The sequence below is a fragment of the Curtobacterium sp. BRD11 genome (assembly GCF_031844345.1).
Lineage (GTDB): Bacteria > Actinomycetota > Actinomycetes > Actinomycetales > Microbacteriaceae > Curtobacterium.
The window spans coordinates 574946-632616 of record NZ_JAUZUZ010000001.1 but is presented as its reverse complement, the minus strand read 5'-3'; the positions used below and the strand labels follow the sequence as shown (position 1 = coordinate 632616).

General features: G+C 72.0%; 52 protein-coding genes and 1 tRNA gene (1 of these 53 cut by a window edge). 34 read left to right on the top strand and 19 right to left on the bottom strand.

The window, feature by feature from the left end:
* A protein-coding gene (gene glgC, locus Q9R28_RS02885) for a glucose-1-phosphate adenylyltransferase (RefSeq protein WP_066654395.1) crosses the window boundary here: on the bottom strand, positions 1 to 1169 show its 5' portion. It extends 73 nt beyond the left edge of the window; only the first 1169 of its 1242 coding nucleotides appear in the window; the start codon lies at positions 1167 to 1169; its stop codon lies beyond the left edge, outside the window.
* Positions 1170 to 1216: 47 nt separating this feature from the next.
* Here glgC and glgA point away from each other — a divergent pair, with 47 nt between their 5' ends.
* The 3 genes from glgA (at position 1217) to Q9R28_RS02870 (ending at position 3593) form a co-directional block, all read left to right on the top strand.
* Positions 1217 to 2416 (top strand): glycogen synthase, encoded by a 1200-nt coding sequence (gene glgA, locus Q9R28_RS02880; protein ID WP_066654393.1) that lies wholly within the window; start codon positions 1217 to 1219, stop codon positions 2414 to 2416.
* Positions 2417 to 2425: 9 nt separating this feature from the next.
* Positions 2426 to 3208, top strand: coding sequence for an ABC transporter ATP-binding protein (locus Q9R28_RS02875; RefSeq protein WP_066654391.1), 783 nt, complete (start codon positions 2426 to 2428; stop codon positions 3206 to 3208).
* 136 nt (positions 3209 to 3344) lie between these two features.
* Complete coding sequence (locus tag Q9R28_RS02870) at positions 3345 to 3593, top strand: type B 50S ribosomal protein L31 (RefSeq protein ID WP_022905175.1); 249 nt, start codon at positions 3345 to 3347, stop codon at positions 3591 to 3593.
* 980 nt (positions 3594 to 4573) lie between these two features.
* Here Q9R28_RS02870 and Q9R28_RS02865 read toward each other — a convergent pair.
* Both Q9R28_RS02865 and treS read right to left on the bottom strand, forming a co-directional pair.
* Positions 4574 to 5272 (bottom strand): 3'-5' exonuclease, encoded by a 699-nt coding sequence (locus tag Q9R28_RS02865; RefSeq protein WP_066658248.1) that lies wholly within the window; start codon positions 5270 to 5272, stop codon positions 4574 to 4576.
* A gap of 249 nt (positions 5273 to 5521) precedes the next feature.
* Positions 5522 to 7234 (bottom strand): maltose alpha-D-glucosyltransferase, encoded by a 1713-nt coding sequence (gene treS / locus Q9R28_RS02860; RefSeq protein ID WP_311205432.1) that lies wholly within the window; start codon positions 7232 to 7234, stop codon positions 5522 to 5524.
* Between the two features lie 215 nt (positions 7235 to 7449).
* On the opposite strand from treS, the gene Q9R28_RS02855 reads away from it, so the two are divergent.
* Positions 7450 to 8463 carry an alpha/beta hydrolase gene (locus Q9R28_RS02855; protein ID WP_311205431.1) on the top strand — a complete coding sequence of 338 codons (1014 nt, stop codon included), beginning with the start codon at positions 7450 to 7452 and terminating at the stop codon, positions 8461 to 8463.
* 5 nt (positions 8464 to 8468) lie between these two features.
* A complete protein-coding gene (locus Q9R28_RS02850; RefSeq protein ID WP_311205551.1) occupies positions 8469 to 9542 on the top strand; it encodes a glycosyltransferase family 1 protein in 1074 nt (357 codons plus the stop codon).
* A 46-nt stretch (positions 9543 to 9588) separates the two neighbouring features.
* Here the strand turns inward: Q9R28_RS02850 and Q9R28_RS02845 are convergent, their stop codons facing one another.
* The 3 genes from Q9R28_RS02845 to Q9R28_RS02835 all read right to left on the bottom strand — a co-directional run bounded on the left by Q9R28_RS02845 (position 9589) and on the right by Q9R28_RS02835 (position 12053).
* Positions 9589 to 10314 carry a hypothetical protein gene (locus Q9R28_RS02845; RefSeq protein ID WP_066654388.1) on the bottom strand — a complete coding sequence of 242 codons (726 nt, stop codon included), beginning with the start codon at positions 10312 to 10314 and terminating at the stop codon, positions 9589 to 9591.
* Positions 10315 to 10482: 168 nt separating this feature from the next.
* Positions 10483 to 11118, bottom strand: coding sequence for a histidine phosphatase family protein (locus Q9R28_RS02840; RefSeq protein WP_311205430.1), 636 nt, complete (start codon positions 11116 to 11118; stop codon positions 10483 to 10485).
* Positions 11115 to 12053, bottom strand: coding sequence for a Sir2 family NAD-dependent protein deacetylase (locus tag Q9R28_RS02835; protein WP_311205550.1), 939 nt, complete (start codon positions 12051 to 12053; stop codon positions 11115 to 11117). The genes Q9R28_RS02840 and Q9R28_RS02835 overlap by 4 nt, the downstream gene beginning before the upstream one ends.
* Positions 12054 to 12127: 74 nt before the next feature.
* On the opposite strand from Q9R28_RS02835, the gene Q9R28_RS02830 reads away from it, so the two are divergent.
* The gene (locus Q9R28_RS02830) at positions 12128 to 12955 is read left to right on the top strand and encodes an RNA methyltransferase (protein WP_311205429.1); all 828 of its coding nucleotides are present in this window, start codon (positions 12128 to 12130) and stop codon (positions 12953 to 12955) included.
* 36 nt (positions 12956 to 12991) lie between these two features.
* On the opposite strand, the gene Q9R28_RS02825 is transcribed toward Q9R28_RS02830, so the two are convergent.
* Positions 12992 to 14566, bottom strand: coding sequence for an AtzH-like domain-containing protein (locus tag Q9R28_RS02825; protein WP_311205428.1), 1575 nt, complete (start codon positions 14564 to 14566; stop codon positions 12992 to 12994).
* Entirely contained in the window at positions 14563 to 15801 is a 1239-nt protein-coding gene (locus Q9R28_RS02820) for an acetamidase/formamidase family protein (protein WP_311205427.1), read from the bottom strand. The genes Q9R28_RS02825 and Q9R28_RS02820 overlap by 4 nt, the downstream gene beginning before the upstream one ends.
* 184 nt (positions 15802 to 15985) lie before the next feature.
* On the opposite strand from Q9R28_RS02820, the gene Q9R28_RS02815 reads away from it, so the two are divergent.
* Together Q9R28_RS02815 and Q9R28_RS02810 are read left to right on the top strand one after the other, a co-directional pair.
* Positions 15986 to 17272 (top strand): D-alanyl-D-alanine carboxypeptidase, encoded by a 1287-nt coding sequence (locus Q9R28_RS02815; protein ID WP_311205426.1) that lies wholly within the window; start codon positions 15986 to 15988, stop codon positions 17270 to 17272.
* Between the two features lie 10 nt (positions 17273 to 17282).
* Complete coding sequence (locus tag Q9R28_RS02810) at positions 17283 to 18680, top strand: serine hydrolase (RefSeq protein WP_209682527.1); 1398 nt, start codon at positions 17283 to 17285, stop codon at positions 18678 to 18680.
* A gap of 73 nt (positions 18681 to 18753) precedes the next feature.
* Here the strand turns inward: Q9R28_RS02810 and Q9R28_RS02805 are convergent, their stop codons facing one another.
* Positions 18754 to 19545 (bottom strand): SGNH/GDSL hydrolase family protein, encoded by a 792-nt coding sequence (locus Q9R28_RS02805; protein WP_209682530.1) that lies wholly within the window; start codon positions 19543 to 19545, stop codon positions 18754 to 18756.
* A 23-nt stretch (positions 19546 to 19568) separates the two neighbouring features.
* Between Q9R28_RS02805 and Q9R28_RS02800 the strand changes: the two genes are divergently transcribed.
* From Q9R28_RS02800 to Q9R28_RS02770, 7 genes are all read left to right on the top strand, one after another.
* The gene (locus tag Q9R28_RS02800) at positions 19569 to 20726 is read left to right on the top strand and encodes an acyl-CoA dehydrogenase family protein (RefSeq protein ID WP_311205425.1); all 1158 of its coding nucleotides are present in this window, start codon (positions 19569 to 19571) and stop codon (positions 20724 to 20726) included.
* A 46-nt stretch (positions 20727 to 20772) separates the two neighbouring features.
* Positions 20773 to 22023 (top strand): DNA polymerase IV, encoded by a 1251-nt coding sequence (dinB, locus tag Q9R28_RS02795; RefSeq protein WP_066654375.1) that lies wholly within the window; start codon positions 20773 to 20775, stop codon positions 22021 to 22023.
* A 164-nt stretch (positions 22024 to 22187) separates the two neighbouring features.
* Complete coding sequence (locus Q9R28_RS02790) at positions 22188 to 23987, top strand: DEAD/DEAH box helicase (RefSeq protein ID WP_209683346.1); 1800 nt, start codon at positions 22188 to 22190, stop codon at positions 23985 to 23987.
* Positions 23984 to 24193 (top strand): hypothetical protein, encoded by a 210-nt coding sequence (locus Q9R28_RS02785; protein WP_066654373.1) that lies wholly within the window; start codon positions 23984 to 23986, stop codon positions 24191 to 24193. Before Q9R28_RS02790 ends, Q9R28_RS02785 begins: the two co-directional genes overlap by 4 nt.
* A gap of 87 nt (positions 24194 to 24280) precedes the next feature.
* On the top strand, positions 24281 to 25609 hold the full coding sequence (locus Q9R28_RS02780; protein WP_066654372.1) for an NAD(P)/FAD-dependent oxidoreductase: 1329 nt from the start codon (positions 24281 to 24283) through the stop codon (positions 25607 to 25609).
* Between the two features lie 190 nt (positions 25610 to 25799).
* The gene (locus Q9R28_RS02775; RefSeq protein WP_066654371.1) at positions 25800 to 26939 is read left to right on the top strand and encodes a zinc-dependent alcohol dehydrogenase; all 1140 of its coding nucleotides are present in this window, start codon (positions 25800 to 25802) and stop codon (positions 26937 to 26939) included.
* Between the two features lie 11 nt (positions 26940 to 26950).
* The gene (locus Q9R28_RS02770; protein WP_311205424.1) at positions 26951 to 27532 is read left to right on the top strand and encodes a hypothetical protein; all 582 of its coding nucleotides are present in this window, start codon (positions 26951 to 26953) and stop codon (positions 27530 to 27532) included.
* Between the two features lie 175 nt (positions 27533 to 27707).
* On the opposite strand, the gene Q9R28_RS02765 is transcribed toward Q9R28_RS02770, so the two are convergent.
* Positions 27708 to 27793, bottom strand: a tRNA-Leu gene (locus Q9R28_RS02765).
* A gap of 187 nt (positions 27794 to 27980) precedes the next feature.
* Here Q9R28_RS02765 and Q9R28_RS02760 point away from each other — a divergent pair.
* The 3 genes from Q9R28_RS02760 to mshC all read left to right on the top strand — a co-directional run bounded on the left by Q9R28_RS02760 (position 27981) and on the right by mshC (position 31430).
* Positions 27981 to 29297 (top strand): M20/M25/M40 family metallo-hydrolase, encoded by a 1317-nt coding sequence (locus Q9R28_RS02760; protein WP_066654369.1) that lies wholly within the window; start codon positions 27981 to 27983, stop codon positions 29295 to 29297.
* A gap of 61 nt (positions 29298 to 29358) precedes the next feature.
* The gene (locus tag Q9R28_RS02755; protein ID WP_311205423.1) at positions 29359 to 30189 is read left to right on the top strand and encodes an undecaprenyl-diphosphate phosphatase; all 831 of its coding nucleotides are present in this window, start codon (positions 29359 to 29361) and stop codon (positions 30187 to 30189) included.
* The gene (mshC, locus tag Q9R28_RS02750; RefSeq protein WP_311205422.1) at positions 30186 to 31430 is read left to right on the top strand and encodes a cysteine--1-D-myo-inosityl 2-amino-2-deoxy-alpha-D-glucopyranoside ligase; all 1245 of its coding nucleotides are present in this window, start codon (positions 30186 to 30188) and stop codon (positions 31428 to 31430) included. The genes Q9R28_RS02755 and mshC overlap by 4 nt, the downstream gene beginning before the upstream one ends.
* A gap of 190 nt (positions 31431 to 31620) precedes the next feature.
* Here mshC and Q9R28_RS02745 read toward each other — a convergent pair whose 3' ends face one another.
* Positions 31621 to 32556 carry a proteasome assembly chaperone family protein gene (locus Q9R28_RS02745; protein WP_066654364.1) on the bottom strand — a complete coding sequence of 312 codons (936 nt, stop codon included), beginning with the start codon at positions 32554 to 32556 and terminating at the stop codon, positions 31621 to 31623.
* 159 nt (positions 32557 to 32715) lie between these two features.
* On the opposite strand from Q9R28_RS02745, the gene Q9R28_RS02740 reads away from it, so the two are divergent.
* The 9 genes from Q9R28_RS02740 to Q9R28_RS02700 all read left to right on the top strand — a co-directional run bounded on the left by Q9R28_RS02740 (position 32716) and on the right by Q9R28_RS02700 (position 43220).
* The gene (locus tag Q9R28_RS02740) at positions 32716 to 33426 is read left to right on the top strand and encodes an HAD family phosphatase (protein ID WP_251155500.1); all 711 of its coding nucleotides are present in this window, start codon (positions 32716 to 32718) and stop codon (positions 33424 to 33426) included.
* Complete coding sequence (locus tag Q9R28_RS02735; protein WP_311205421.1) at positions 33423 to 34553, top strand: tRNA (adenine-N1)-methyltransferase; 1131 nt, start codon at positions 33423 to 33425, stop codon at positions 34551 to 34553. Before Q9R28_RS02740 ends, Q9R28_RS02735 begins: the two co-directional genes overlap by 4 nt.
* Positions 34554 to 34593: 40 nt before the next feature.
* Positions 34594 to 35520 carry a hypothetical protein gene (locus Q9R28_RS02730; protein WP_311205420.1) on the top strand — a complete coding sequence of 309 codons (927 nt, stop codon included), beginning with the start codon at positions 34594 to 34596 and terminating at the stop codon, positions 35518 to 35520.
* A 72-nt stretch (positions 35521 to 35592) separates the two neighbouring features.
* Positions 35593 to 36711: a WYL domain-containing protein gene (locus tag Q9R28_RS02725; protein WP_311205419.1), complete on the top strand. Its 1119-nt coding sequence runs from the start codon at positions 35593 to 35595 to the stop codon at positions 36709 to 36711.
* Complete coding sequence (locus tag Q9R28_RS02720; RefSeq protein ID WP_066654356.1) at positions 36704 to 37675, top strand: YafY family protein; 972 nt, start codon at positions 36704 to 36706, stop codon at positions 37673 to 37675. The genes Q9R28_RS02725 and Q9R28_RS02720 overlap by 8 nt, the downstream gene beginning before the upstream one ends.
* A 208-nt stretch (positions 37676 to 37883) precedes the next feature.
* Positions 37884 to 38636, top strand: a complete 753-nt coding sequence (gene tatC, locus Q9R28_RS02715) for a twin-arginine translocase subunit TatC (protein WP_066654351.1) — start codon at positions 37884 to 37886, stop codon at positions 38634 to 38636.
* Positions 38636 to 41077 (top strand): RNA helicase, encoded by a 2442-nt coding sequence (locus Q9R28_RS02710; protein WP_066654346.1) that lies wholly within the window; start codon positions 38636 to 38638, stop codon positions 41075 to 41077. Before tatC ends, Q9R28_RS02710 begins: the two co-directional genes overlap by 1 nt.
* A gap of 11 nt (positions 41078 to 41088) precedes the next feature.
* Complete coding sequence (gene lnt / locus Q9R28_RS02705) at positions 41089 to 42765, top strand: apolipoprotein N-acyltransferase (protein WP_311205418.1); 1677 nt, start codon at positions 41089 to 41091, stop codon at positions 42763 to 42765.
* 104 nt (positions 42766 to 42869) lie between these two features.
* Positions 42870 to 43220 (top strand): RNA polymerase-binding protein RbpA, encoded by a 351-nt coding sequence (locus tag Q9R28_RS02700; protein ID WP_058727838.1) that lies wholly within the window; start codon positions 42870 to 42872, stop codon positions 43218 to 43220.
* A gap of 69 nt (positions 43221 to 43289) precedes the next feature.
* On the opposite strand, the gene Q9R28_RS02695 is transcribed toward Q9R28_RS02700, so the two are convergent.
* Positions 43290 to 44444 carry an SPFH domain-containing protein gene (locus Q9R28_RS02695; RefSeq protein ID WP_066654344.1) on the bottom strand — a complete coding sequence of 385 codons (1155 nt, stop codon included), beginning with the start codon at positions 44442 to 44444 and terminating at the stop codon, positions 43290 to 43292.
* Positions 44441 to 44911, bottom strand: coding sequence for an NfeD family protein (locus tag Q9R28_RS02690; RefSeq protein WP_066654342.1), 471 nt, complete (start codon positions 44909 to 44911; stop codon positions 44441 to 44443). Before Q9R28_RS02690 ends, Q9R28_RS02695 begins: the two co-directional genes overlap by 4 nt.
* A 188-nt stretch (positions 44912 to 45099) precedes the next feature.
* On the opposite strand from Q9R28_RS02690, the gene Q9R28_RS02685 reads away from it, so the two are divergent.
* The 4 genes from Q9R28_RS02685 (at position 45100) to Q9R28_RS02670 (ending at position 47067) form a co-directional block, all read left to right on the top strand.
* A complete protein-coding gene (locus Q9R28_RS02685; protein ID WP_251155494.1) occupies positions 45100 to 45861 on the top strand; it encodes an SDR family oxidoreductase in 762 nt (253 codons plus the stop codon).
* A 39-nt stretch (positions 45862 to 45900) separates the two neighbouring features.
* The gene (locus tag Q9R28_RS02680; RefSeq protein ID WP_311205417.1) at positions 45901 to 46356 is read left to right on the top strand and encodes an NUDIX domain-containing protein; all 456 of its coding nucleotides are present in this window, start codon (positions 45901 to 45903) and stop codon (positions 46354 to 46356) included.
* 115 nt (positions 46357 to 46471) lie between these two features.
* The gene (locus tag Q9R28_RS02675; RefSeq protein ID WP_066654336.1) at positions 46472 to 46783 is read left to right on the top strand and encodes a DUF4190 domain-containing protein; all 312 of its coding nucleotides are present in this window, start codon (positions 46472 to 46474) and stop codon (positions 46781 to 46783) included.
* A gap of 119 nt (positions 46784 to 46902) precedes the next feature.
* A complete protein-coding gene (locus Q9R28_RS02670; protein WP_158407754.1) occupies positions 46903 to 47067 on the top strand; it encodes a hypothetical protein in 165 nt (54 codons plus the stop codon).
* A 314-nt stretch (positions 47068 to 47381) separates the two neighbouring features.
* Here the strand turns inward: Q9R28_RS02670 and Q9R28_RS02665 are convergent, their stop codons facing one another.
* Complete coding sequence (locus Q9R28_RS02665; protein ID WP_209682561.1) at positions 47382 to 47750, bottom strand: cupin domain-containing protein; 369 nt, start codon at positions 47748 to 47750, stop codon at positions 47382 to 47384.
* A gap of 65 nt (positions 47751 to 47815) precedes the next feature.
* Positions 47816 to 48847, bottom strand: coding sequence for an alcohol dehydrogenase catalytic domain-containing protein (locus Q9R28_RS02660; RefSeq protein ID WP_311205416.1), 1032 nt, complete (start codon positions 48845 to 48847; stop codon positions 47816 to 47818).
* A 463-nt stretch (positions 48848 to 49310) separates the two neighbouring features.
* On the opposite strand from Q9R28_RS02660, the gene Q9R28_RS02655 reads away from it, so the two are divergent.
* Positions 49311 to 50597, top strand: coding sequence for a hypothetical protein (locus Q9R28_RS02655; RefSeq protein WP_311205415.1), 1287 nt, complete (start codon positions 49311 to 49313; stop codon positions 50595 to 50597).
* 316 nt (positions 50598 to 50913) lie between these two features.
* On the opposite strand, the gene Q9R28_RS02650 is transcribed toward Q9R28_RS02655, so the two are convergent.
* From Q9R28_RS02650 to Q9R28_RS02640, 3 genes are all read right to left on the bottom strand, one after another.
* On the bottom strand, positions 50914 to 51882 hold the full coding sequence (locus Q9R28_RS02650) for a beta-1,6-N-acetylglucosaminyltransferase (protein WP_311205414.1): 969 nt from the start codon (positions 51880 to 51882) through the stop codon (positions 50914 to 50916).
* 19 nt (positions 51883 to 51901) lie between these two features.
* A complete protein-coding gene (locus Q9R28_RS02645) occupies positions 51902 to 53173 on the bottom strand; it encodes a hypothetical protein (protein WP_311205413.1) in 1272 nt (423 codons plus the stop codon).
* An 80-nt stretch (positions 53174 to 53253) separates the two neighbouring features.
* On the bottom strand, positions 53254 to 53895 hold the full coding sequence (locus Q9R28_RS02640; protein WP_311205412.1) for a sugar transferase: 642 nt from the start codon (positions 53893 to 53895) through the stop codon (positions 53254 to 53256).
* Between the two features lie 101 nt (positions 53896 to 53996).
* Between Q9R28_RS02640 and galE the strand changes: the two genes are divergently transcribed.
* Positions 53997 to 54980, top strand: a complete 984-nt coding sequence (gene galE / locus Q9R28_RS02635) for a UDP-glucose 4-epimerase GalE (RefSeq protein WP_311205411.1) — start codon at positions 53997 to 53999, stop codon at positions 54978 to 54980.
* A gap of 273 nt (positions 54981 to 55253) precedes the next feature.
* Here the strand turns inward: galE and Q9R28_RS02630 are convergent, their stop codons facing one another.
* Positions 55254 to 57299, bottom strand: coding sequence for a glycosyltransferase (locus tag Q9R28_RS02630; protein ID WP_311205410.1), 2046 nt, complete (start codon positions 57297 to 57299; stop codon positions 55254 to 55256).
* Positions 57300 to 57399: 100 nt separating this feature from the next.
* On the opposite strand from Q9R28_RS02630, the gene Q9R28_RS02625 reads away from it, so the two are divergent.
* On the top strand, positions 57400 to 57627 hold the full coding sequence (locus Q9R28_RS02625; RefSeq protein WP_311205409.1) for a hypothetical protein: 228 nt from the start codon (positions 57400 to 57402) through the stop codon (positions 57625 to 57627).
* Positions 57628 to 57671 lie beyond the last annotated feature (44 nt).

Below are 57671 nucleotides of genomic sequence, written 5' to 3'. Positions count from 1 at the left end.
TCGGTCTCGCGGTCGACGCCGACCTGCGCACCGGGCGCGATGACCACGTCCTTGTCGAGGATCGCGCGGTTCACGACCGAACCGGCGCCGATGGACGCCCGTTCGAACACGATGGAGTCGAGGACCTTCGCGCCCGAGTCGATCCCGCACCACGGACCGATGACGCTGCGCTCCACCTGGGCGCCGGAGAGCAGGCACCCGAGCGCCACGATCGAGTCGACCGTCGAGCCGGTGTTGCCGTTCGCGTCGCGGACGAACTTCGCCGGCGGCAGGTTCGTCTGCTGGTTGAAGATCGGCCAGTCCTGGTTGTACAGGTTGAAGACCGGGACCGGCGCGATGAGGTCCATGTGGGCGTCGAAGAACGAGTCGATCGTCCCCACGTCGCGCCAGTAGTACCGGTCGCGGTCGTTCGAGCCGGGCACGTCGTTGCGCTGCAGGTCGTAGACGCCGGCGTCGCCGCGGGCCACGAAGTCGGGGACGATGTCGCCGCCCATGTCGTGCTTGCTCGACTCGATCTGGCCGTCGCGGAGCACCGCGTCGACGAGGGCGTCGGCGTTGAACACGTAGTTGCCCATCGACGCGAGGATCTCGTCGGGCGAGTCGGCCAGGCCGACGGCGTCCTTCGGCTTCTCGAGGAACGCGTCGATCTTGGTCGGGTCGTCCTGGTCCACCTGGATGACGCCGAACTGGTCCGCGAGGCCGATCGGCTGCCGGATCGCCGCGACCGTGGCACTGCGGCCGGAGGCGATGTGCGCCTCGATCATCTGGTGGAAGTCCATCCGGTAGACGTGGTCCGCACCGACCACGACCACGATGTCCGGGCGCTCGTCGCGGAGCAGGTTGAGGGACTGCAGGATCGCGTCCGCCGAGCCGGCGAACCACCGCTTGCCGAGTCGCTGCTGCGCCGGCACCGACGCGACGTAGGACCCGAGGAGCCCCTCCATGCGCCAGGTCTCGGCCACGTGACGGTCGAGGCTGTGCGACTTGTACTGGGTCAGGACGACGATCTTCTGCAACCCGGAGTTCACGAGGTTGGAGAGCGCGAAGTCGATGAGACGGAAGTTGCCGCCGAACGGGACGGCGGGCTTCGCGCGATCGGCCGTGAGCGGCATGAGCCGCTTGCCCTCGCCGCCGGCGAGGACGATGCCGAATACCTTCTTTGGTGCCATGTGGTTCACAGTAGGCGTCCGGACGGCGAACCCGTTACGTTGAGTGCGTGCGAGTCGATCTACTGACCAGGGAGTATCCGCCGGAGGTCTACGGCGGAGCGGGTGTCCACGTGGCCGAGCTCACGGCTGCGCTGCGGTCGGGGACGGACACGGACGTCCGGGTGCGCGCCTTCGGGGCGTTCCGCGACGAGGAGGGCGTGTGGGCGTACCGCACGCCCGAGGGCCTCGAGGACGCGAACGGCGCGCTCCAGGCGCTCGGTACCGACGTCCGCATCGCCGCCGACGTCGCGGGCGCCGACCTGGTGCACTCCCACACCTGGTACGCCAACGCCGCGGGGCGCATCGCGCAGCTCACCCACGGCATCCCGCACGTGGTCACGGCCCACAGCCTCGAGCCGCTGCGCCCGTGGAAGGCCGAGCAGCTCGGGGGCGGCTACCGCCTGTCGAGCTGGATGGAACGTGAGGCGTTCGAGCAGGCCGACGGCGTGATCGCGGTCTCGAAGGCCATGCGGGCGGACATCCTGCGCTCCTACCCGTCCATCGACCCGGCGAAGGTCCACGTCGTCTACAACGGCATCGACATCGACGAGTGGAAGCCGACCGTCGACGAGGACGCCGTGCGCGCGCTCGGCATCGACCCGTCGCGCCGCTCGGTCGTGTTCGTCGGCCGGATCACCCGGCAGAAGGGCCTGCCGTACCTGCTCCGCGCGGTGGCGTCGCTGCCGTCGGACGTGCAGATCGTGCTGTGCGCGGGCGCTCCGGACACGCCGGAGATCATGGCCGAGGTGACCGGACTCGTCGAGTCCCTGCGCGCGGAGCGCGACGGTGTGGTCTGGATCGACCGGATGCTCTCCCACCAGGAGGTCGTGAACGTCCTGTCGTCGGGGACCGTGTTCGTCTGCCCGTCGATCTACGAGCCGCTCGGCATCGTCAACCTCGAGGCCATGGCCTGTGGCATCCCCGTGGTCGGCACGCGCACGGGCGGCATCCCCGAGGTCGTCGCCGACGGGCTGACCGGGCGCATCGTCCCGATCGACCAGGCGCAGGACGGCACCGGCACGCCGAACGACCCGGACCGCTTCGTGGCTGACCTCGCCCGGACGCTGGACGAGGTCCTGGCCGACGAGGGGCTCGCCAAGCTCATGGGACGCGCAGGACGCCTCCGCGTCGAGAGCGAGTTCACGTGGGACGCGATCGCGCACCGCACGCGGCAGGTCTACGACGAGGTGCTCGCCCGGAAGCCGTAGGCTGGAGCCATGCCCTCGGTCGTGCGCTTGTCAGACGTCTCCGTGGTCCGCAACGGGGCCACCATCCTCGACGGGATCTCGTGGGAGGTGCAGGACGACGAACGCTGGGTGGTGCTCGGTGCCAACGGCGCCGGCAAGACCACGCTGCTGCAGGTGGCCGGTGCCCAGACGTTCCCGACGTCGGGCAGTGTCGAGGTGCTCGGCACCGAGCTCGGCGGCGCGGACCTGTTCGAGCTGCGTCCGCGCATCGGCTTCGCGTCGACCGCCCTCGCCCGCCGGATCCCGGTGACCGAGAAGGTCGTCGACGTCGTGCTCACCGCCGCGTACTCGGTCACCGGTCGCTGGAACGAGGAGTACGAGGAGCTCGACGTCCGCCGCGCCCAGCGGGTGCTCGACGAGTGGGGCCTCGGTGACTTCACCGACCGCACGTTCGGTGAGCTGAGCGACGGCGAGCAGAAGCGCGTGCAGATCGCGCGCGCCGTGATGACCGATCCCGAGGTGCTGTTCCTCGACGAGCCGGCTGCGTCGCTCGACCTCGGTGCGCGCGAGAGCCTGGTGCGCACGCTCGGCGGCTACGCGCAGAGCAGCGACTCGCCGGCGATCGTCATCGTCACCCACCACGTGGAGGAGATCCCCGAGGGCTTCACGCACGCCCTCGTGCTCGCCGACGGTGGGATCCAGGCCGCCGGCCCCATCGACGAGGTCCTGACGGCTCCCACGCTGTCCCAGGCCTTCGGCGTGGAGCTGACCGTGTCGAAGGACGCCGGTCGGTACACGGCGCGCGCGGCCTGACGCTCCCGATCCTGCCCGTCGTCTGGTAACGTGGACGGCTGGCGCACGCCGCAGACTTCCCGCGCGGGGGTCCCGATCGAGTCCGCTCGAACCGGCCGTCCGCGTACCTCCCACCATCTCCAACCGAGGAATCTCCATGAAGACCGACACCCACCCCGAGTACAACGCCATCGTCTTCCGCGACCTGGCCTCCGGTGAGACGTTCCTGACGCGTTCGACCGCGACCAGCGACAAGACCATCGAGCTCGACGGTGCGACCTACCCGGTCATCGACGTCGAGATCTCGTCGGCGTCGCACCCGTTCTACACGGGCAAGCAGCGCATCCTCGACTCGGCCGGTCGCGTCGAGAAGTTCAACCAGCGCTTCAAGGGCTTCAGCAAGTAAGTCTGCGTTCGCGCTCGGACGGGCGGCCCTCCTTCGGGAGGGCCGCCCGTTCTGCGTTGCCCGGACGGTGCTGCCGGGGGTGGGGCGCCGGGTCCGGGTACGGCGCGCTGTGATCGGTGAGAACGCGAGACGCGCCCTGCTGCGGATGCTGTGCCCCGGCACACCGGGGCGCAGCATCCGGGACGGGGCACGACAGTGCACGGGCGGCGCGGGCGCGGCGCGGGCGCGGGCGGCGCGGGCGCGGGCGCGGCGTCCAGCATGCGCGCACGGCGTCGTCGTGCTGTCGCGCCGTGGCGCGTGGTGCTCGCGCGCAACGTGGAGCACGTCGCGCCAGGCGTTCACGTGGTTCGAGGTGCGTTCGACTGTGCACGTACTGCGGGCGCGAGCCGCGGTCACGGCAAGGAGGCTCGGTGTGGGACCGCCGGGAACGCTCGCCGGTCGAGGTGGCAGCGTCGCGCCGCCCGACGGCCCGGCAGCGCACCGTGCGGCGCAGCCTCGGTGCGCGGTCCGCGGTGCACGGGCCGTGGTGCGCGGGGTACCGGCCGTGGTGCGTGATGCGCGGGCCGTGGTGCGCGGTGCGCGGGCCGTGGTGCGCGGGCTGTGAGGTGCGCAGGCCGTGGTGCACGGGCTGCGAGGTGCGCAGACCGTGGTGCGCAGGCCGCGGTGCGCGGGCCGTGGTGCGCGATGCTCGCGTACCACGGAGAGCACGTCGCACCACGTGATCCCACGGCGCGACGTGCTCCCGGTTCTGCGGGACCGCAGCGGGTGCCGGACGCCGGCGCCCGGCGCTGGCCGGGAGCTCCGATGCGCGGCACCGCTCGCAGGGCGGCCCAGCTGCGGCGCGTGGCGACAGCGGCTCAGCGCCGGCGCGGCAACACCGGCTCAGCGCCGGCGCGGCAACACCGGCTCAGCGGCCCAGTGGCGGCGCGGCGACAGCGGCTCAGTGGCGGCGCGCAGACGGCGCCGCGGTGACCGCGGCGCTACGAGCCGTTGCGGTGCGGCCAGCGACCGTCGGCGGTGAACGAGGGGTCGCGCTTCTTCCGCATGTAGTCCTGGAACGAGGTGGCCTGCTCGGCACACCAGCCGACCTGCTTGCGGTGCAGCTCCTCGGCGGAGACACCGAGCTCCTCCGGGTACTTCGCCGCGATGGCCTGCGCGACACGCCCGGCAGCGATCGCGTCCGCGGCGGCGTCGTGGGCGTCGGACAACGTCACACCGTAGAGCTCGGACGCTGCCTCGAGCGTGCGCTTGCCCTTGCGGTAGGTGTCGAGCGCCTTGTCCATGACGAGCGGGTCGACGACGTTGCCGATGACGGGGGAGGCGATGCCGTGCCGTCGGGCCTCGCGGTCGAGCACCGTCAGGTCGTACGGAGCGTTGTAGATCACGAGCGGGATGCCGCGGGCGAACACGGCCTCGACCGCTGCCACGATCTCGGCGACGACCTCGCCGGCCGGGCGCCCCTCGGCCTGGGCGCGCTCGGTCGTGTAGCCGTGCACGGCGGCAGCGCCCTCGGGGATCGCGATCCCGGGATCGGCGATCCAGGCACCCTCCGCGATGGAGCGTCCGGTCATGTCGATCAGGCCGACGTGCGCCGTGACGATGCGGGCGGTCTCGACGTCGACGCCGGTGGTCTCGAGGTCGAACACGCCGAGCGCGTGCCACCAGGGACGACCGCTCAGGTCCTGCACGGCCGGGGCGGCGGGTGCGGGCGTGTCGAGCGCTGCTGGGGAGTACGTCACGGCACGAGGCTAACGGGACGGTCCGACACGCTCCACGCGACCCGCCTGCCGGGGCGCCACGACACGCTCCAGGCGACCCGCCTGGCGGAGCGCGACGACACGCGACGGCGACGCGACGAGCGCGGGGTGAGCCGCGCCTCCAGGCCGACAGCGACCACCCGGCGGACGGAGGCCGCCGGCCGACGCTCGCTACACGCCGACCGGCGCGCCCACGTGCAGCCAGTAGAACGACTGCGTCCCCATGGTGAGGGTGACGTTGCCGTCCTCGTCGAACGCGGGGAACGACCCGCCGCCGAACAGGTCGTACAGCGGCCGTCCGGCGAACTCCGGCGCCGAGATCGTCACCGACGTCGGGTTGGTGGCGAAGGAGAACACGCAGAGGACGTCCTCGGCGGACGGGCCGAACTGCTGCCCGGACCCCTCCCACGACCGGACGAACGCGAGCACCGAGTCGTTGGTGGTGTCCTGCACGTGCAGCGAGCCCAGGCCGAAGACCGGGTGCGCCTTGCGGACGTGGATGACGTTGCGGACCCAGTGCAGCAGGGAGCGGGACTGGGCGAGCTGCGCCTCGACGTTGACCTGCGTGTAGTTGTAGACGAGCGACTGCACGACCGGCAGGTACAGCTTGCCCGGGTCGGCGGTCGAGAAGCCCGCGTTGCGGTCCGGGGTCCACTGCATCGGCGTGCGCGAGGAGTCGCGGTCCGGCAGCCAGATGTTGTCGCCCATGCCGATCTCGTCCCCGTAGTACAGGAACGGCGACCCGGGCAGCGAGAACAGCAGGGCGTGGATGAGCTCGAGCTCGGCCCGTGAGTTGTCGAGCAGGGGAGCGAGACGACGACGGATGCCGATGTTCGAGCGCATGCGCGGGTCGTAGCCGTACCAGCCGTACATCGCCTGGCGGTACTCCTCGCTGACCATCTCGAGCGTGAGCTCGTCGTGGTTGCGGAGGAACACTCCCCACGCGGCCTTCTCGGGGACGTCGAGCGTCTCGGACAGGATCGCCTTGAGCTCGGCGGCGTGCTGCGCGCGGAGCGAGTAGAAGATGCGCGGCATCACCGGGAAGTCGAACGCCATGTGGCACTCCGGCTCCTCGTCGGTGCCGAAGAACGCGGCGGTCTCACGCGGCCACTGGTTCGCCTCGGCGAGCAGGACACGCCCGGGGTACTCGTCGTCGACCATGGCCCGGAGCTTCTTGATGAACTCGTGGGTCTCCGGCTCGCCCTCGCCGTTGCCCTCCTCGGACTCGAAGAGGTAGGGGATGGCGTCGAGCCGCAGCCCGTCCACACCGAGGTCGAGCCAGTGCCGCACGACGTCGTAGACGGCCTCGACCACGGCCGGGTTCTCGAAGTTGAGGTCGGGCTGGTGCGAGAAGAACCGGTGGAAGAAGAACTGCCGGCGGACCGGGTCGAAGGTCCAGTTCGACTCCTCGGTGTCCACGAAGATGATGCGGATGTTCTCGTAGTGCTCGTCGGTGTCACGCCACACGTAGAAGTCGCCGTAGGGGCCGTCCGGGTCCTCGCGGGACTGCTGGAACCACTCGTGCTGGTCGGAGGTGTGGTTGATCACCATGTCGATGACGATGCGCATGTTCCGCTCGTGCGACTTCGTGACGAGCTCGCGGAAGTCGTCGAGCGTGCCGAACTCGGGCAGGATCGCCCGGTAGTCGGAGATGTCGTACCCGCCGTCGCGCATCGGCGACTGGAAGAACGGCGGCAGCCAGATGGCGTCGACGCCGAGCCACTGCAGGTAGTCGAGCTTGCCGATGACGCCCTGGATGTCCCCGATGCCGTCGCCGTTCGAGTCGACGAACGAGCGGATCATGCACTCGTAGAAGACCGAGCGCTTGTACCACTGCGGGTCCAGGGTCAGGCCGGGCAGCTGGATCGGGGCCGTGAAGGTCAAGCGTGCTCCTCGTCGTCGGCGGGCCGGCGGCGTGGCCCGACCACGGCCACAGTAGGCGCGTGCTCCTGCTGCTGTCCGCGGGTCGCCGTGACGACCGCGTCACGTGGCCGGACGGGAGGCGCGACACCCCTCCACAGCGTCCCTCCCGTCCGTCGTCCTCCACAGCGGGGCGCGGGACGCACCCCGCCTGGTCGCCGCTTCGTAGACTGGCCGCGATGCAACCACCCGTGATCTCCCCGTACCAGTCGCTCGTCGCCGCGACGCCGGTCGTGCACCGGGCCGTGACCCTCGACGGCCGCACCACGCACTACTGGGAGTACGGGCCGGCCGACGCCACCGAGACGGTCCTCGCCGTGCACGGGTTCCGCGGCGACCACCACGGACTCGAGACGATCGCCGCCCACCTCCGGGGCGTCCGCGTGGTCGTCCCCGACCTGCCCGGCTTCGGGATCTCCGACCCGCTGCCGGTCTCCGACGTCGACGCCTACGTCGGGTGGCTCACCGGGTTCCACCACGCGCTCGGCCTGGGTCCCGAGACCGTGGTGCTCGGACACTCCTTCGGGTCGATCGTCACGGCGGCCACCGTCGCGGCCGGCCTCGACACCCGGCTGCTCGTGCTGGTGAACCCGATCGCGGCACCCGCGCTGCAGGGGCCCCGGGCCGTCGGCACCGGCATCGCGATCGGCTACTACCGGGCCGGCGCGGTGCTCCCCAGGCCGCTCGGACTCGGGCTGCTCCGGAACCGCGCGATCGTGCGGGCGATGAGCCTCGCCATGCTGAAGTCACGCGACCGCGACCTGCGGCGATGGGTGCACGACCAGCACGACCGGTACTTCTCGGCGTTCGCGGACCGCACGAGCGTGCTCGAGGCGTTCCGCACCTCGGTCACGCACGACGTGTCCGAGTACGCCGACCGCATCGACGTCCCCGTGCTGCTGGTCGCCGCGGAGCACGACGACATCACGGCGCTGCCCGAGCAGCGTGCACTCGCTTCCCGACTCCGCGACGCCGAGCTCGTCGTGGTGCCCGACGTGGGACACCTCGTGCACTACGAGACGCCCGGAGCCGCCGCCGACGCGGTGCTCCGTCGCATGGCCGAGCCGACGGCCCGCCGTCGTGCCGGACGTGGGAACCCGCGCAGGACGAGGTCCACCGCACCGCAGCAGGCTCCCGACGCGACGGCGGCGTCACCGTCGGCCGACGGCACGCCGGGGGAGTCCGCCTCGTGAGGCGCCTGCGGATCGGGATCGACTGCCGGTACGTCCGGATCGGTCGGCACGACGGCATCAGCCGCTTCACCGCCGGCGTCGTCGCGCACCTGCCCGACCGGCACGACCACGTCCTGCTCGTGCACGACGAACGGCAGCTCGCGTCGCTGCCCGACGGCATCCCGTGGGAACGCATCCCGGCCCCGACGGACGCGGGGGAGCCGCTCGTGGCCCGGACGGTGAACCGGCTCGGTCTCGACGCGGTCTTCTCACCGATGCAGACCATGGGGTCCCGCGGCCGCCGCTACGCCCTCGTGCTCACGCTGCACGACCTCATCTACTACCGGAACCGCACGCCTCCGCGGGAGTTCTCGTGGCCGATCCGGCTCGGTTGGCGGCTCTTCCACCTGAGCTGGGCGCCGCAACGCCTGCTGCTGAACGGCGCGGACGGCGTCGTGACGGTGTCCGAGACCACCGCGGGGCTCATCGAGCGACACCGTCTGACGAAGCGCCCCGTCACGGTGGCGTACAACGCGGCCGACCCGGCCGTGCCCCGCGAGCCCGACGGGAGCCGTGCGCGGACGCTCGTCTACATGGGGTCGTTCATGCCGTACAAGAACGTCGAGACGCTCGCGGCCGCACTGCCCCTGCTCGGAGCCGACTGGACGCTGCACTGCATGTCGCGGGTGTCCGACGCGGACCGACGACGGCTCGAGGCCCTGGCGCCGACCGGGGCGATCGTCTTCCACGACGGTGCCTCCGACGACGAGTACCTGGCGACCCTGCGCGGGGCGACGGCGCTGGCGACGGCCTCGTTCGACGAGGGCTTCGGCATCCCCCTCGTCGAGGCGATGGGTGTGGGGACCCCGGTGGTCGTCAGCGACGTCCCGATCTTCCGCGAGATCGGCGGGGACGCCGCCGAGTACTTCGACCCGTCGTCGCCGTCCGCGGTGGCAGCGGCGGTGCGGCGACTCGAGGACCGCTGGGACGAGGCATCGCGGGCCTCGCTCGAGCGGGCGGCCCGGTTCCGGTGGCAGGACTCGGCGGAACAGGTGACCTGGGCCGTCGAGCGCGCGGTGCAGGACCGAGAGCAGCGCTGACCGGGACCGGCGCACGAGTGGTGGGGCGCCGACAGCAGCGGTGTCGTCAGGACGGCTGACGCGAGGTCACCTCGGCGCCGGGGAAGACCCCGTGCGTCTCACGTTGTGCGACGTCCATGATCGCGGCGAGGGCCACACCGGTGCCGACCGTGGCGAGCTCGACGCGCTGCGCGTCCGGCTCGTCCGACGGTGCCCCCGGACCCCAGTCGCTGCGCACCGCGACGACCCCGCCGATCGCCGCGACCGAGCGAGCGACCTCGAGCCGCTGTCGCGTGACCTCGGCGTCCGTCGTGACCCCGACCACCAGGGTGTCGAAGCGGGCCTCCGCCGACACGACGACTCCGCTGCCGTCCGCGTCGGCCGCCGCGGCGCTCAGGGCGCGGACGAGGTCGACCTGCTGACCGGGCGACAGGTCCGGTGACGCCTCGACGACGGCGGACACCCGGTAGGCCGCGAGGGAGTCGCGCGTGGTCTCCTCGTCACGGACGGCGAGCACGCCCGGTACGTCGGCCGCCGCGGTCCGGAACCGGTCGAGCGCTGCCTGGGGTCGCGGGAACACCCCGCCGACCCCGGTCTGGATGCTGCCGACGATCGTCGACAGGACGACGGCGATGACGACGCCGACCGCGACGAAGGACAGCGTGATGACGGTGCCGCGTCGGAGTCGTTGGCCGGTGGACGGCCGGGTGACGGAGGCCGTGTCCGGGCCGAACGCCCGGTCGAGGTCGTCGGACGAGTCGACTCGGTCGTCCACCGGTCCCTGGTTCGTCACGGCCCCTCCTCGCGCACGGGTGCGAGCACCACCGGACGGTGGTCGGGCCGCCCGTGGACCGGAGCCTAGTCCGAGCGGGCCCCCGCGCTCGCGGAGCCGCAGGTAACCGTCCGGTACCGGTCCACCGTCCGGTACCGGTCCACCGTGCGCGACGGGCCGCCGCCCGCGCTACCGGCGCTCGAGCGGGTTCTGCTCGGCGAAGGACTCATCGTCCGTCTGCTCCGAGACCTCGTCGAGCGGGTCGTCGAAGCGGACGAGCTCGGCACGGAACCGCTCGGGGTCCCAGCGGAAGGAGTGCACGGACCCGTTGCGGATCGGCGTCGTGTACCGGTCCGCCGTGCCGGGAGCCGCGGCGTTGACGACGGCCCGGATGACGGCACCGTGCGTGGCGACCACGACCGACCCCGCGTCGAAGCGGACGGCGATCTCGGCCAGCGTCTCGGTCGCCCGTGCGAGCAGCGCGGAGCGGGACTCCCGTCCGGGGACGTCGTCGTGCGGGTAGCGCTGGGCGACCTCGGTGTCGGTGAGCCCCTCGGCCTCGCCGTACGAGCGCTCCGCGAGACCCGGGTGGGTGGCTGGCTCCGGCAGCCCGAGGTGGCGGGCGATGATCGCGCCGGTCTCGAACGCGCGTGACAGCGGTGACGCGACGACCGCGTCGAACCGTCGGCGACCGAGGAGCAGCGCGGTGGCCGCGGCCTGGGAACGCCCGGTGGCGTTGAGGGGGATGTCGGTCGATCCCTGGATGCGCCGCTGCGCGTTCCAGTCGGTCTCGCCGTGCCGGACCAGGGTGAGGAGCGTCGTCACCCGTCGATCCTGCCAGAGCGCTCCGGAGCAGCCGACACCGGAGCGGACGACTCCGGAGCAGCCATCACCGGAGCGGACGACTCCGCAGCGGGCGGCTCCGGTGCAGCCGACGCCGCGCCGGACGGGACGAGCCGCGCAGCCAGGGCCTCGAGTGTCTCGGTCGTGCCGGCGTCGAGCTTCGCCACCGCGCGTCGGTCGCTGCGGGTGGCTCCCCGGTTCACGATGACGACCGGGAGCTTCCGCCGGGTGGCGTGGTCGACCAGTCGGACGCCGGAGTTCACGGTGAGCGACGAGCCCACGACGAGCAGCGCGTCGGCGTCCGCGACGATCGAGACGGCCTCGCGGAACTTCTCGGCGGGCACGAACTCGCCGAAGAACACGACGTCCGGCTTGAGCACCCCGCCGCACACCGAGCAGTCGGGCACCCGGAAGCGCTCCACGTCGGTGATCTCGACGTCGCCGTCCGGCTGCAGCTGCACCGTGCCCGGCTCGTCGATCCAGGGGTTCTCGCGGTCGAGCACACTGGCGAGGTCGGCGCGCGAGAACACCTGCCCGCACGTCAGGCAGACCGCGCGGTCCATCGAGCCGTGGATCTCCACGACCCGCCGGGACCCGGCGCGGAGGTGCAGGCCGTCGACGTTCTGCGTGACGACCCCGGTGACGATGCCGGCGTCCTCGAGGGCGGCGAGCGCGCGGTGACCGGTGTTCGGCCGGGCGGCGGCGAAGGTGCGCCACCCCAGGTGCGAACCGGCCCAGTAGCGCTGGCGCTTCGCCGGGTCGGAGCGGAACTCCTGGAAGGTCATCGGCTTCCGCACCACCCGGCCCGCGCCGCGGTAGTCGGGGATGCCGGAGTCGGTGCTCAGCCCGGCGCCGGAGAGCACGGCGACGCGCTTGCCGGTCAGCAGCTCCACGACGCGGTCGAGCTCGTCCGTCATCGGGTCGGTCAGCACGTCGTCCACGGTACCCTCAACAGCCGAACGCCCAGCCGCCTTCCCACGAAACGAGCCCCGTGCACCCCGTCCGCATCGACTCCCTCGACGACCCCCGACTCGACGACTTCGCCCGCCTCACCGACGTGGCGCTGCGGCGGGTCACGGAGCCCGAGGGCGGGCTGTACATCGCCGAGTCGAACACGGTCATCGAGCGCGCGGTCCGCGCAGGGCACGTCCCGCGGAGCGTCATCGTGCAGGAGAAGTGGCTCGACAGCGTGCTGCCCCTGGTGGCGGACCACGACGGCCCGGTCTTCGTCGGACCGGATGCGCTGCTCGAGGACCTCACCGGCTTCCGGATGCACCGGGGTGCCCTCGCCGCGATGCACCGACCGGAGCTGCCGTCGGTGGCCGACGTGGTCCGGGACGCGAAGGTCGTCGTGGTGCTCGAGGACGTCGTCGACCACACCAACGTCGGCGCGGTGTTCCGCAGCGTCGCCGGCCTCGGGGCGGACGCGGTCCTGGTGAGCCCGCGCTGCGCGGATCCCCTGTACCGCCGGAGCGTCCGGGTGAGCATGGGCACGGTGCTCCAGGTGCCGTGGACCCGCATCGGGGAGTGGCCGGCCGCCAGCGAGGAACTCCGCGCGCAGGGCTTCCACCTCGCCGCGATGGCGCTCACCGACCGCTCGGTCGACCTGGACGCGTTCGTCGCCGACGTCCCCGAGCGGGTCGCGCTCGTGATGGGCACGGAGGGGCAGGGCCTGACCGACGCCGCGATCGCCTCCGCCGACACGACGGTCCGCATCCCGATGGCGCACGGCGTCGACTCGCTCAACGTGGCGGCGGCGAGCGCGGTGGGGCTCTGGGCGGTCACGCACGCGCAGCGCGCGGCACGTCCGACCACCTGACCAGCTGACCGCTCGTCGACGGCCCGGCGTACCGCTTCAGGCAGCGCCGGCCGGGAGGCCCGTGCCGACCCCGCCGCGCAGCCAGCGGTCCGCCGTGGTCACCAGTGCTCGGTCGGTGCCGGTCCCGCCGGTCAGGCACAGGCCGACGGGTGCGTCGTCGACGGTGAGCCCCGGCACGCTCAGGGAGGGCACCCCGCCCACGCTCGCGAGCGCGGTCATGGTGGTCGTCGCGGTGCGGACGCGCTCGAGCTCCTCCGCGCCGGCGCCGAGCGACGGGGCCGGGCCCGGAGCGGTCGGCGTGACGAGCACCCGGTCGACCAGGGCCGCTCGGATCGCTTCTCGGACCCCGGGGAAGCGCCGGAGGGCCTCCGCGACGAGGTCCGGCGGGTTCGCGGCGGCCGCGGCGAACCGCTGCCCGACGACGGCCCCGAGGGCGCCGGGATGGGCCGCGATCCACTTCCCGTGCGCCGCCGTCGCCTCGGCACCCTGCACGAGCCGCAGGAGCTCGCGGAGGTCCTCGAGCGCGGGGAGCCCGAGGTCGTCGAGCGTCACGACCGGCAGGTCACCGACGACGGCGTGGACGGCGTCCTGCGTCGCCGGGTCCGCGGCGGCGAGGAGCTCCGCGAGCACGACCGGCGCCCCGGCCTCCGACACGGGGTGCGACCCGTGCGGCACCGAGGCGTCGAGGGCACGGACCATGGTGTCGGCGTCCCTGGTCAGCCACCCGACGGTGTCGAACGACGGTGCGAGCGGCAGCAGTCCGGCGTGGTCGACGACGCCGTGGGTCGTCCGCAGGCCCCAGAGCCCCTGGTACGAGGCGGGGATCCGCAGCGATCCCGCGGTGTCCGTGCCGAGTCCGACGTCCGCCACCCCGGAACGGACGGCCGACGCTGATCCGCTGGACGAGCCTCCCGGCACACGCGACGGGTCGGCGCCGTTCGGCGGGGTGCCGTGGTGCTCGTTGCGTCCGGTCAGGGCGTAGGCGAACTCGTCAGTCCGCGCGATGCCGCGGACCGACGCGCCGGCGTCGAGGAGGGCGGCGACCGCCGCTGCGGAGGCGGGGACGGGCACGGACTCCTGCAGGTACGTCGGGTTGCCGGCCCCGACGCGGTGGCCGGCGACGGCGTACAGGTCCTTGACCGCCACCGTGGCGCCGTCGAGACGGCCGCGGCCGGTCGGCGGCAGGAGCGGGTCGCCGACGACGCGCCACACGGTGGTGTCGAGGGGTCGGGATCGGCCGGTGACGTGCGCCGCCTCGATGCGCCACCTGTCGGCCTGACGGCGCCAGAGCTGGGTCTGCAGACCCGAGCCGCCGTCGCGGAACGCGGCGACGGAGACGACGAGCGCGAGCTCCTCGGCGAGCAGCCGGACCTCGGTGCGGGACAGGTGGCGCGGTGCCACTCCACCCCGCGCACCGCGGAAGGTGCTGATCGCGTCGTGCCCGACGAGCAGGCCGCGGTCGTCGCCGCGCAGGGTGTCGGCGGAGCGGACGAACGCGTCGTCGAGCGCCGCGAGGTCGTCGTCGGCGAGTGCCCGTTCGTAGGCGTCGAGGGCGTCGAGCAGGCCGGTCGGTGCCGACGGACCGTCGGTCGGCCGTGCCGCGGCCGTCACCGGACGTCCGCGAAGTCGGCCTTGCGGATGCGGGCGTGCGCCCCGGTCACCAGGTCGACCACCTGCGACACGTCGAAGTCCGTCGCCGCACTGAGGTAGGCGTACGCCAGGTGCGGTTCCATGCCGTACCGCGCGCCGAGGATCGCGATCGCGTGCCGGACGCAGGCCCGGACGGCCTCGTCGAGGTCGGGGTCGAGTCCGGTCGGCACCAGGTGGTCCCGCGTCTCGACGAGCGGCCAGACGAGCTCCCCGAACTGCTGCGCTGCCTCGGCGGCCGGCGTGACGTCGAAGCGCACCGTCGCACGGAGGGAGGCCTCCATGGCGGTGAGCGCGACCTCGCCGTCCCCCTGCGCGAAGTGCGGGTCGCCGACGTAGGCCAGGGCACCCGGCACGAGGACCGGCAGGTGGAGCTGCGCACCGGCCTGCAGCAGGTTGACGTCGATGTTGCCGCCGTGACGTCCGGGCGGGACCGAGTGCAGCCGCTCGCCGGGGGTCGCGACGCCCATGATGCCGAGGAAGGGCGCGAGCGGGAACCGGGCGTACCGGTCGCCGCGCTCGGTGAGCGGGATGCGTCCGAGGAGCCGGTCGTCGCCGGGTCCGTCGTCGCCGGGCGCGTCGTGGGCGGGCACCACGTCGGCGAAGACGCTGACGGTGCGCCCGTCGACCGGGTACTCGCCGTGCAGGGCTCCGCGGCCGTGCCGGTTCGACACCACGCCGTACGGCACGCGGGGGAGCGTCTCGAGCACGGTCATGGTCAGGACGTCGCCCGGCTCGGCACCGTCGACGGCGATCGGTCCGGTGACCACGTGCGGGCCGTCCTGCTCCGGGTCGCGGCGACCGGTCCGGGCGATCGCGACCGCGTCGGCGAGCACGTGCTCCGGCGCGACGCCGTGGCGGCCGAAGAAGGCGACGGGGTCACTGCCCTGGTCCGGCAGGAGCCCCTCGTGGCTCACGGTGTCGATCGTCAGGTCGTCACCGGGAGCGAGCGTCACGACCGGGCGGTCGTCGCCGTTCGGGAGCCGTCCCCAGAGCACCCGGTCGGCCTCGGCCGGCAGGTACCGCGACGACCGGACCGGGCCGGTGCCGGGCTGGAGCACCGGAGCCGGAGCCGGAGCGGGGGCCGGAGCCGGGCCCGGTGCGGTCGTCGTGCCCTCGGCCGGGTCGGTGGCCGGGCCGGTGGACGGGGCGGTGGTGCGACCGCCACGCGCGGCGCCGGGGGTGGTTCCGTGGTGCATGTCCAGCACGCTAGGGGCTACCGGGCGACGCACGGATCCCGGAGCGCGATGTTTTACGTGTTCGTCACACGACGGTCGGGGGACGACCGGCGGCTCGCTGTCGGCCGGCACCCCGGGACTGCCCGGTATCCTCGGTTCCCGTGCCCCGTGTCGTCCGCAGCCCCGCTCCGCCGTCAGGAGGCCCGTGACGATCGGCGTCGTCGCGGTGCTCCTGCTCGCCGTCGGGTACCTGGTGGCCGTCGCCGTCGTGCCGTTCGCGCCGGCGAGCGCCACCACGACGAAGTACTCCGCCCCGACCTCGACCCTGCCGGACCTGCGGTTCCCGGGCTACGGGGCGACCGCGGTCCAGGCCACCGGGTTCCCGGAGAGCCTGCGCACCAGCGGGGACACCAAGGCCCGCTCGATCGCGAGCATCACCAAGGTCGTGACGGCCCTGGTCGTGCTCGATGCGAGACCGCTCGACCGCGGGGAGTCCGGCCCGACGATCCGCTTCGACGCGCAGATGCAGGCGCTCTACGCCGAGTACCTGGCGCAGAACGGCGAGGTGGCGCCGATGCCGGACGGCCTGCGGCTGTCCGAGCACCAGACCATGCAGGTCATGCTGATGAAGTCGGCGAACAACTACGCCGGTGCGCTCGCGCTCTGGGCCTTCGGGTCGATGGACGGCTACGAGCGCGCCGCCTCGGCCTGGCTGGACGAGCACGGGTTGGACGACACGACGATCCACGAGCCGACCGGCCTCGACCCCGCGAACCGCTCGACGGCGACCGACCTGGTGCGGCTCGGACAGCTCGCACTCGCTGACCCCGTCGTGAAGGAGATCGTCGGGACGGAGCAGGTGACCGTGCCCGGGGCGGGCGAGATCGAGAACTCGAACAAGCTCCTCGGGATGGACGGCATCGAGGGCATCAAGACCGGCACGCTCGACGAGGCGGGGGCCTGCCTGCTGTTCGCCGCCACGTACCAGCGCGGGGGCCGGCAGGTCACCGTCGTCGGTGTCATGCTCGGCGGCAGGGACCACCCGTCACTCGACGTCGACGTCCGCCGCCTGCTCCGCTCGGTGGCCGACAACTTCCAGACGGTCACGCTCACGCACGCCGGCCAGACCTTCGGCACCTACTCGACGCCCTGGCGGGACGACGCCGACGCCGTGGCCGCCGATGCCGCCGAGGTCCTGGTCTGGGGCGACACGACGGTCACCGCACGCACCCGGCTCGACAGCGTCACGCTCGGCGAGCGGGGCGAGCGGGTCGGCTCCGTACGGTTCTCGATCGAGCACCACGACCCCGTGACCGTGCCGCTCGAGCTCCAGCGCTCCATCGAGGACCCGGGGCTCTGGTGGCGCTGGACGAACCCGTTCCGCGGCGTCGAGACGAGCCCGTCGGCAGCCGTCGCCGGCGCAGCCCCGCGCGCGGCCTCCACGTCGCTCGACCCCGCGTCGCCACCGCAGCGCTGGGGGCTCGCCGCGTAGGCTCTCGAGCGTGACGACGACGTTCCCGCGCAGCACCCCGTCCGCCCTCGGCATCGACGCCCGCGGGATCACCGCGTTCCTCGACGCCCTCGAGTCGACACCGGACGTCGAGCCGCACAGCATCGTGCTGCTGCGACACGGCCGGGTGGCCGCCGAGGGCTGGTGGGCCCCCTACGCCGCGGACCGCGTCCACCTCCTCTACTCGCTCAGCAAGAGCTTCACCGCCGCTGCCGTCGGCATCGCCGTCCGTGAGGGGCTCGTCGACCTCGACGCCACGGTGCTGTCGTGCTTCCCGGAGCTCGACGCGGACGTCACCGACGAGCGCAGTCGCCGGATCCGGGTCCGCCACCTGCTCGCGATGGCGTCCGGGCACCGCGAGGAGACCCTGCAGCGGGCCGAGGCCACCGACCCGGAGGACCTGGTCCGCGGGTTCCTCCTCACCCCGCCGGACGAGGAACCCGGCACGGTCTTCGCGTACAACCAGCCGTGCACGTACACGCTCGCCGCGATCGTCCGCCGGGCGAGCGGCGAGTCCCTCGTCGACTACCTGCGCCCGCGCCTGCTCGACCCGCTCGGCATCGACGACCTCGCGTGGAAGCGCGACGACACGGGCGCCGAGCTCGGGTTCAGCGGTGCGTACGCGCCGACGGCCGCCGTCGCAGCGCTCGGCCAGCTGTACCTGCAGCGGGGCGTGTGGGACGGGCAGCGCATCCTCGACGAGGACTGGGTCGACGCCGCCACGAGCACGCAGGTCGACAACCCCCACGAGGAGAACGCGGACTGGCGGCAGGGCTACGGCTTCCAGTTCTGGATGGCCCGCCACGGCTTCCGCGGCGACGGCGCGTACGGCCAGTTCTGCGTCGTGCTGCCGGAGCAGGACGTCGTGCTCGCCCTGACCGGGCAGTCGCTCGACATGCAGGCGGTGCTCGACGCGGCCTGGCAGCACCTGCTGCCGGCGATCGCGCCGCAGGACGGCGACGGGGGCGCTGCGGGCACGGCCGCCGGTGTCGACGCGGACCCCGGTCTGGAGGCACGGCTCGCCTCCCTCGGGCTGCCCCCGGTGCAGGGCGGTCGCCTGGCCGACGCCGTGGCCGGGGCCTACGAGTCCGACGGCGTGCTCGAGGGGCTCCGGTTGGAGTCCGACGCCGAGGGCTGGCGACTCACGGTCGACGTCGACGGCGGGCTGCTGTCGGTCCCGGTCGGTCAGGGCGCGTGGTCGGTCGAGGGGCCGCTCGCCGCGAGCGGTGCGACCGGACCCGACGGCACCGTCGAGGTCGTCGTCCGCTTCGTCGAGACCCCGCACGCCGCCCGGCTCCGGCTCGACCCGACCGCGGGGACGGCGACGGGGGAGTGGACCACGCAGCCGCTGCACGACGGGCCGCTCACGCTGCGCCGCCCGGTCGACTGACCGATCGCGCCCCCTGGCGGACACCGCGCTGCGCACACCGGGGTGCGGCCTCCGACCGAGGGTGCATCCCGGGTCAGGGCGTGTCGGACGTCACCTCGACGGGCTGCAGGTCGGGCCGCTTCGCGCTGATGCCGTCGCCGGACGACGTGTGCCGGATGCGCCGCACGACCCAGGGGACGAGGTACTCGCGCGCCCACCCGAGGTCCTCGACGCGGGCCTCGCGCCACGGTCTGGCCTCGAGCGGCTCCGGCGTCACCGGGTCGAGCCCGTGCTCGACCCCGAGGGCGTCGAGCACGGCCGCGGCGACGGTCGCGTGGCCGGTCGGGGAGTGGTGCAGGCGGTCCGGCGCCCACATCCGGGGGTCGCGGAGGACCCGGAGCGCCCACATGTCGGCGACGAGGGCACCGTGCTTGAGCGCGATCGCGTGCAGGTTCTCGTTGTAGATCGCCGTCTTGCCGCGGACCATGCCGAGCACGGGTGTCATGCCGACGTCGGGGCCGGTGAAGAGCACCACGGTGGCGCCGTCGCTCCGCAGCCGCCCGACCATGCCGTCGAACCGTTCGGCGAGCTCGTCGGGGTCCGAACCGGGGCGGATGATGTCGTTGCCGCCCGCGGACACCGTCACGAGGTCGGGGCGGAGCGCGAGGGCCGGCTCGACCTGCTCGTCGACGATCTGCCCGAGCAGGCGCCCGCGGATCGCCAGGTTGGCGTACGCGAACCCGTCCGCCCGTCCGGCGAGGACCTCGGCCACGCGGTCGGCCCACCCACGGTTGCCGCCGGGGACGGTGGGGTCCGGGTCACCGATCCCCTCGGTGAACGAGTCACCGATCGCGACGTACCTGGACCACGCATGACGAGCTGACACGCCTCCGACCGTAGTCTCGTGGCATGACGTTGGCCGACGAACCCGGGTGGACGCTGTCGCAGGACCTGCTGGAGCGGATCGCCGCCCGCGCGCCGCGGTACGACGCCGAGAACGCGTTCTGCGCCGAGGACCTCGAGGAGCTGCGCGCGGCCGGCTGGCTGCGCATCGGCGTCCCGGTCGAGCAGGGCGGCGCTGGGCTCGGCCTCGCCGCGACGAGCACCCTGCAGCGGCGGCTCGCGCAGGCCGCGCCGGCGACCGCGCTCGGGCTCGGGATGCACCAGGTGTGGGTGCAGGCGGCGCGCGCCGTCACGGCGCGGGGCGGGTCGTTCCTCCAGACCGTCACCGACCACGCGGCGGACGACCACCTGCTCGCCTTCGGGGTGAGCGAACCGGGCAACGACGCCGTGCTGTTCGACTCGTCGACGACGGCGGAGCCGGACGGCGACGGCGGCTACCGCTTCACCGGCACGAAGGTGTCCACCTCGCTCGCCCCGGCGTGGGACGTCCTCAGCGTGTTCGGCAAGGACACCAGTGGTCCGGAGCCACGGCTCGTGCACGGCTTCGTGCTGCGGTCCGACGGCGACGTCGAGCACCTCGACGACTGGGACACGCTCGGGATGCGCGCGACCCAGAGCCGGACGACGCTGCTGCACGGCGTGCACGTGCCGGCGTCGCGGATCGTCCGGGTGCTCCCCGTCGGTCCGACGCAGGACCCGCTCGTCTTCGGGGTGTTCGCGGCGTTCGAGCTGCTCGTGGCGTCGGTGTACGTCGGGATCGCCGAACGGGCGCTCGGACTGGCCGTCGCAGCGGTGTCCGGTCGACGCGGGCGCGACGGCGTCCCGCGGTCGCAGGACCCCGACGTCCGCCGTGCGGTCGCCGACCTGCGCGGCGCGGTCGACGCGGTCGCCCTGCAGGTGTCCGCCCTGGCCCGGTCGGTCGACGAGCTGGACGACCTCGGCCCCCGCTGGTTCCCGCTGCTCGTCGGCACCAAGGCGCGGACGGTGGACGCGGCGCAGCACGTCGTGGACGAGGCGCTGCGGCTCGCCGGCGGCTCGGCGTTCCGGGCGTCGTCGGAACTCGCCCGGCTCGCGCGGGACGTCCGTGCGGGGCAGTACCACCCGTCGACGCGGGACTCGGCGGCGCGGACGATCGCCGCCGCGGAGCTCGGGCCGCTCGCCTGAGCCGGAGCCCGGCCCGGGTGTCGGTGGTGCGTGGCATCATCGCCGGGTGAGCAAGCAGGACGGACGCAACCGGCTCGTCTCCGAGCGTCCGGTCGACGACGTGACGGCGACGGTCCTGCACGTCGACATGGACGCCTTCTTCGCCTCCGTCGAACTGCTGGACCGTCCCGACCTGCGCGGGCTCCCCGTCATCGTCGGACACGACTCGGACCGCTCCGTCGTCACCGCCGCCACGTACGAGGCCCGTCGCTACGGCGTGAACTCGGCGATGCCGATGGCCGTGGCGAAGCGCCGGTGCCCGAACGCCGTCATCGTCGAGCCGCACTTCGAGAAGTACGCGGCGAAGTCGGCCGCGGTGATGCGCGTCTTCGGGCAGTTCACCCCGAAGGTCGAGAAGCTCGGGATCGACGAGGCGTTCCTCGACGTCGCCGGTGCGCTCCGGCTCTACGGCACCCCGTGGCAGATCGGCACCGCCATCCGCGCCGCGGTCCTCGCCGAGACGGGTCTCCACTGCTCGGTGGGCGCGGCCTCCACCAAGTTCGTCGCCAAGCTCGCGTCGAGCCGGTCCAAGCCGGACGGGCTCCTCGTCGTGCCGGCCGCGCACACCGTGGCCTTCCTGCACCCCCAACCGGTCGCGGCGCTCTGGGGCGTCGGCGGCACGACGCAGGAGAAGCTCGAGCGCCGTGGCATCCGCACGGTCGGGGACCTCGCCCACACGCCGCTGCCGTCGCTCGTCGCCGCACTCGGACCCGCCGGCGGACAGCGCCTGCACGACCTGTCCTGGGGCCGCGACCCGCGCGTGGTCGACACCGGCGTCAGCGAGAAGTCGATCGGGCACGAGGTCACCTTCGGACGTGACCTGACCGAGCGTGACGACGTCGCCCGCGAGCTCCTGCGCCTGGCCGACAAGGTCGCCGTGCGCCTGCGCCGCGCCGACGTGCAGGCCCGCACGGTCGCGCTCAAGGTGCGGTACACCGACTTCAGCACCCTCACCCGGTCCCGGACGCTCGCCGAACCGACCGACGTGGCGAAGCGGCTCCACCACGAGGCGGTCGAGCTCTACGACGTCCTGCACCGGCCCGGCAACCGGATCCGCCTGATCGGCGTGCGCGGCGAGAACCTCGTCCCGGCAGCGGCGAGCAACGCGCTGTGGGACGACGACGCGCCGTGGCGGGAGACCGAGACGACGGTCGACGCGGTCGCCGCACGCTTCGGTGCCGGCGTGCTCCGGCCCGCCTCGCTCGTGCGCGGCACGCCCGAGCAGCGTCCGCCGCACGCCCGGCAGGACCCGGCCTGACGGTAGGATCGCGTGAAGTGAGCGCAGCGGAGTACGACGACCAGCAGCAGCCCGCGACGCTGTGGGGCGACGCCCCGGACGGCGACGACCGGGCGACGCGGGAGCAGTCCGCGGTCGGTGGTGAACCGGCCGCGCCGGGCGCTGCCCGACCCCACGACGAGGCCGTGGTCCAGGCGGAGAACGCCGGCAACGCGGCCGCCGAGCACCTGTCACCGGCCTTCCCGGAGCGGGCTGCGTGGGGAACCGCGTCGAAGCTCCGTGCGTGGCAGGTCGAGGCGCTCACGAAGTACTTCGAGACCGAGCCGCGCGACTTCCTCGCCGCCGCGACCCCCGGCGCCGGCAAGACCACGTTCGCGCTCCGCCTCGCCACGGAGCTCCTCGCCCGCGGCACCGTCGACCGCATCGTCGTCGTGGCCCCGACGGAGCACCTCAAGCGGCAGTGGGCGGACTCTGCCGACCGCGTGGGCATCCGGATCGACCCGATGTTCAAGAACGGCGACGGGATGTTCGGGCGGCACTACCAGGGCGTGGCGATCACCTACGCGCAGGTCGGCATGAACCCCGAGGTCCACCAGAAGATCACCGAGGGCGGTCGCACGCTGGTGATCCTCGACGAGGTCCACCACGGCGGCGACGCACTCACCTGGGGCGACGGCATCCGCGAGGCCTTCACGAAGGCGACCCGTCGGCTGTCCCTCTCCGGCACCCCGTTCCGGTCGGACACGGCCCCGATCCCGTTCGTGCAGTACGCCCCCGACGAGCAGGGCATCCGGACCTCGATCTCCGACTACAACTACGGGTACGGCCGCGCGCTCAAGGACGGCGTCGTCCGCCCGGTGCTGTTCATGGCCTACGCCGGGCAGATGCGGTGGAAGACGCGCATGGGCGACGAGATGTCGGCGTCCCTCGGCGAGCAGGTCACGAAGGACATCACCGCACAGGCGTGGCGGACCGCGCTCTCGCCGGAGGGCGAGTGGATGCCCGCCGTGCTGTCGGCCGCCGACAAGCGGCTGACCGAGGTCCGTCGCGGCGTGCCGGACGCCGGCGGCCTGGTGATCGCGACCGACACCACGACCGCGCGCGCCTACGCCCGGATCCTGCAGCAGATCACCGGCGAGCGACCGACCGTGGTGCTCTCCGACGAGGCCGCCGGATCGAGCCGGATCCAGGCGTACGCCGAGGACACCTCGCGCTGGATGGTCGCCGTCCGCATGGTGTCCGAGGGCGTCGACGTACCCCGGCTCTGCGTCGGCGTGTACGCCACGAGCGCGAGCACACCGCTGTTCTTCGCGCAGGTGATCGGGCGCTTCGTCCGGGCCCGCCGCCGCGGCGAGACCGCGAGCGTGTTCCTGCCGAGCGTGCCCGGGCTGATGGCCCTCGCGGCGTCGCTCGAGCTCGAGCGCGACCACGCCCTCGACCGGCCGAAGGACAGCGACGACGGGATGTACAACCCCGAGGACGCCATGGTCGCCGAGGCCAACAAGGAGGACCGGGCGTCCGAGAGCCTGCTCGAGGTGCAGCCGTTCGAGGCGCTCGACTCGCAGGCGTCGTTCGACCGGGTGCTCTACGACGGCGGCGAGTTCGGCACCGGGGGCGAGGTCGGCTCGCTCGAGGAACTCGACTTCATCGGCATCCCGGGGCTCCTCGAACCCGACCAGGTGCGCGATCTCCTGCGGGCCCGTCAGGCATCCCAGGCGAAGCGGTCGAAGGGCCGCGCGGCGAAGGACGGCCTCCCCAAGAGCAAGCCCGACGAGTCGCGCCCGATGTACCAGACCATCAAGGAGCAGCGGACCGAGCTCGCACGGCTCGTCTCGATCTGGTCCCGGCACGCGAACGAACCGCACGGGGCCATCCACGCCGAGCTCCGTCGGATCAGCGGTGGGCCGGCCGTGGCGCAGGCGAGCATCGAACAGATCCAGAAGCGGATCGACGTGCTGCGCTCGCGGATCGGCAACCGACGGTGATCGAGCCCGTCGACGACCGCACGTGGCTGGTGAAGCGCACGCCGGAGTCCTCACCCGAGGCGATCATCGACCGCTTCGGCGGCGGGTACCGCCTGCGCCGGTTCTCGCTCACCGAGTCCCGTCGCACCCAGCACGGCGTCCACACCGGCCCCGAGCTGGCCGAGACCGCCTGGTGGCGCCTGCAGGACCGTCCGCCCGGACGGTGATCGCCCGGTGAGCGATCCGGTTGCGGTGCACGGACCGGGCGGCGCGGCTTGGTGACGTCACAGGGGTTCTTCCGGTAGACCGGGTGCATGGCAGACTCCATCCCTCACGTCCTCGTCCTCGGCGGCGGCTCCGCCGGCTACACCACGGTCAAGCAGCTCCAGAAGCACGCCGCGACCGTGCCGATGCGGATCACGCTGGTGGACCAGAACACGTACTACACGTACCTGCCGTTCCTGCCGGAGGTCGCGGGCGGGCACATCGCCCCGAAGGACGTCACCTTCGAGCTCCGTCGCGCGCTGAAGAAGACCCGCGTCATCCAGGGCAAGGTCACCGGCATCTCGTCGAAGGACAAGACCGTGTCCATCGCCACGGCCGGCGGCGACGACCGCACGCTCGGCTACGACCAGCTCGTCGTCGCGCTCGGCTCGGTGACCCGCACGTTCCCGACCCCCGGGCTCGAGGAGTACGGCGTCGGCTTCAAGACCGTGGAGGAGGCCGCCTACGTCCGCGCGAAGCTCCTCGACAACATCGCGAAGGCCGCTGCCACCCGTGACGAGGACGAGCGTCGCCGTCTGCTGACGAGCATCTTCGTCGGCGGTGGCTACACCGGCGTCGAGGCGATCGGTGAGCTCTTCGACGTCTCGCAGGCCGCCATCAAGACCTACCCGTCGCTCGCCGGTGAGCAGCCGCGCTGGGTGCTCATCGACGCGCTCGACCGCGTCGCGCCCGAGGTGGGCCCGGAGCTCTCGAAGTGGACCCTCGAGTCGCTCCGTGCCCGCGGCATCGACGTCCGTCTGAAGACCACCATGCCGAGCGCCGAGGGCGGGGTCATCAAGCTCTCCGACGGCGACGAGTTCGCCACCGGGCTGCTCGTCTGGACCGCCGGCGTCAAGCCGAACCCGCTCCTCGACGCCACGGACCTGCCGCGTGGTCCGAAGGGCCACCTCGCTGCGAACGCGAAGCTCCAGGTCGAAGCCGAGGACACGCACGAGGTCGTCCCGGGTGTCTGGGGCCTCGGCGACGTCGCGCAGGTCCCCGACCTGACCGCCGAGAAGCAGCCGGCGTACTACCCGCCGAACGCGCAGAACGCCGTCCGCCAGGCCGTCGTCGCCGCGGACAACGTGGTCGCCACGATCACGGGCAAGCCGCTCGAGGAGTACCGCCACCCGTCGATCGGCACCGTCGCCTCGTACGGCGTCGGCAAGGGCGCCGGCAACATCAAGGGCGTCAAGATGACGAACCTGCTCGCCTGGCTCGCGCACCGCTCGTACCACGTGTACGCGATGCCGACGCTGAACCGGAAGGTCCGCATCGTCATCGGCTGGATCACCGGTGCGGTGTCCGGCCGCGACGCGACCAGCCTCATCAAGGAGACCGACCCGCGACGCAACTTCGTCGAGGCCTCGAAGAGCTGACACAGGTCGACGTCACCTCGTGACGGACGGACGGACGGACGGGAGGCGCGGTGCCGGTGGGCACCGCGCCTCCCGTCCGTTCGCCGGTCCGTCGTCGACGGTCCCGGTCGTTCTGCTCAGATCGCGCGGTCCTGGATCGCCTCGCACGGCACCGAGGCGAGCGTGGGCTCCACGAACGAGAGGAGCGCCCATGCGTGCCATGACCTACCGCGGACCGTACCGGGTCCGTGTCGAGGAGAAGCCCGATCCGCGGATCGAGCACCCGAACGACGCCGTCGTCCGGGTCGAACGGGCCGCGATCTGCGGTTCCGACCTGCACCTGTACCACGGCATGATGCCCGACACCCGCGTCGGGCACACCTTCGGCCACGAGTTCATCGGCGTGGTCGAGGAGGTCGGTTCGTCGGTGGCGTCACTCGCCGTCGGCGACCGCGTGATGGTGCCCTTCAACGTCTACTGCGGCTCCTGCTGGTTCTGCGCGAGGGGGCTGTTCTCGAACTGCCACAACGTGAACCCGAACGCGACGGCCGTCGGCGGCATCTACGGGTACTCGCACACCACGGGCGGCTACGACGGCGGGCAGGCGGAGCGCGTCCGCGTACCGTTCGCCGACGTCGGCCCGTCCGTCATCCCGGAGGGGCTGGACGCCGAGGACGCCCTCCTGATGACCGATGCCCTGAGCACGGGCTACTTCGGCGCACAGCTCGCCTCGATCCGCGAGGGCGACACCGTGGTGGTGCTGGGCGCCGGCCCGGTCGGGCTGTTCGCTGCTCGGTCGGCGTGGTTCATGGGTGCCGGCCGCGTGATCGTCATCGACCAGCTGGAGTACCGGCTCGAGAAGGCGCGCACCTTCGCGCACGCCGAGACCATCAACTTCGCCGAGGTCGACGACGTCGTGCTCGAGATGAAGCAGCAGACCGACTTCCTCGGAGCGGACAGCGTGATCGACGCCGTCGGTGCCGAGGCGGACGGCAACTTCACCCAGCAGGTCACGGCGTCGAAGCTCAAGCTGCAGGGCGGGTCACCGACGGCGCTCAACTGGGCGATCGACGGTGTGCGCAAGGGCGGGACGATCTCCGCCGTCGGCGCGTACGGACCGATCCCGAGCGCGGTGAAGTTCGGCGACGCCATGAACAAGGGCCTGACGATCCACACGAACCAGGCGCCGGTCAAGCGCCAGTGGCCCCGGCTGCTCGAGCACATCCAGGCCGGACACTTCCGTCCGAGCGACATCATCACGCACCGGGTCCCGCTCGAGCACATCGACGAGGCCTACCACCTGTTCTCGTCGAAGCTCGACGACTGCATCAAGACGGTGATCGTGCCGTGAAGGAGACACCCGTGACCGACCACACGCCCTACATCGCCGACCCGCCCCGACGTGTGCCCTCGTCGGCGGAGCTCCGTGAGCGCATCCCCGGGTGGGGGAGCGACCTCGACCCGGCCGACCGTCCGTCGGTGCCGAAGCTCTCCCGCGAGGTCGGATTCGCCTCGGGTGCCCACTGGGACGTCCCCGAGCCACAGCCCGGCGGCGAGGGCCGCGAGCGGTCGATCGAGCACGCCCACGTCCCGCCGGTGTTCGGGACGGCGCAACCGCTGTCCGGGCTCGCCGGTGTCGTGAAGCGGTACGCCTACCGACGCTTCAGCGAGGGACGGCTGGCGCACTGGCTGCTCCTCGTGCTGGGCGACCGGATCGACGTGGCCACCCACCGGGTGACGGACGCGTTCCGCGGCCGACCGGACAGGGTCGTGCACGAGACCGGGTGGCGCGCCGAGCTCGGCAACCGGCCCGTCTCGACGCGTCTGGGCTCCTCGCGACGGGACGGGCGCCACCAGTTGCTCGACCCGGTCGTGGCGAACTGGGGCTGGCTCGCCGCCCTCGGCGGCCTGGTGCTGGTCGTGCGTCGCCTGCGGCGTCACTGAGACGTGGGGCGGAGGCCCTCGCGCCGCGCGCCTCCTGCGACACCGCGCTCGTCGTTCGACAGCGGTGATGTCGCACGATGCGCGTGCATCGGGTCATCGGCCCGCGATGCTCGCCGGGCGAGCACGGACGAGAAGAGCCCCCTGGCCGACAGGCCAGGGGGCTCTTCTCTTCTTGTGTCCGAGGGGGGACTTGAACCCCCACGCCCTAATACGGGCACTAGCACCTCAAGCTAGCGCGTCTACCAATTCCGCCACCCGGACAGGGTGTTCTGCACTTGTTCGGCTGTCGTTCCGGGCTGTTTTCCCGGCGTTCCTGCCGAGAGAAGACACTAGCACGGCTCTGAACGCACGATGAACACGGGCGCGCATCCCGGGCGAGTCCTTCGGAACGACGGGCGAGCAGGGGGCGTACGCGGGTGCGTCGCGGGCTGCCGGTAGCGTTGGTGGCATGAGCGACGCCCTGCCGACCGAGCCGGACCTCGAGGCCACCGCCGCCATCGCGCGGGACCTGATCCGCATCGACACCACGAACTGGGGCGAGGGCAGGTCGGTCGGCGAGACCGAGGCGGCGCAGTACGTGGAGGCGGAGCTGCGCGACCTGGGCTTCGCGCCGCAGCTCTTCGAGTCGGAGCCGGGCCGGGTGAGCGTCGTCGCCCGTGTGACGGGGCGGAACGCCGACAAGCCGGGGCTCGTCGTGCACGGGCACCTCGACGTGGTGCCGGCCGATCCCGCGAACTGGACGGTGGACCCGTTCGGCGGCGAGGTGCGCGACGGCATGCTCTGGGGCCGCGGCGCGGTCGACATGAAGAACATGGACGCGATGATGCTGACGGCGTTGCGCGACGTGGTCGAAGGTCAGGGCGCACCCGAGCGTGACCTCGTCATCGGGTTCTTCGCGGACGAGGAGGCGGGCGGGGTGCTCGGCGCCCACCACGTCGTCGACACGCACCCGGAGGTCTTCGCCGGCGCGACCGAGGCGATCAGCGAGGTCGGCGGGTACTCGGTGACCCTCGGCGGGCAGCGGGCCTACCTGCTGCAGACCGGCGAGAAGGCCCTGATGTGGATCAAGCTCGTCGCGCGGGGCACCGCGGCGCACGGCTCGCACGTGATGCGGGACAACGCGGTGACCAAGGTGGCCGCCGCGGTGGCGCGCATCGGAGCGGAGGAGTGGCCGGTCCGGCTCTCCGGTACCACCGAGGCGATGGTCCGCGAGATCGCGCGGCTCCTCGGCGTCGACCCCGTGACGACCGGGCCGGACGAGGTCGCCCTCGCGACCGGGTCCGCCTCGCGCTTCATCCACGCGGCGCTGCACACGACGACCAACCCGACGGTCCTCCGCGCCGGGTACAAGCACAACGTGATCCCGGACGCTGCCGAGGCCCTCGTCGACCTCCGCTGCCTGCCGGGCGACGAGGAGACCGTGCTCGAGCGGGTCCGGGAACTCGCGGGCGACGACGTCGAGGTCGTGATGACGCACCGGGACGTCGGCCTCGAGCAGGACTTCGGCGGACCCCTCGTCGACGCCGTGCGCGGGACGCTCGAGCGCCACGACCCCGGGGCGCCCGTGCTGCCCTACCTGCTGTCCGGCGGCACCGACAACAAGGCGATGTCGCGGCTCGGGATCGCCGGGTACGGGTTCGTCCCGCTGCAGCTGCCGGAGGACGTCGACTTCCCGGCGATGTTCCACGGCGTCGACGAGCGCGTGCCCCTCGACGCCCTCGCCTTCGGGCGGCGCGTCCTCGGCGACCTGCTCGCCACGTACTGATACATTGCCGGGTCGCCCCTCGGCGGCGACCCGCGACGACCGGCACGAAAGGCCCCGCTCGATGCACATCCTCGAGGCGATCTTCCTCGGCTTCGTGCAGGGACTCACCGAGTTCCTGCCCGTGTCCTCCAGCGCGCACCTGCGCATCGTCGGGCTCTTCCTGCCCGATGCGAAGGACCCGGGTGCCGCGTTCACCGCGGTGACGCAGCTCGGCACCGAGACGGCCGTGCTGATCTACTTCTGGAAGGACATCACCCGGATCGTCGGGCGGTGGTTCCGCTCGGTGTTCCGGCGCGACGTGCCGCAGGGCGACCCGGACGTCCGCCTCGGCTGGCTGGTCATCCTCGGCACGATCCCGATCGGGGTCGCCGGACTCCTGCTCAAGGACTCCATCGAGACCACGTTCCGGTCGCTCTGGATCGTGGCGATCGTGCTCATCGTCTTCGGCGTCGTGCTCGGCGTGCTCGACGTCGTCGGGCGCAAGGTCCGTCCGATCGAGCAGATGACGTTCCGGAACGGCCTGCTCATCGGCGTCGCCCAGGTGCTGGCGCTCGTCCCGGGCGTCTCGCGCTCCGGTGCCACGGTGTCGATGGGACTCGCCCTCGGCTACACCCGACCGGCCGCGGCGCGCTTCGCGTTCCTGCTCGCCGTCCCCGCGGTGTTCCTGTCCGGCTTCTACGAGGCCGCGACGAGCCTCGGCGACCACGGCGCGCCCTTCGGTCTCGTCGACACGCTGGTGGCGACCGTCGTCGCGTTCGTCGTCGGGTTCGTCGTCATCGCCGCGTTCATGAACTACATCTCGAAGCGCAGCTTCATGCCCTTCGTGGTCTACCGGATCGCACTCGGTATCGTGCTCATCGTGTTGCTGTCGCTCGGAGTGATCCAGCCGTGAGGGCCTGGCAGGTCCCGTCCGTCCCGTCCGTCCCCGGTGACGCGCCCCGACCCGTGGTGCACGACACCGCGGCCGGGCGGCCCGTGGACCCGACCCACGGCGCGGAGGGCGCGACGCTCTACGTGTGCGGCATCACGCCGTACGACGCCACCCACCTCGGCCACGCGGCGACCTACCTGGCGTTCGACACGCTCGGTCGCGCCTGGCGGGACGCGGGGCTCGAGGTCGAGTACGCGCAGAACACCACCGACGTCGACGACCCGCTGCTCGAGCGCGCCGCGCGGGACGGCGTCGACTGGCGCGAGCTCGCCGCGTCGCAGATCGACCTGTTCCGCCGCGACATGGAGGCACTCCGCGTCCTGCCGCCGGACCACTTCGTCGCGGTGACCGACGAGGTCGAGCGCATCGCCGAGGCCGTCGGGTACCTGCAGGAGACCGGGTACGCCTACGACGTGCCGACCGACGAGTCCGAGGGCGACGACGTCTACTTCGACGTGAACCGCCCCACCGAGGCGTGGGCGCTCGGCGACGAGAGCCGCCTGGACCGCGAGACGATGCTCGTGCTGTCGGCCGAGCGGGGCGGGGACCCGGACCGCGCCGGCAAGCGCGACCCGCTCGACCCGCTGCTCTGGCGTGCCGAGCGCGCCGGGGAGCCGAGCTGGGACACCGAGCTCGGCCCGGGACGACCCGGCTGGCACATCGAGTGCAGCGTGATCGCGGGCGACAAGCTCGGCCTGCCGATCAGCGTGCAGGGCGGCGGCAGCGACCTCGTCTTCCCGCACCACGAGATGAGCGCCGGGCACGCCGCCGCGCTCGCGCACCAGCCGCTCGCCAACGCCTTCGTCCACACCGGGATGATCGCCTACCAGGGGTCGAAGATCTCGAAGTCGCTCGGCAACCTCGTCACCGTGCGCGGCCTGCTCGACGACGGCGCCGACCCGAGGGCCGTCCGGCTCGCGCTGCTGTCGCACCGGTACTCGGACGACTGGGAGTGGTTCGACGGCGAACTGACGAGCGCGACCACACGGCTCGCGACGTGGGACGCCTGGGCGTCCGGCGACGCTCCGGGTCACGAGGACGACGCCGCCGACGCGATCGCCCGCATCCGCGCGCGTGTCGCCGACGACCTCGACACACCGGGTGCGGTCGCCGCGGTCGACACCGCGATCGCCGCGGGGACCCGCGCGACACCGGAGCTCGTCGACCTCGTCGACGCCCTGCTCGGCATCCGCCTGGCCTGAGACCGGGGGCTCGGGCAGGCGCTCTCCCGGTCGCGCGACGTGCCGCCGGTGGCCGTCGCGGTCGCACGACGTGCCGCTCACCCCAGAGGTGAGCGGCACGTCGTGCGACCGGAGCGCGTGCCGACGACGGGACGGACGGGAGGCGCGGTGCCAGCCGGCACCGCGCCTCCCGTCCGTCCCGTGGTCGCGACTACTGCTGCGGCGGCTGCGGGGGCCGCCACGGACCCTCGCCGCCGGCGGTGCCGCCGTCCTTGCCGTCCTTGCGCTCGCGTCGGCGGAGGTACTGCTCGAACTCCTGCGCGATCGCGTCCCCCGACGCCTCGGGGGAGTCGACCGTGTCGCGGGCCTGCTCGAGCTGGCCGATGTAGCTCGCCATGTCCTCGTCGTCGGCGGCGAGGGCGTCGATGCCCTCCTCCCACTCGGTGGCCTCGTCGAGCAGGCTGCCCCGCGGGACCGTGACGTCGGCGAGCTCCTCGATCTTGTCGAGGAGGGACAGGGTGGCCTTCGGCGACGGCGAGTTGTGCACGTAGTGGGGGACCGAGGCCCACAGGGAGAGCGTGGTGAGCCCCGCGGTGTCCATCGCGTCGGAGAGCACGCCGAGGATGCCGGTCGGTCCCTCGTACGTCGACCGGTCGACGTCGAACGCCGCACGGACACCGGCGTTCTCGCTCGACACGAACACCGAGATCGGTCGGGTGTGCGGGACGTCCGCCAGCATCGCGCCGACGAACACCACCGCGTCGATCGAGTACACGTCGGCGAGGTCGATGACCTCCGCACAGAACCCGCGCCAGGTCCGGGACGGCTCCGGTCCGACCAGGACGAACACGTCGCGCTCGGTCTCGGAGCCGGCCGCGCCGATGACCGGACGGCCCTCGGCGCCGGGCCCGTGCAGGACGATGCGGGGCCAGCGGATGGCTCGGGAGCCGTCCTCCGCGGTGCCGACCTCCGGCCGGTTGAACTGGTAGTCGACGTACCGCTCGCCGTCGATCTCACGCAGCTCGTCGAGTTCCAGCGCGTCGACGATCCGGCGGGCGAGGCCGCTCGCAGCCTCGCCGGCGTCGTTCCAGCCCTCGAAGGCGACGACGAGCAGTCGGCCGTCGCTGAAGGGGGAGTGCTGTGGCACGGAGGGGCCTCCTGGTGGTGGAGCGGGGCGCGCACGGTGATCGGGCGCGGCCGGACACGGTCGATCACCCAGGATATGCCGGAGCCGCCCGCAGGCACCCCTCCGTCCGCCCCGAGCGGAACCGCGGCGCCGGTCGGTGCCCCGGTAGACTCGTCGCCCGTGACCGCCCAGCACCCCGAACGCGTCCTCCCCGCAGCCGTGCTGTGGGACATGGACGGTACGATCATCGACACCGAACCGATCTGGCAGCAGTCCCAGGTCGAGCTGACCGACCGGTACGGCGCCGAGTGGACCCACGAGGACGGCCTCTCCCTGGTCGGGAGCGGGCTCGAGCGGTCGGGTGAGATCCTCCGCGACCGGGGCGTCGACATGGAGGTCGAGGAGATCGTCCTGTGGATGACCGACTACGTGACGCAGCGCCTCCAGGGCGGTGAGCTCCCCTGGCGTCCCGGCGCCCGCGAACTCGTCGAGGAGCTGCACGACCGCGGCATCCCGACCGCGCTGGTGACGATGTCCCGCCGCACGATGGCGCTCGTGACCGCCGACGCCCTCGGGGCTCGCGGCTTCCGCGTGGTCGTCGCCGGCGACGACGTCGACCGTCCGAAGCCCCACCCGGACGCCTACCTGGCAGCGGCGGCGCAGCTCGGGGTCGACCCCACCGCGTGCATCGCGATCGAGGACTCGGCCACCGGGGTCGCCTCGGCCGTGGCCTCCGGCGCCGTCACCGTCGCGGTCGAGCACATCGTGCCGCTGTCCGAGATCGCCGGTGGCGACGTGCACCTGACGACGCTGGCGGACGTGGACGTCGACCGCCTCGTCGAACTGACCAGCCCGGCCCTCGCGGCCCGTACCGAGACGGCGAGCCGATGACCGAGCAGACCCAGCAGCCCTCGCAGGACGACGTCGTCGCCCTGCCGCACACCGCCGGTGGCGCCCCGCACACCCCGCCGCGCGGTCCGTTCCGCGCCGGTGACCGCGTGCAGCTCACCGGCCCGAAGGGCAAGCTCACGACGCTCTCGCTCGAGACCGCCGGCGAGTACCACACCCACCGCGGCGTGCTCCGGCACGACGACGTGATCGGGCAGCCCGACGGCTCCGTGATCCGGGCGAGCACCGGCGACGAGTACCTCGCGCTCCGGCCGCTCCTCAACGACTACGTGATGTCGATGCCCCGCGGCGCGGCCATCGTCTACCCGAAGGACGCCGCCCAGATCGTCGCCTTCGCGGACGTCTTCCCGGGCGCCCGGGTCGTCGAGGCCGGCGTCGGCTCGGGAGCACTCTCGCTCTTCCTCCTCCGGGCGATCGGTCCGACCGGCCGGCTGCAGTCGTTCGAACGCCGCGAGGAGTTCGCCGCCATCGCGCGCGGCAACGTCGGCACGTTCCTCGGCGCCGTGCCGGACAACTGGTCGGTGACCGTCGGCGACCTCGTCGAGGAGCTCCCCGGCGCCGCCGGACCGCAGAGCATCGACCGCGTGGTCCTCGACATGCTCGCGCCGTGGGAGTGCGTCGACGCCGCGGCGGACGCGCTCGTCCCCGGCGGGCTCGTCGTCTGCTACGTGGCGACCGTCACGCAGCTGTCCCGCACGGCCGAGGCGCTGCGGGACACCGGGCGCTTCACGGACCCGCAGTCGAGCGAGACCCTCGTGCGCACCTGGCACGTGGAGGGTCTCGCCGTCCGTCCGGACCACCGGATGGTCGGCCACACCGGGTTCCTCGTGACCGCCCGACGCCTCGCCGACGGCGTCGTGCTGCCGAACCTGAAGCGTCGTGCAGGCAAGGCCGAGTTCTCGGACGAGGACGTCGAGGCCTGGACCCCCGGCGCCGTCGGCGAGCGGTCCGCCAGCGACAAGAAGCTCCGGAAGGTCGCCCGTCAGGCAGCGGCCCAGGCCCGCAGGGTCGCCGCTGCCGAGGCCTCGACGGACGCGCAGGGGATCGCGCACGGCGGCGCCGAAGGCACCCCGGATGCCTCGCACGATGCCGCCGACGGCGACCGCTAGGCTACGCATGCCCGTCCAGCACCGAACGGAAAGAGGGTCCGTGCGCACCATCCCCGCACTCCTGGTCACCATCGGCCTCGCCGCGTCCCTGACGGGGTGCGCCGCCAGCGGGGCCGGTACGGCCGCGTCCTCCTGCCCGGCTCCCGGTGCCGCGTCGGCAGCGGTGACGGCGTCCGGTGCGTTCGGCAAGGAGCCGAAGGTGTCGGTGCCGTCCGGGCTGACCACGACGGGCACGCAGGTGTCGGTCCTGCGCTCCGGCGACGGCCGCCAGATCGAGGAGGGGACGCCGGTCCTCGTCGAGTACACCCTCGTCGACGGCAGCACCGGTCAGGTCGCGCAGACCAGCGGGTACTCCGGGCAGACCGCCCCGATCACCGCGGGCGCTGCGAACTACGGCCCCCTGGGCACCGCGCTCGAGTGCGCCCACGTGGGCGACCGGCTCGCCGTCGCCCTGCCGAAGAGCGAGCTGAGCGGGAGCGCGACCGCCGCGTCCGGCACGTCACGCAAGGCCGAGGACGCCGTGATCGCGGTCATGGACGTCAAGCAGGCCTTCGACGCCCGGGCGACCGGCACGCCGCAGCTCGCCGGCGACGGCATGCCCGCCGTCGTCCTCGCGCCGTCGGGTGCGCCCGGCATCACGATCCCGTCGTGGAGCGCCCCGAAGGACGACGCGCTGCACCTGCTCCGCAAGGGGTCCGGGGCGGAGCTCACCGCGAAGGACACCGCGGTCATCAAGTACACGGCCGTCTCGTGGGCCGGCAGCAACGGCGACTCGTCCGTCGTCGGCTCGAGCTGGACCGACGGATCGGGCGCACAGGCGATCCCGCTCGCGAAGGGCCAGGTCATCGACGGCGTGCGGAACGCCGTCCTCGGCCACCGTGTCGGCGACCAGGTCCTGGCGATCGTGCACCAGCAGGACGGCACCACCGCGTACGTCATCGACGTGCTCGGGAAGATGCCCGCCTGACCCTCGACGGTCCGTCCACCGACCGCGCGCGGGTGCACTCCGGTGCACCCGCGCTGCCGTAGGATCGGGCTCGTGCCAGCCACCCGAGCCCCCCGCGTCCCCGCCGAGGAGCGGCTCTTCAGCCTGGTGCTCGCGCTGCTCTCGACCGAGGCCGGGCTGACCAAGGCGGAGATCCTGGCCAACGTGCAGGGCTACCGGCAGCGGTACACGTCCGGTGGGGACAACGCGTCGCTCGAGCGGCAGTTCGAGCGCGACAAGGACGACGTCCGCGACCTCGGCATCCCGCTCGAGACGATCGAGACGCCCGGTGCCGCCGGCAACAACCAGACGCTCCGGTACCGCATCCCGAAGGGCGAGTACGACCTGCCGCTCGACGTCCGCTTCACCCCGGACGAGTCCGCGCTGCTGTCGCTCGCCGCGATGGCCTGGCGCGAGGGCGCACTGTCCACCGACTCACGACGGGCGCTGCTGAAGGTCCGGTCCGCCGGTGCCGACGACGGTGGGACGACCACGGCGCAGGGCGTCGCCGGCATGGCCGCCTACTCGCCCCGGCTCCGCGCCCGTGACACCGCGTTCGAACCCCTGCGTTCAGCGCTCGACCGTGGCGCCGCCGTGCGCTTCGACTACATCACGCCGGGCGAGCACGCGCCCCGCCGACGTGACCTCGCACCGCTCGCGCTCGTGCAGCACGGCGGTCGCTGGATGCTCGCAGCGCACGAGTTCTCCACCGGCGGCACGAAGAACTACCTGCTCTCGCGGATCGTCGGGCCGGTGAGCGTGCACCAGGTCGGGCAGCACCCCGCTCCCGCCGGCGCCGCCGAACGTGCCCTGACCGAGCTGGACCGGGTGTGGGCCGAACGGACGGCGCGGATCGCGGTCGTGCCCGGTTCCGATGCCGAGCGCCGGCTCCAGCGTCGACGCGGCACCGAGGTCGACGACGACGGCGTGCTCGTCGTGCACCACGTCGACCCGCAGATCCTCGCCGAGGAACTGGCGGCCTTCGGTCCCGAGGTCCGGGTGCTCGAGCCCGCCGCGGTCCGCGAGCTCGTGGTCGCCCGCCTGCGCGCCCTCGTCGCCGACCACGCGGAGGCCGGCCGAGCCGGTGCCGCTGACGCCGGCCGATCCGACGCAGACGCCGATCAGGCCACCGACGCCGACCAGACCGCCGACGCCGGAGGTACCCGTGCCTGACCAGCAACCGCTCCAGGCACAGGACAAGCTCGCGTTCCTGCTCGTCCTCGTGCCGTACCTCATCGACCACGAGCGCGTGTCCGTGGCCGAGGCCGCACGGCACTTCGGCGTCCCCGAGCAGCGCATCCGCCGTGCGGTCGAGCTCATCGCGGTGTCCGGGGTGCCCGGCGAGACGATGCAGTACCAGCACGGTGACCTGTTCGACATCGCCTGGGACGACTTCGAGCAGAACGACATGATCGTGCTGACGAACCTCGTGGCGATCGACGACTCGCCCCGGCTGTCGGCGCGAGAGGCCTCGGCCCTGATCGCCGGCCTGCAGTACCTGTCCGCGCTGCCCGAGGCCGCCGATCGGGACGCGATCCGGTCCCTCATGGCGAAGCTCTCCCGCGGTGCCGGGGGAGCGGCGTCGAACGTCGCGGTCGGTCAGGACCTGCACGACGCGGCGCTCGCCACCATCCGCCGTGCCGTCGCCGACGGTCGTGGTCTGGCGTTCGAGTACGCCGGGCCGCGCACCCGAGGCGGGACCCGCCGTGTCGACCCGCTCCGCGTCGAGTCGATCGACACCGACTGGTACCTGCGCGCCTGGGACCTCGACCGGCAGGCGCTCCGGACCTTCCGGCTCGACCGGATGACGAGCGTGCGCGTGGACGACCGCCCGGCCGAGAAGACCATCGGCGACGTCGTGATCCCGGACACGCTCTTCCAGCAGTCCGGCGGCGACGTCATCGTCACGGTGGAGCTCGACTGCTCGGCGCTGCCCCTCGTCGCGGACTTCCTGGCGGACACCGCCGACGCCGAGGACGCAGACGGCCGCGTCCGCATCCGGCTCGCGGCATCGAACGGCTTCGACGGGGTCGTCCGGCTGGTGGCCGGCCTGCCGGGCCGCGCGGTCGTCCTCGACCCGCCGGCGGCCCGTGCCGCCGTCCGCGCGTTCGCCGAAGCAGCCCTGGCCGCCGAGTAGCGCGCGCACCGCGCCCGCCGCGCACCCTGACGGACGGGAGGCACGGGGCAGGCCCGCCGTGCGCCTCCCGTTCGGTCGTCCGCCTGTGGGTCCGCCGCCGACGGCCCGACTGTCGGCCCCGGTCCCGTAGGATCGGGCCATGGCTTCGACGACCGCGAGCGGGCGAGCGAGGCGACCAGGCCGTCCGGAGAAGGACACCGAGGGTCGCATGTCGCTCGGGCAGCACCTGATCGAGCTGCGGAACCGTCTCTTCAAGGCCGTCGTCGCGGTCGCGCTCTGCGCGGTCGGCGGGTGGTTCCTCACCCCGTTCGTGCTCGATGCCCTGCGGCAGCCGGTCACCCAGTTGGCCGAGGTCGGCGGCCACACGGCCGAGCTGAACTTCCCGCAGATCACCGGCGCGTTCGACCTGCGGCTGCAGATCGCGATCACGATCGGTGTCGTGATCTCGAGCCCCGTCTGGCTCTACCAGGTCTGGGCGTTCATCGTCCCGGCGCTGGTGCGGCGCGAGAAGCAGTACGTGTTCGGGTTCCTGGGCACCGCGATCCCGCTGTTCTTCGCAGGCTGCTGGTTCGGCTGGTACGTCCTGCCGCACATCGTCGGGATCCTGGGCAGCTTCGTGTCGGCGCAGGACACGTCGATCGTCGACGCCAAGGCGTACTACGACTTCGTCATCAAGCTCATCGTCGCCGTCGGCATCGCGTTCGTGCTGCCGGTGTTCCTCGTGCTGCTGAACTTCGTCGGGGTGCTGTCGGCCAGCTCGATCATCAGGTCGTGGCGCGTCGCGATCGTGTGCATCCTGGTGTTCTGCGCGATCGTGACCCCGTCGGCCGACGTCATCTCGATGTTCCTGCTGGCGATCCCGATGACGGTGCTCTACGCAGCAGCGTGTCTCGTGACCTGGCTCCACGACCGCAGGCTGGCGAAGCAGCAGGCGAAGCTCGACGAGGAGTACGCACGCTGATGACCGCCGGACCCACTGCCGCCGAGCGCTACCAGGCGGCGAAGGTCCGGAACCGCTCGCGCAACCTCGAGCTGTTCCGTTCCGACCTGCGCTTCGACCTCGACCCGTTCCAGGTCGCCGGCTGCGACGCACTCGACCAGGGCCGGAGCGTCCTCGTCGCCGCACCGACCGGTGCCGGCAAGACGATCGTCGCCGAGTTCGCGATCTGGCTCGCGATGCGGCAGCCCACCGCGAAGGTCTTCTACACGACGCCGATGAAGGCGCTGAGCAACCAGAAGTACAACGAGCTCGTGGCCGACTACGGCGAGTCCGAGGTCGGGCTCCTCACCGGCGACACGAACGTCAACCCGCGGGCCCGTGTCGTGGTGATGACGACCGAGGTGCTCCGCAACATGATCTACGCGGACTCCGACCTGCTCGACGACCTGGCGTGGGTCGTCCTCGACGAGGTCCACTACCTGGCGGACCGGTTCCGGGGAGCGGTGTGGGAAGAGGTGATCCTGCACCTGCCGACCGAGGTCCGGCTCGTCTCCCTCAGCGCGACGGTGTCCAATGCCGAGGAGTTCGGCGACTGGCTGCAGACCGTCCGCGGCGACACCGACGTCATCGTGTCCGAGGACCGGCCGGTCCCGCTCGAGCAGCACGTGCTCGTCGGCTCGAAGATGGTCGACCTGTTCGACTCGAGCGGTGCGGCGGCCACGAACCGGGTGAACCCGGAGCTGCTCCGACTCGTCGGCGGCGCCTCGCGCAGCGAGCGGCACGGCGGCGGCCACCGTGGTCGTCGCGGACGCGGCGGCTACCCCGAGCGCCGGGGCCCTCGTACCGAGAAGATGTACCGCGAGCAGATCGCGAAGGTGCTCGACGAGCGGATGCTCCTGCCGGCGATCTTCTTCGTGTTCAGCCGCAACGGCTGCGACCAGGGCGTCCGTCAGGTCCTCCGGTCCGGCATCTCGCTGACGACCGCCGACGAGCGCAACGAGATCCGCGAGACGGCCGAGTACCACTGCCGGACCCTGCTCGACGAGGACCTCGCGGTGCTCGGCTACTGGGAGTGGCTCGAGGGCCTCGAGCGCGGTGTGGCCGCACACCACGCCGGCCTGCTGCCCGCGTTCAAGGAGGTCGTCGAGGACCTCTTCCAGCGCAAGCTCCTCAAGGTCGTGTTCGCGACCGAGACCCTGGCGCTCGGCGTGAACATGCCGGCCCGGACGGTCGTGCTCGAGAAGCTCGAGAAGTTCAACGGCGAGGCCCGGGTGCCGATCACGCCGGGGGAGTACACGCAGCTCACCGGTCGCGCCGGACGCCGTGGCATCGACGTCGAGGGCCACTCGGTCATCCAGTGGTCGGACGGCCTCGACCCGCAGGCCGTCGCGTCGCTGGCGAGCCGTCGCACGTACCCGCTCAACTCGTCGTTCAAGCCCACGTACAACATGGCCGTGAACCTCATCGAGCAGTTCGGTCGGCAGCGGACGCGCGAGGTCCTCGAGACCTCGTTCGCGCAGTTCCAGGCGGACCGTTCCGTCGTCGACCTCGCACGCAAGGTCCGGTCGCAGCAGGAGTCCCTCGACGGCTACCAGCGCGCGATGCAGTGCCACCTCGGCGACTTCACCGAGTACGCCGCGCTCCGCCGTCGCCTGTCGGACCTCGAGCGCACGAACGTCCCCGGCGGTCGCGAGGCCTCGCACGGCGCCCGGCAGGAGCGCCAGGCGGCGATCACCGAGGTCCGTCGGCAGATGCAGCGCCACCCCTGCCACGCGTGCCCGGACCGCGAGGCGCACGCCCGCTGGGCCGAGCGCTGGTACAAGCTCAAGCGCGCCAACGACAAGCTCGTCCAGCAGATCCGCTCCCGCACGGGCGCCGTCGCGACGACGTTCGACCGGGTCACCGACGTGCTCCTGCAGCTCGGCTACCTGGTCGCCACCGGGGACGACGAAGCGACCGTCGCCGCGGGCGGACGTCGCCTGCAGCGGATCTACGGTGAGCGCGACCTGCTCGTGGCCGAGTGCCTCGAGGCCGGCGTCTGGAAGGAACTGACCCCGGCGCAGCTCGCCGCCATGGCCGCCACCATCGTGTACCAGCCCCGGCGCGAGGACGCCCCGGGGACCGAGCACGCCCTGCCCCGCGGAGCCTTCCGGCCGGCGCTCGACGAGACGCTGACCATCTGGGCGCGGCTCGACGACATCGAGCGCGACGCGCGGCTCGCCGGTTCGCAGCCGCCGACCCCGGCGATGTCGGTCGGCATGTTCCGGTGGGCGTCCGGCTCCGCGCTCGACGACGTGCTCCGGACCCTGGACATGCCCGCGGGCGACTTCGTGCGCTGGTCGAAGCAGGTCATCGACCTGCTGGACCAGGTCCGGAACGCCGGCGACGAGGAGCTCGCCCAGACCGCGCGACGGGCGACGGACGCGGTGCGCCGCGGCATCGTCGCCTACGCGACGGTCTGACGGGAGGCCCGGTGCACGTCCCCGACGCGGCCACGCGCCCGCAGACCGGCGCTTCCACCGCGGGACGCCGCGTCGTCCGCGCCGCCTCGCGGGCGTCGACGGTGTCCCGGACCGGGACCGGGACCCTGCCGGACGGGCGGCGCGACGAGTTCGCCGCGCTGCCGCTGCGCCTCGCGTTCCCGCTCGCGGTCGTCGGCGGCCTGCTCTTCGCCCTGTCGTTCCCGTCCCCGGGCTGGTGGTTCCTCGCCTACCCGGCGATGGCCTGCATGCTGCTCGCCGCGATGGGGCAGCGCGCCCGACGTGCAGCCTGGCTCGGGTACGTGGCCGGCGCGGCCTTCTGGCTGCCCGCGATCTCCTGGGCCGGGCGGTACCTCGGGCCGGTCCCGTGGCTGGCGCTCGCGCTGTTCGAGGCCGCGTACTTCGCCCTCGGCAGCGTGGCGATCGCCCTCGCGTACCGCTGGGTCGCGCGCGTCCTGCCGTCGACCGCCTGGCGGGTGTGGGGCCTCCCGGCCGTCGTCGCCGGACTCTGGACCGGACGCGAGTGGTTCTCCGGCAGCTGGCCGTACGAGGGCTTCGCGTGGGGTCGGGTCGGGCTGTCCCAGTCGCAGGGACCCTTCACGCACCTCGCGGCGTACGTGGGCGTGCTCGGCGTGACGTTCGTCGTCGTCTACTGCGTCGCGGTCGTGCTGTCGCTCGCGCTCGTCGTGCCTCGCACACCCGGCTCGGGCGTCGCCGCGTCCACGCGCGTGGCCACCGCCGGGCTCCTGGTCGCCGTGGTCCTGGCCGTGCCCGCCTGGCCCATCCGCATCGACGGCAGCATCCGCGTCGAGGCCGTGCAGGGCAACGGTCCGGCCGGGTACTTCGACCGCGCCCAGCCGGGCGAGGTCCTGGCCGCGCAGGTCGCCGCGACCGACGTCGAGGCGCGTGGCGTCGACCTGGTCGTCTGGCCCGAGGCTGCCGCCGAGGCCGACCCGCGGCGCTTCCCGGCCGTCGCAGGCGCCCTCGACTCCGTGGTCGACACGGTCGGGGCGCCGCTGGTCGCCGGGGCGATCACGCAGACACCGTCCGGCGTCCTGCACAACACGTCGTTCGTGTGGACCGCCGACGGCTGGCAGTCGTCCTACGACAAGAAGCGTCCGGTCCCCTTCGGCGAGTACGTGCCCGACCGCTGGTTCTTCTCGAAGCTGGCGCCGTCGCTCATCGGACTGCTGCAGCGCGACTACACGCCGGGCACCAAGCCGAACGTGCTCGACGTCGCCGGCATCAGGGCGGGGATCGCGGTCTGCTTCGACATCGTCGACGACGGACTCACGTCCGACATGGCTCGCGGGGGAGCGCAGGTCATCCTCGCGCAGACGAACAACGCCGACTTCTCCGGGACCGACGAGAACCTGCAGCAGCTCGAGATCGCCCGGCTCCGGGCGGTCGAGACCGGTCGCTCGCTCGTCAACATCTCGACGGTCGGTGCGTCCCAGGTCATCGACCCGTCGGGGCGGACCATCGACCGCGTCCCCGAGTACACGGCGACCTCGATGGTCACGGACGTGCCGCTCGGCACCGGGACGACCCCCGCCACGATCGTCTCCGGGTCGGTCACCCTCCTGGTGTCGCTCGGGGCCCTCCTCGCCCTGCTCGCGTGCGCACCGTGGGGCCGTCGATCGACACGGTCGCTCCGCCGCGATTCCTGAACACCGCCACCTCCCACTGGGAACGCTCTGTGAATGCGCCCAGTCGGGATGCATCCCGCGTGGGACAGTGTTGAGGAGGGCAGACGAGCGAGAGGAGCACACACATGGCTGATCGGAGTCTCCGCGGGATGCGGCTCGGGAGCCAGAGTCTCCAGAGCGAGGAGGGCGTCGAGCTCTCCGACCGGAAGCGCGCGGTCTACCAGACCGAGTCGGGGGAGACGTTCGACGTCGTCTTCTCCGCCGAGGCGGACGTACCGCAGACGTGGTCGGAACCCCGGACGGGGCGCGAAGGACGGCTGCTCGGCGACGACGGGATCCCCGTCGAGGTCGCTGCCGAGGACGTCAAGGCGCCGAGGACCCACTGGGACATGCTGCTCGAGCGTCGCTCGCGCGAGGAACTCGAGGAGCTCCTGGAGGAGCGTCTCGCGTTCCTGCGTGCACGTCGCGGCGCCTGAGCACCACCCCCGACACGACGACGCCCGCCCCGGGGTATCCGGGGCGGGCGTCGTCGTGTGCGGCGGGACCTACGGCTGGCGGTCGTCCCCGAGCGCGGTCTGCGAGGCCTCGTCGGCCGCGGCGAGGCGCGCGTCGACACTGCGGTTCGACTCCTCGAGCCGCTCGTCGAGCGCCGCGTCCGGGACGATGTCGGCCGCGGTGGCGTCCGGTCGGGGGTTCGCCGCCGCCGCGCCGTCCGCGGTCGCGGTGTTCGCCAGGCTCTCGTTCGCGAGCTTCGAGATGCGCGACAGGAAGTCCGTGCCCCCACCGGCTCCCGCGACCGGACCGCTGCCGGTCCGCCCGCCGGTGAAGCCCTTGGCGATGCCGGACAGCGCCTCGGTGAACTCGCTCGGGATCATCCAGAGCTTGTTCGCGGTGCCCTCGGCGATCTTCGGCAGGGTCTGCAGGTACTGGTAGGACAACAGCTTGTCGTCCGGGTCACCGGTGTGGATCGCGTCGAAGACGGTCGCGATGGCCTGCGCCTCACCCTCGGCGCGGAGCACCTGGGCCTTCGCGTCACCCTCGGCGGCGAGGATCGCGGCCTGCCGTTGGCCCTCGGCCTCGAGGATCGCCGACTGCTTGGTGCCCTCGGCCTGCAGGATCGCGGCTCGACGGCTCCGTTCGGCGCGGAGCTGCTGCTCCATGGCGTCCTGGATCGACACGGGCGGCTCGATCGCCTTGAGCTCGACACGACCGACCCGGATGCCCCACTTGCCGGTCGCCTCGTCGAGGACGACCCGGAGCTGGCCGTTGATGTTGTCGCGGCTGGTCAGTGCCTCTTCGAGGTTGAGGCCACCCACGACGTTGCGGAGCGTCGTGGTGGTGAGCTGCTCGACCGCACCCAGGTAGTTCGCGATCTCGTAGGTGGCGGCGCGTGCGTCGGTCACCTGGAAGTAGACGACGGTGTCGATCGAGACCACCAGGTTGTCCTCGGTGATCACCGGCTGCGGCGGGAAGGACACGACCTGCTCGCGCATGTCGATGAGCGGGCGGAGCCGGTCGATGAACGGCACCAGGATGTTGAGTCCGGGGCTGAGCGTCTTGTGGTACTTGCCGAGTCGTTCGACGATCCCGGCCGTCGCCTGGGGCACGATCCGGATCGCGCGGGACAGGACGACGATCACGAAGATCACGACGACGAGGACGAGGACGATCAGGGCGATCGTCCCGGCTGAGATGGTCACGAGGTGGCCCTTTCTCCGAGGCGGACGACCGCGGTCGACCCCTCGATGGACTCGACGACCACGGGGGTGCCGAGCGGTGGTGTGCGGTCGGGGGAGCCTGCGGCGAGCCGGGCGCTCCAGGTCTCGCCGTTCGCGAGACGGACCTGCCCGGGGGACGACGACGTGAAGGCCACCGCGACGGTGCCGCGCAGGCCGATCAGCCCCTCGATGTTGGTGCGGTGCGGGTCGGCGTTCCGGCCGAGCGCCACGAGCAGCCGGGGGCGGACGAGCGAGAGCAGCACGAGTGCGACGACGGCCGCGATGATCGCGGAGAGCCACCACGGCGCGCCGACCAGCGCTGCGATCAGACCCCCGGCCGCGCCCGCGGCGAGCATCAGGAAGATGAAGTCGAGCGTGAAGATCTCGACCACGCCCAGCAGCAGTGTCAGTCCGATCCAGACGACGGTCTGGATCCAGTCGATGTTCACGCGATCTCCCTCCCTTGCATCGCGCGCTCCGGCGTGCAGCGTCGCGACGGCCGGTCCAACTCCGTTCAACATATCAAGTCACGCTCGGGTCCGCGCGGGTGCGACTGACGCTCGCCCGGCGCGGGCCGCGTGGTTGGTAGGCTCGTCGGCGGCCGACCGGCCACAGCAGCGACCTGGAGAACACGCCTGTGACGAACCCCCTCGCCCCCGGATCCCTCGCCGACAAGCGCGCCCTCGTCACGGGGTCGTCGCGCGGTATCGGCGCCGACACCGTCGGCTACCTGGCCGAGGCCGGCGCGAAGGTCGTCGTGAACTACCGCAACAAGGCCCGGCGCGCCGAGCAGATCGTCGAGAAGGTCGTCGCTGCCGGCGGTTCCGCGATCGCCGTGGCTGCCGACCTGACCGACCACGACTCCGTCCAGGCGATGGTCGACCGCGTCGTGGCCGAGTGGGGCGGGATCGACCTGCTCGTGCTCAACGCCTCCGGCGGCATGGAGGCCGACCTGGGGGAGGACTACGCACTCCGCCTGAACCGCGACGCACAGGTCGACATGCTGCAGACCGCCGTGCCGCACATGCCGGCCGGCTCGCGTGTCGTCTTCGTGACGAGCCACCAGGCCCACTTCGTCGAGACCGCCGAGACGATGGACGAGTACGTCCCCGTCGCCAAGAGCAAGCGTGCCGGCGAACTCGCGCTGCGCGAGCTCATCCCGCAGCTCGAGGCCGCCGGCATCGAGTTCGTGACCGTCTCCGGCGACATGATCGAGGGCACCATCACGGCGACGCTGCTCAACCGCCTGAACCCCGGTGCGATCGAGGGTCGGCGCCAGGAGGTCGGGAAGCTCTACAGCGTGTCCGAGTTCGCGGCCGAGATCGCCCTGGCCGCCGTCGAGCCGATCCCGGCCGACCACACGAAGCTGGTCGGTGACACGAGCGGCTTCACGGCCTGACACGGGGCGGGGGACGGCGCGACGGGTAGCCTCGGGCGGATGACAGCGAAGCCCGGCCTCCGTCTGACCTCCCGCATCCTCCTGCTCGACCCGGACGGCCGCGTGTTCCTCATGGACACGCGGTCGCCGTCGTCCGACCACGCGCACCGGTGGATCACCCCCGGTGGCGGCGTGGACCCGGGGGAGTCGCACCGCGACGCCGCCGTCCGCGAGCTCCGTGAGGAGACCGGCGTCATCGTCGACGATCCGGGCGACCCCGTGTGGAGCTGGGACTTCACGGTCGAGTGGGACCTGGCCGACCACGACCGCGGCCACAGCGAGTTCTACGTCGTCCGGACGCCAGGGTTCGAGCTGTCCGACGCCGAGTGGACCGACGACGAGCGCGTCGACATCCTCGCTTCGCGGTGGTGGACCGCCGAGGAGCTCGACGCCACCGACGAGCCCTTCGAGCCGGCGGAGCTCCCGGACCTGGTCCGGCAGCACCGTGCCGTCTGATCCGGCAGCACCGGGTGCGTACAGCTGATGTGAACGCACTTCGCAGGAAGCGCCTACCGTGTGCGCTGACGGCCGCACGCAACCCGTGCCAGCGGCCCTGACACGAGGAGCTCCCATGTCCACGAACGGTTTCCCGCCGGCACCGAACACGCCCGGCGCGGCTCCCGCGACGAACGGCGGCAACGGCCTCGCCATCGGGTCGCTGGTGCTCGGCATCGTCGCCGTCGTCTTCGGCTTCCTGTTCTCGATCATCGGTCTGATCGCCGGCATCGTCGGCCTGATCCTCGGGTTCGTCGCGCGCCGCCGGGGCCTGAACCGCGGCATGGTCCTCGCCGGCATCGTCCTGAGCGTCATCGGCATCGTCATCGCGATCATCTTCATGATCTTCGGCGCCGTGCTGGCGACGCAGATGCTGCAGAACCAGTAGCACCACCGGACGGGAGGCGCGTGGCGGCACCGCCGCGCGCCTCCCGTCCGTCTGTCCGGTCACCGTCGACGACCGCACCGCCCGGACCGACACAGGCCGTGCCGAGTAGCGTCCCCGCCATGACGTACAGCCAGCCGGACCCCGCAGAAGAGACCACCCAGGCCGAGCAGCCGGAGCAGCCGGACACCGACCGTTCCGAGGTCGAGGAGGACGGCAGCGAGCAGGCCGCCCTCGAGATCGACGCCGACGACGTGCCCACCGGCGACGAGACGCCCGAGCACTGACGACCCGGCCGTCGCCGCCGACCGCGCAGGTCCGTCGGACCCGCAACGCCACCGCGGAGCCGGCCACGATGCGCCGCCGGTCACGACGCCCAGGTCGCACGACATGCCGTTCACGTCGATCGTGAGCGGCATGTCGTGCACCCACGGCGGACGAACGGCGGCGCGTCGTGCGACGAGAACGGTGCGTGGACGCGAGTTCACCGGCTGTCTAGCTGTTCAGCGCTGAGCGCCGATAATGCATATTATGTCAACTCAGCTGACTCGAGACGGTCGGACTCCCGTCTGTGCGACTCCCCTGATCGCCCCGCCCTGCGTCAGGGCGCGGGTCTCGGCGTGACCAGCGGGCAGTCGTCGACCTGCGCCGCGACGAACACGAGCACCAGTTCCTCGTCGGACACGTTCGTCGCCTCGTGGTCGACGAAGGGTGCCTCGACGAGCACCTGACCGGGTTCGTGGTACTGCACGACGTCGGCCGTCCGGTGTCGCAGTCGCCCCCGGGCGACGATCCCCGTCTGCCAGGCGTCGTGCCGGTGCCACCCCGTCGACGCCCCCGGTGGGATCCGCGCCACGAAGGAGCGGACGACTCCGTCCGCCCGGTCGACGCCCGGTGGCACCGTCAGCCGACAGTCGTCGATCACTGCGAGCTCCGCGAGCTCGACGCCCGCTCCGCTTCCCCACGTCATCTCCGCAGTATGTCAGATGACACACCGGCTGTCCGCAGGTCGCGGACGACCGGGACGGCGGCGTCTCAGAACACCGCGACGGTCATCCCCGACCCGGGCGCCGGCCGGTCCATCGCCTCGAGCGCATCGGGCAGGTCGCCGAACCCGATCGTCCGTCCGATCGACTCGGCGGGACGGAGCCGACCGGCGACCACGTCGTCGAGCATCACGGCGTACTCCCCCACTGCGATCCCGTGACTCCCGAGCATCTCGAGCTCGTCGGCGATGACCCTGCCCATCGGGATGACCGGCACGGCCTCGTCGTCGAGCAACAGACCGACCTGCACGTGCCGACCGCGCGGACGGAGCGAGCCCACCGCGGCGAGCGAGGTCGCCCGGCTGCCGTAGGCGTCCACCGACACGTGTGCGCCCCCTCCGGTCACACCGTGCACCGTCGCCGCCACGTCCTCGCCCATCGGCAGCGTGGTCGCGCCGAGTGCCGCCGCCCGCTCGAGCGCTGCCGGCGAGACGTCGACGGCGATCACACGTGCGCCCGCTGCCACGGCGACCAGCACGGTGGACAGTCCGACACCGCCGCAGCCGAAGACGGCGACCCACTCCCCTGCGGCGACCCGCCCCCGTGCGTGCAGCGCGTGGTACGCGGTACCGAACCGGCAGCCGAGCCCCGCCGCCTCGGCGAAGCCGACCTCGTCGGGCAGCGCCACGAGGTTCACGTCGGCGTGCGGCACCACCACCGCCTCGGCGTACGAGCCCGGCAGCGTGAACCCGGGCTGCTGCTGCCGGGTGCACACCTGCGTGGCACCCTCGCGGCACTGCTCGCACGTACCGCAGGCGAAGACGAACGGCGCGGTCACCCGGTCGCCGACGGCGAAGCCGGTGACGTCGTCGCCGACGGCCGACACGGTCCCCGAGAACTCGTGGCCCGGCACGTGCGGCAACGACACCGAGTCGTCGTGGCCCTTCCACGCGTGCCAGTCGCTCCGGCACACCCCGGTCGCACGGACGGTGACGACGACGCCGTCGACGGGGGCCTCCGGCGTCGGGAGCTCGACGATGACGGGCATGGAACCGAAGCGGTCGTACCGGACTGCGCGCATGCCGTCATCCTGGCAGAGCCACCGGCGGAGGCCGAAGCGAGCCCCGCCGCGCGCTCTCCGATCGCCCTCGAGGGAGATATGCTAACATTCTGTATGTTGACCAGCCGTACTCGAACCGGGAGCCGCTCGTGCCGTACCGATCTTCCTGGGCTGGTGTGCACGCACGCTCCGACCTGGAGTCCTCCACCGTGCCTGGCCGCTCGGGCCCTCGTGCCATCGCAGCCCCGTACACCCGGCGGTGGTGGACATGACCGCTCGGGATGTGACCTTGGAGACGGGCAGCAGCAACGCCGAAGCGGAGCTCCGCACGGCTGATGCGACTCGCCGAACCGTCCACCGGGCACTGCTCGGCGCGGCACTCCCGGCGACGGTCCTCTCCCTCGCCCACGCGGTCCTCCGAGGGGGGCCGTTCGGTGGATTCGTCCTCCCGGTGCTCGTGGAGTGCCTGGTTCTCATCCTCGGGATGGCACTCTCGAGGGCGATGGCCAACGGGCTCCGCGTGGACAGCCTCACGCTGTTCCTCGGATGGGAAGTCCTCCGGGGATGCGTGGCGCCCACGATCATCCAGTGGTTCGGATCCGGTTCCAACTTCTTCTGGCGCCCCGGATCAGTCGGCGACGCGACGACGGTGTTGTGGCTCGGCGTGCTCTTCGCGGCGTTCGTCGTGACGACGCGAGGACTGTGCGCGGTCGCCGGTGCGCGTTCTCGGTCGTCCTCTGACCGCTCGGCGTCGTCCTCGTCGAGGAGTCTGGTCCCCCAACCGCTCGTCACCGGTCCGGTCCCGGCTTCCGTCCTCGTCGTGCTCGGGCTCGTCGGGACGGTCATGCGCTTCCCGTCGATCGACGCGGTCCTGGACTTCGTCACCGGCGACTTCTTCGAGCGACCGCTCGAGAACGGCCCGCTGGTGTTCGTGAGTGCGTCGCTCCGACCACTCCTGGTCGTCGGGGTCGCGATGGTGCTCCGGGATCGGTACCGCGCTGGTTCCGGGTGGCGGAGGATGATCCCGCCGCTCGCGATCGCTGCGGTCTTCGCCCTGGGCTCGTTCGGGTTGAACCGGGCTGCGATCCTCTTCGCGTGCCTCGCGCCTGCTCTTGCGGCGACGGACCGATCTCGTCGCGCACTGCGTCTCGGTCCACTCGCCCTGGTGCTGGTCGCGATCGGGCTGTTCTTCTTCTTCGTCGGGACCTTCCGTTCGACGCTCGCCCTGGAGCGAACGGGGTTGGATGCGCCCGAGATCGGAGTCGTCCCAGCGCTGCAGTCGGTCCTCGTCTACGCGGCGAGCCCGATGCAGCTCGCCGGCGCCCTGCCGTGGGCTGCCGCAACCGACGCGTTCGGGGGTGCGTCCTTCATCAACTCGTTGCTGAGCCCGCTCCCGAGCTATCCCGACGCATGGCGAGAGCAGTCCGGCGTCGCGTTGTACAACCACGCGGTGTACCACAGCTACATCGGGAAGGACCAGCTCGTCCCCGTCTGGTTCGAGTCGTTCCTGTCCTTCGGGTGGCCGGGGATCGTCCTCGTCGGTGTCGTTGCGGGCATGCTGATCTCGTTCGCAGACATCGGTCGTCTCCGCGCGCGTTCGTTCCCAGCCGCCTTCGCCGCTGCGATCGTCGCGTTCTGGGTGACGCAAGCCGGCTGCGTCGGGTCCTACTCCATCGTCCAGAACTTCCTCTACTTCGCCGCCCCCGCCCTCGTGGTGCTCGCCGTGTCGCGCATCTTCCGGCGAGGGGTTCCTCACCCGGCTGCGAGCTGAGCTACGTCATCCGGAGGTCGATGAGTCTCGCCGAGGGATGACGATGCCCCACCACGGTCGTCATGCATGAAGCCCGGTGCCGGACGGCGTGAGGTCCACGCTGACCGATGCTCGCTCTGCTGAGCGGAGGGATCTCGCAGTGCTCATCGCTGGGCGAAGACCCGAGCGAGCGCCACGCCGGTCGGCAGCCTGCATCGGCGCGCAGCCGCCCTGTCAGAACGCATCGGTCTGCAGGGCGGCACCATCGAACCGTGTGATGACGTACGGGTACGGGTACGGGTACGGAGCGGGACGGCGATGTCGGTGGCCCGGAGACCTACGCTCTCGAGTGCGTCGGCGAGGTCTGTTCGAGCCCGAGGTGCCGATCGACCGCCGGGTTCCGCTGCGCGTCCAGGATCGGCTGCGGCCACAGTTGCTGCCGCACCGCAGCGGTGAGGAGTTCGCTGTTCTCGTCCGTGAACTTCCTTGCGAAGTAGTACCCGCCGGATCCGTACCGCTCCCGGACGTCGCCGGGATCCTGGTCGCGCAGGCGTCGGAGGTGATCGGCCGTGACCACGTTCGGCCACGGACCCGAGGGCGATTCGAAATCGGCGTACATGCCCGCGGGGGCGGTTCGTGCGACGTACTCGGTCGCGCCGAGCAGGGTGTGGAAGAAGTGCTCGTCCGGGCAGTTGGTCCGCCTGCAGAGACGTCGGAAGGAGGTTCTCATCCGTGCCTGCTCGAGGACAGCGTCCACCGCCGGCGCGGTCAGCGTGAACCACTGACTGCCGCACAACGGTCGCAGACCGCCGAGCGCGTCGCGGTACGGCAGCCGGACGGTCCTGAAGAGCAGTCGCAGGGCGAGCGACAGGACCTTGCGTCGTCGTGGATCGTGCTCGATCCACAAGCCGGACAGGCGTGACTCCGGCTTCCCCATCTCCGGCGCGGGGAACGGGAGGAGGTTGATCCACTGCCGGTCCGGGTGCTCCTCGACCATCTCGCGCAACCTGCGCGGCGAACGGAGCGGGTAGCTGTCACCGCTGATGAACCAGTAGTGCGTGGCTTCCGGATGGCGCCGCCGCCCCTCCTCGAGCAGTGTCAGCGTCGCTGTGATCTGACTGAATCCGCGCCAGGAGACGGCCGTTCGCGTCTCGGTGAACGCTGACCCCTCGCCCGTCGTGAAGGCCGCCTGGTCTGCTTTCGCGTCGACGTGCGTCAGGACGACGTCACCGTCGGCCGTCAGCGTCTCGACGAGCCGCCGGTGGTGCTCGGGCTGGTGATGCGCCTGGACGAGGTAGCAGATCATGTGTACAGAATATCAGTTGTCATGATCTCCGTCGATTGCTGCTCCCGACGATCCGCACCGCGAGTCCAGCCGCGTTGGCGAGCCCGTAGACCACGATGACGGAGCCGAGGTCGGCGCCCAGCGTCCACACGACCACGAGACCGATCACCGTGACCGCCATGGACGTCAGGTCCGCGAGGACCCAGGTCGTCCAGCGACGCCGGGCGACGCAGATGTACCCGGCCCCCATGAGGAGCGCGCGGAGCACCGAGGCGGCCAGGAGGAGGGCGGTGATGCGCTCGAGGTGCTCGTAGACCTGGGCGAGCGCAGGGAAGCCGACGAGCAGGATCGCGAAGGCCAGTACGGCGGTCGCGAGGGACAGCACGGAGAGCACGATCATGAACGCCCGTGACGTCCAGCGGCTGTGGCCACCTTCGTCACCAGCGAGCTGCCCGAGGACGGTCTTGCCGAAGGAGAGTGGCAAGATCGTCACGAGGGACGCGAAACGGTTGGCTGCTCCGTACACGCCGACCGCTGCTGGTCCTCCCGTGGCCTGCACCCCGAAGAGCAGGAGCCACTGGGTCACCTGCCCCAGTGCGTTCGACAGCACTCCTGCGCCGGTGCCTTCGTTCGCAGATCCTGTCCGCAGGTCCGGCACGCCGGGGTGACGCCGGCGGAGCCCGACCAGGAGGATGACACCCACGAGCAGTGCGTCGGGGAGGATCATCCCAGCGACACCCGCGACCGGACCGAGCGTGACGGTACCGATGAGCGTTCCGACACCGCCGGCGACTGCGCGACCGGCCTCGACGCACGATCCCACGACGTACCGTCCACTCCCTGTGACGACGGCGACGACCGCGTCACCCATCAGCAGGAACCCACTCGTCGCGGAGACCGCCGCCACCGCGACTGATCCGGGGATCGACGGCACCGCACCGCCGAGGACGCCGTGACCGATCGGCACGAGGACGGCAGCAGCGAGGCTGACCGTCACGATCACTCGTCGCCGACCCCGGAGTGCCGCCCGGTAGAGCGCGGTCACGGGGAGGTCTCGCACGCCACGGATCCGCGCCGTTGCCGCGTTCAGCGAGAGCGACGACGACGAGACGAGGATGCTGCTGATGCCGAGGAGCACCGTCTGCAGGACGACCAGCTGGCCGTACTCCTCCGCGGTGACGAGTGTGCCGAGGACCACCAGTGCGAGGAAGTTGCCGGCGCGACCGACGATGGTCGGTGCCGTGACGACCAGGAGTTGCGTGAGCCTCCCGCCCTGCCGTGGCGGGCGGAGCCTGCTCGGCGCATGCTGCACTCCACCGCTCCCCCGCGGAGCGGACTCGAGTTGACGCTCGGTCGACACGGGTCGGGCCGCGCACCTGCCGCCCACGCTCGTCACGCAGCCGTCGGGATGCGATCGGTACTCACTCGCTGCTCGATCCCGCTCACGTAACCGGGAGCGGTGACCCCGTCTCGGCGCAGGACCACGACCAGGGTCCGGAAGAGGATCTGCACATCGAGCAGAGCGGACCGCCGCTCGACGTACTCGAGGTCGAGGCGGAGGCGCTCACGCTTGGACAGGTTGTTCCGACCGCTGACCTGAGCGAGACCGGTGAGCCCCGGTCGCACCGCGTGCCGTCGTCGCTCCTCGTCGGGCGTGGCTGCGATCTGGTCGGACATCAGGGGCCGGGGGCCGACGAAGCTCATCTCCCCGCGGAGGATGTTGACGAGGCTCGGGAGCTCGTCGAGGCTGGTCGAGCGCAGGGCGATCCCGAAGCCGGTGAGGCGGTCGGCGTCCGAGACGAGGCCACACGCGGGGTCGGGCTCGAGCATCGAACGGAACTTCAGCACCTCGAAGGGGCGGCCTCCTCGCCCAGGGCGACACTGACGGAAGATGACCGGGCGACCCAGACGAACGGCGACCAGGACGGCCACGGTCACCATCAGCGGGGCGGTGAGCACGATGAGGACCAGTGCGAGCACGACGTCGACGACGCGCTTCGCACGGAGGTGTGACGGGCGGTGTGCGGTGTGCATGAGTCTCCCTGACGAGGCGTGCGCTCCAGAAGAGCGAGGATTGGTACCACAACAGATTACACGCGTGACATACTAGATGTATGACGATCTGCAATGGTCCCGTGACCCTCGTGACCGGAGGTGCCGGGTACATCGGCTCCCACGTGGTCCGTCTGCTCGCCGAACGACGGGAGCGGGTGGTCATCGTGGACGATCTCTCCAAAGGGAGTCTCGCTCGGGTCCCCGACGTCCCGTTCGTCCACCTCGACCTCGCCGGCGAGGATGCCGAGGGCGCCTTGCGTCAGGTCCTGTCCGACCACGGTGTGACCTCGGTCATGCACTTCGCTGCGCGGAAGCAGGTCGGTGAGTCGGTGACCTTCCCCACCCGGTACTTCGGCTGCAACGTCGGTGGGATGACCAACCTGCTCTCCGCGATGGAGGCGGTGGGCGTGCGAGAGCTGGTCTTCTCGTCCTCAGCAGCCGTGTACGGCGAGACGACGGGTCCGGCGGTGATCGACGAGCAGGTGCCCTGCCGTCCGGTGAACCCGTACGGGCAGTCCAAGCTGATCGGCGAGTGGATGACGCAGAACGCAGCAGCGGCGTGGGGCCTCCGCGCGGCCGACCTCCGGTACTTCAACGTGGCCGGCACCGGTTGGCCCGACCTCGCCGACACCGTCGCGACGAACCTCGTGCCGATCGTCGTCGAGGCTGCGCTGGCAGCGCAGCCGGTGACGGTCTTCGGGACCGACTGGCCGACGAGTGACGGCACCTGCGTCCGGGACTTCATCCACGTGCTCGACCTGGCGGAAGCGCACATCGCCGCACTCGACCACGTCCGGTCGGGTTCCCCGATCGGCGCGCGGGTGTTCAACCTCGGGACCGGGACCGGGAGCTCCGTGCTGGACGTCGTCGACGCGGTACGAGTCTGCTCGGGGATCGAGATCCGCACCCTGGACGCTCCTCGGCGTCCGGGCGACCCGGCGAGCGTGGTCGCCGATCCTTCGCACGCGAACGTCGTGCTCGGCTGGAGGGCATCGAGGACGCTCGACGACATCGCCGGATCTGCGTGGCGTGCGGCGATCGCTCGTCACACCCTGGCCGCCTGAGGAGACTGCCGCGTCCGGTCCGGGGATCCACGCATGAGGATCGATCCCGCATCCCACCACGCGGTCGTCCACGCCGCCAGGGCCCGACTCCACGAGGCCTCCTGATCGACCCGGCCGCTCCGGCTCGGCTCGACCAGGAGGCCTCCGCGCACCCGGCGTCAGACGCCCCCGTCCCCGACGGACGGCGCTGCGACCCTGCTCGGGACGGCGATCCCGGAGCACACCGGCGCGCGGCGACCACGTGTTCGTCGCCCCCGCCGGGCCTCGACCTGCTCAGTGCCGGGCCCGCGTCGAGCGGACCGCCCGCATCACAGCCCGGTAGTGGACGCGGTGGCGCCGCCAGACCCGTCCTTCCGAGAACGCCTGCACGGACTCGGCGGCCCCGCTGACGAGGTGCTGTCGGAGGGGAGCGTCGTGGAGTACCCGCTCCAGGGCCGCGGCGAGGCGATCGGAGTCCCCCACCGGGACGAGGAGGCCCGTGCGCTCGTGCTCGACGAGGTCGACGACACCCGTGGCTGCACTCGCCACGACCGGGACCCCCGCTGCCATGGCCTCGAGGACGACGGTCGGGAGACCCTCTCGATGACTCGGGAGGCACAGCACGTCGAACGCTGCGATGTGTTCGGTGGCGTCCGGCACGTGACCGTGCAGGAGCACCCAAGGTTCACGCAGGAGTCGGCGGGTCCTGGCGGGGAGGTCGCTGATGCCCTCGTCCTCACCGACGACGGCCAGTTGCACGGCTGTCCCGCGGGCGCGGACCGCCGCCACGGCGTCGAGCAACTCGACGATGCCCTTGTCCGCCGTCACCCGTCCCGCGAAGCCGATCAACGGGAGTGACGGCGATGCCCCCATGGCCACTCTCGTCGCCCGGCGTCGGTCTGCACGCGCTGCGCTCCGGTGGCGACGGAGGTCCAGCCCGACGAAGCCCCCGGGACCGAGGACACGGGGTCGGGACGACGGCAGGCCGAGCTCGGCGCACCGCTTCCGCAGGCTGGCGCTCACCGCGATGCTCGAGTGCGACAGGAGCATCGTCAGACGCTCGCTCTCGAGCAGGATGCGGCGGCGGAGCCCGTGGACGGTCTCGAGGCGGAGTCCGTGCAGGACGTGCACGCGAGCGGGGACCCGGGTCACGGTCGAGGCGATCGCGCCCAGGAGCGCGGCCTTCGGAGTGCCGTAGACCACGAGCGCGGGTCGGAGACGGGCGTGCAACGCGATCAACCTGGCCAGCGCGCGCAGGTCGGCGACCGGCATGATCTCCCGCTCCATCGGGACGGCCACGGATGCGACGCCTTCGCGTTCTGCAACGGCCCCGAGCCGCCCCGTGTCGCGCGACACCAGGCAGATCGGGCCGAAGCCTGATCGCCTCAGGTCCGCCAGCGCACCACGCATGTGGTGGTCGAGACTCACGTCGATCGTGGTCATGACGATGACGCCATCCCGCTCCTGCCGCGCGGCAGGACGGATGTCGCGCACGGCACGCCGGACGCGTGCGAGATGACGCGGGCGACGCAGTCCGCTCGCCCTGACCACCTGCGCAGCCAGCCAGGTCCGATCGGCGACGAGCTGGGCGATCCTGCGTCGTCCGAGGTGGCGCGCGAGCTGCCGGCGAGACTCGAGCACCGCCGAGACCGCGGGACCGTGGGCCGGAGTCCGACGGCTGTGTTGCCCGTCGTGGACCCGGTAGCGGACCAGCCGGTCGGGTGCGTTGACCACCGGACCGAGTCGGGCCATCCGGAGCCACAGGTCGTAGTCCTGCATGCGCGTGCAGCGGGGGTCGTACCCGCCGGCAGCGTCGAAGGCCCACCGAGTGAACATCGTGCTCGAGTGCACGAACGCGTTGCGCCGGAGCAGGACGCTCGACACCTCGCCGAGCGGGACGTCCAGGGGACCGCGCTCCTCGCCTGCTGCGTCGATGATCGTGCCTGCCGAGCCGAGGAGCACGAGATCGGGGCGTGACCGGAACGATGCGACCTGCTGGGCGAGCCGGTCAGGCACGGCGAGGTCGTCAGCGTCCAGTCGTGCGATGAGGTCACTGCTCGCAGCGGCGATCCCCGCGTTGAGTGCCGCCGACGTGCCGGAACGTGATCCGAGGACGACACACCGGATGCGCGGGTCGTGGGGCACGACGCCCTCGGTGTCGTCGATCCCGTCCAGGACCACGACGATCTCGAACTCCGAGAGCGTCTGCACCTGCACCGACCGGACCGCCGCGACGAAGTCCGCGTCCAGCCGGACCGTGGGGATGACCACCGAGACCTCGGGCCGACCCGGCTGGAGGTGGTCGTCCTCGGGCTGATCGCGAGCCTCAACATTGCACATGTTCGTATATTACATTACGATGGCTCCGGCGCCAGGGAGCTGCGTCACTCGCCGCATGCTCGGGGCCCACCGGAACTGAGCAACCACCAGGAAGGCACCCATGAAGATCCTCATGCTGTCCGGCATCTTCGCCCAGAGCGACGAGTACCGCGCCACGCACATGGCGGAGACGCCGGACAGCCTGCTCGCGGACGGCCTGCGCGCACGTGGTGTCGACGTGACGACCGCCGGACCGTCGATCCGCGGGGACTGGGGAAGCTACGACGTCGTGCACCTCAACCACCTCACGAGGGCCTGCCTGCGTGCGATCCTCCCCCGTCACGGTTAGACGGGTCGGACGAAGGTCGTCTTCACGCACCATGCGAGCGGGTG

Excerpts from the sequence above, each read along its gene's own strand:
- Q9R28_RS02775 (WP_066654371.1), top strand. The coding sequence starts at position 25,800 with ATGCGTGCCATGACCTACCGCGGACCGTACCGGGTCCGTGTCGAGGAG.
- tatC (WP_066654351.1), top strand. The coding sequence starts at position 37,884 with ATGTCGCTCGGGCAGCACCTGATCGAGCTGCGGAACCGTCTCTTCAAG.
- Q9R28_RS02630 (WP_311205410.1), bottom strand. The coding sequence starts at position 57,299 with ATGTGCAATGTTGAGGCTCGCGATCAGCCCGAGGACGACCACCTCCAG.
- Q9R28_RS02655 (WP_311205415.1), top strand. The coding sequence starts at position 49,311 with ATGGCACTCTCGAGGGCGATGGCCAACGGGCTCCGCGTGGACAGCCTC.
- Q9R28_RS02875 (WP_066654391.1), top strand. The coding sequence starts at position 2,426 with ATGCCCTCGGTCGTGCGCTTGTCAGACGTCTCCGTGGTCCGCAACGGG.
- Q9R28_RS02710 (WP_066654346.1), top strand. The coding sequence starts at position 38,636 with ATGACCGCCGGACCCACTGCCGCCGAGCGCTACCAGGCGGCGAAGGTC.
- Q9R28_RS02650 (WP_311205414.1), bottom strand. The coding sequence starts at position 51,882 with ATGATCTGCTACCTCGTCCAGGCGCATCACCAGCCCGAGCACCACCGG.
- Q9R28_RS02800 (WP_311205425.1), top strand. The coding sequence starts at position 19,569 with ATGACGTTGGCCGACGAACCCGGGTGGACGCTGTCGCAGGACCTGCTG.
- Q9R28_RS02735 (WP_311205421.1), top strand. The coding sequence starts at position 33,423 with ATGACCGAGCAGACCCAGCAGCCCTCGCAGGACGACGTCGTCGCCCTG.
- Q9R28_RS02640 (WP_311205412.1), bottom strand. The coding sequence starts at position 53,895 with ATGCACACCGCACACCGCCCGTCACACCTCCGTGCGAAGCGCGTCGTC.
- Q9R28_RS02855 (WP_311205431.1), top strand. The coding sequence starts at position 7,450 with ATGCAACCACCCGTGATCTCCCCGTACCAGTCGCTCGTCGCCGCGACG.
- Q9R28_RS02660 (WP_311205416.1), bottom strand. The coding sequence starts at position 48,847 with ATGCGCGCAGTCCGGTACGACCGCTTCGGTTCCATGCCCGTCATCGTC.
- Q9R28_RS02870 (WP_022905175.1), top strand. The coding sequence starts at position 3,345 with ATGAAGACCGACACCCACCCCGAGTACAACGCCATCGTCTTCCGCGAC.
- Q9R28_RS02670 (WP_158407754.1), top strand. The coding sequence starts at position 46,903 with ATGACGTACAGCCAGCCGGACCCCGCAGAAGAGACCACCCAGGCCGAG.
- Q9R28_RS02665 (WP_209682561.1), bottom strand. The coding sequence starts at position 47,750 with ATGACGTGGGGAAGCGGAGCGGGCGTCGAGCTCGCGGAGCTCGCAGTG.
- Q9R28_RS02820 (WP_311205427.1), bottom strand. The coding sequence starts at position 15,801 with ATGCACCACGGAACCACCCCCGGCGCCGCGCGTGGCGGTCGCACCACC.
- Q9R28_RS02675 (WP_066654336.1), top strand. The coding sequence starts at position 46,472 with ATGTCCACGAACGGTTTCCCGCCGGCACCGAACACGCCCGGCGCGGCT.
- Q9R28_RS02625 (WP_311205409.1), top strand. The coding sequence starts at position 57,400 with ATGAAGATCCTCATGCTGTCCGGCATCTTCGCCCAGAGCGACGAGTAC.
- Q9R28_RS02835 (WP_311205550.1), bottom strand. The coding sequence starts at position 12,053 with ATGACGGACGAGCTCGACCGCGTCGTGGAGCTGCTGACCGGCAAGCGC.
- Q9R28_RS02780 (WP_066654372.1), top strand. The coding sequence starts at position 24,281 with ATGGCAGACTCCATCCCTCACGTCCTCGTCCTCGGCGGCGGCTCCGCC.
- Q9R28_RS02760 (WP_066654369.1), top strand. The coding sequence starts at position 27,981 with ATGAGCGACGCCCTGCCGACCGAGCCGGACCTCGAGGCCACCGCCGCC.
- Q9R28_RS02755 (WP_311205423.1), top strand. The coding sequence starts at position 29,359 with ATGCACATCCTCGAGGCGATCTTCCTCGGCTTCGTGCAGGGACTCACC.
- Q9R28_RS02680 (WP_311205417.1), top strand. The coding sequence starts at position 45,901 with ATGACAGCGAAGCCCGGCCTCCGTCTGACCTCCCGCATCCTCCTGCTC.
- Q9R28_RS02700 (WP_058727838.1), top strand. The coding sequence starts at position 42,870 with ATGGCTGATCGGAGTCTCCGCGGGATGCGGCTCGGGAGCCAGAGTCTC.